The following is a 56262-nucleotide window of genomic DNA, read 5'->3' as shown; positions in this document are numbered from 1 at the left end:
TAACCGCGGTGCACGCCTGACAGAACTTCTCAAGCAGCCACAGTTCTCCCCGCTCAAGACGGAAGAACAGGTTGCCGTGATTTACGCTGGTGTGAATGGCTATCTCGATAAGATTGCCGTTGACCAGGTTGGCAAGTTTGAAGCAGGTCTTCTTTCTTCGCTGCGCACCGAGCACAAAGATGTTCTCGATGCGATCCGCGACGAAAAGGCACTCACCGACAACATCAAAGCAAATCTCAAGGCAGCGGTTGACGCGTTCGCCAAGTCTTTTGCTTGAATTTTGTGACGGGATGAACGGATGCCTTCACTAAAGGATCTGAGAAACCGTATCGCCTCGGTCAAGGCGACGCAGAAAATCACCAAGGCGATGCAGATGGTCGCCGCGGCGAAGCTGCGCCGTGCCCAGGAAGCTGCGGAGGCCGCACGGCCTTACTCGCAGCGCATGGGTGCCGTCCTCGCTAATATCGCGCAGAACGTGAGCGGCGAAGACGCACCGGCACTGATGGCGGGTACGGGTAAGGACGACGTGCATCTGCTCGTCGTCGCGACTGCAGAACGCGGCCTTTGCGGCGGTTTCAACTCGCAGATCGCACGTCTGGCGCGCGATCATGCTCGTAAGCTCCTCGCTGAAGGCAAGACGGTTAAGATCATCACTGTTGGTAAAAAGGGCGCAGATATTCTGCGTCGTGAATTCGCCTCGCTGATCATCGACCATGTCAATTTGCGCGAAGTCAAGCAACTCGCTTTCGTTCACGCCGATCAGATCGGCCAGAAAGTGATCGAGCTGTTTGAAAAGGGCGAGTTTGACGTCTGCACGCTGTTCTATTCCGAGTTCAAGTCGGTGATCGCACAGATTCCGACCGCGCAGCAGATTATTCCGGCTTCGGCTGGAAGTGCTGAGCAGGCGGATACGGCTGGCGGTGCGGTTTATGAGTACGAACCTGATCCTGCGGCGATCCTGAGCACGCTGATCCCACGCAATATTTCGGTCCAGATTTTCCGCGCTCTGCTGGAAAATGTGGCGGGCGAAATGGGCGCGAAGATGAGCGCAATGGATAATGCGACGCGCAATGCCGGTGACATGATCAACAAGTTGTCGATCACGTATAACCGTCAGCGTCAGGCTCAGATCACCAAGGAACTGATCGAAATCATTTCGGGCGCGGAAGCGCTTTAGAGTTAAGGTTCATCGCATGATATTCCCCGAAAAGTCTGCAACTTTTCGGGATCATGCTAACGGAAGGTAAAGGATCGATGGCAAAAGCAGCGACCCCGAAAACTACCGCCGCGGCCGAAGCGAAGCCAGCAGCGGCAAAAGCTCCAGCCAAGAAGGCTCCGGCAAAGACAGCCGCTGCCAAGTCTGAAGCAGCTCCAAAGGCTGCAAAGGCCGGCGCAGTAGGCAAGATCACTCAGGTTATCGGCGCTGTTGTCGACGTACAGTTCGAAGACGGTCAGCTCCCGCTGATTCTTAACGCTCTGGAAACCGACAACCTCGGCAGCCGTCTGGTTCTTGAAGTTGCACAGCATCTGGGCGAAAACACTGTTCGCACCATCGCTATGGACTCGACCGAAGGTCTGGTTCGCGGTCATGAAGTGCGCGACACGGGCAACCCGATCATGGTTCCGGTTGGCGAAGAAACGCTCGGCCGCATCATGAACGTTATCGGTGAGCCAGTTGACGAAGCCGGTCCGATCAAGACCACTGCGCGTCGTGCGATCCACCAGGAAGCGCCAGCATATATCGAACAGTCGACCGAAGCTGAAATCCTCGTAACGGGCATCAAGGTTGTTGACCTTCTCGCACCTTACGCAAAGGGTGGTAAGATTGGTCTGTTCGGCGGTGCGGGCGTTGGCAAGACCGTTCTCATCATGGAACTGATCAACAACGTTGCTAAGGCGCACGGCGGTTACTCGGTATTCGCAGGCGTTGGTGAACGTACCCGTGAAGGTAACGACCTTTACCACGAAATGATCGAATCGGGCGTGAACAAGCTCGGTGGCGGTGAAGGCTCCAAGGCCGCACTCGTTTACGGTCAGATGAACGAGCCTCCGGGTGCGCGTGCACGTGTTGCTCTGTCGGGTCTGACGGTTGCCGAAAACTTCCGTGACAAGGGCCAGGACGTTCTGTTCTTCGTGGACAACATCTTCCGCTTCACGCAGGCTGGTTCGGAACTTTCGGCACTCCTGGGCCGTATTCCATCCGCTGTGGGTTATCAGCCAACGCTGGCAACCGACATGGGCCAGATGCAGGAACGCATCACCACGACGACCAAGGGTTCGATTACCTCGGTTCAGGCTATTTATGTTCCTGCCGACGACTTGACCGACCCTGCACCAGCAACCTCGTTCGCTCACTTGGATGCGACCACTACGCTGAACCGTTCGATCGCTGAAAAGGGTATTTACCCGGCTGTGGATCCTCTGGAATCAACGTCGCGTATGCTCGATCCAATGATCGTTGGTGAAGAGCATTATGCAGTTGCCCGTCAGGTTCAGGCAATCCTGCAGCGTTACAAGGCTCTTCAGGACATCATTGCCATCCTCGGCATGGACGAACTGTCGGAAGAAGACAAGCTGACCGTTGCGCGCGCTCGTAAGATCGAACGCTTCCTGTCGCAGCCGTTCTTCGTTGCTGAAGTGTTCACTGGTTCGCCAGGTAAGCTCGTTGCGCTCGAAGACACCATCAAGGGCTTTAAGGGTCTTTGCGCCGGTGAATACGACCATCTTCCAGAACCAGCCTTCTACATGGTTGGCTCGATTGAAGAAGCGATCGAAAAGGCAAAGAAGCTGGCTGCTGAAGCCGCTTAATGAATTGAGTTTTCGGCGGGCTTGTTGGTCCGCCGAAAATGCCTGTTCATTTGTTTGAGTGTGATCATTGACCGAAACGGATTTTTTCGGGATCAAGCTCCAGAAATTTAAGTGAGAACCATGGCTCAAGCTTTCCAATTCGAACTCGTGTCGCCAGAACGCCTCCTGCTTTCGGCTGAGGTGACGGAAGTCGTCATTCCGGGCAGCGAAGGCTACCTGACGGCTCTTGCAGGACATTCGCCGCTGATGACGACGATCATGCCGGGTGTCGTTTCGGTGAAGCAGAGCGACGGCAAATCTGATTCTTATGTGGTTTTTGGCGGCTTTGCCGACATTACGCCGCAGGGCTGCACAGTTCTGGCCGAATCGGCAATCCATGTTGATGACATCGATTCTGCTGATATTCAGAAGCGTATTGACCTTGCGCGCAAGCATATCGAAGATGCCGCGACGAACGAACATCGCACGAAGGCAGAAGTTTTTCTGCATCAGCTGATGACGCTTCAGGGGCAGGTGCTTCCGGCCTGAAAAGGTCAGGCTACGGCTTCCCATTAAGACAGAATTTGAAAGAGCGGGTTTTGGCCCGCTTTTTTTTATTTGAAACATACTTTTACCGACTCATACATGGGGCTGGCTGGACCATGTTTTATGTCCATCACGCTTGCGTGAGAATCAAAAGACCGCTTGAAAATATTGAGTTGCCAATTTATCCCATCAATAATTGTTAGCTCGCTAATATAAGGTAGTCGTTATGAACAGAGCGGATCTCAGTGCAGACATGATTGATGCGATGACCAAGGTTAATCGCAGACTTCGTACTGTGTTTGATGCTCGCGTAAAGGAACGCGGCCTTACACTGGCACGCGCACGCACGTTGTTGACGCTGATAGAACAGGAAGGTCTCTATCAGAAGGAACTGGCAGAGGTTCTTGAGATTGAAAACGCAACCATGGTTCGTCTGATTGATGGGCTGGAGCGGCAGGCCTTTGTTGAACGGCGGGCCGTCGATGGTGATCGTCGGGCGAAGCGGATTGTGATGACGGAACAAGGCAAGCGTCTTGCCGAAGAGGTGGTCAAGCTTGCTGGTGACGTGCGCGCCGATTTGCTCGAAGGCGTCAGCGATGAAGAGTTGAGCACTGCGCTCAACGTGATGCGCAAGATGTCGGATTCGATGAACAAGGCGCATTAGAGCGCGTGTCGATCTGATTGGACCAGATCAACGCTCTCATGCTTTGCTTTAACCAGCATCTTTGTCCGAAAACCGTTTTACACTTTTCGGGATGCGCGAGCACGATTGCACGACGCTCAAGGCGCAAGTGTGCGCAAATATTCCATCAGTTTGCTGGCCGTATCGCTTGCCCGTTCAGGTTCGCGGGAAATAATCGCTTCGATCAGTTCCGCATGGGCCTTGGCAGAGCCGGTTATCCCGGTTGAAGGCCGCAGTCTGAACCAGAATCTACGGCTATGGGTTTGCAGCGGCGCTGCAACACGCGCAGCATAATGATTGCCGGCGGCGCTGCCCAGCACGATATCAAATGCCTTGTCAGCATCCAGAAACAGCGACACGTCTTCTGATGGTACGGCCCGACGCATCGCATCGGCGGCAGCTTTCAGCCGCTCATAATCGCGTGCGCTGCCAAAGCGTGCAGCATCACGTGCCAGCACCCGCTCGACGCCTTCGCGCGCATCCAGAACTTTACCGAAATCTTTCGGATCAATCTGCGCAATCGCGATGCCGGAGCGTGGCCGAACTTCAACCAGTCCCTCCCATGCCAGCCGCTGGATGGCTTCACGGATCGGGGTGCGCCCCATATTCGTCATTTCAATCAGCGTGCGCTCGTTAACGATAGAGCCGGGCTCCAGTTCCAGTGTAACGATCAGGCGTTCCAGCACGCGATAAGCCTGTTCAGCAAGGCTTTCGTTACCCCAGCTGTCGATCAGAGCTGTGCTGCTTTTCATGTTTTTCTCGCTGACACTTGCATGTTCCATGCAGATCTAAGCCTTGTACCGATGGGAATTGACACAAATTAATCCTATAGATATATCTCTGATATATCAACAATTGACGCTGTGACATCGCACACTAAGCAGAACGCCACGCTTGCGCGATGATCATCGATAGCGAGCTTTTGACATGGAGTCATTCCAAAAAATGGTTAGACGATCCATGTGAGCGCTATGAAAATGCATCACAGGTGTCAGCTTAGATGAATACTGGTTGGGAGCCGTGCATTTATGAACTCTGATTCGAAGCGGCGGTATGATATTGTCATCATCGGTGGCGGCATTGTTGGCGTGGCAACGGCTGCCCTGCTGGCCGAGGCTGGTCGCGATGTTCTGGTGATTGACCGAAGCGGCATTTGCGAGGAAACGAGTTCCGGCAATGCGGCAGCGCTGGCCTTTTCTGATATTCTGCCGATGGCCTCCAAAGGCGTTATGGGCAAGGTTCCGGGTTGGTTGATGGACCCGCTTGGACCATTCACGATCCGCGCGTCTTATTTTCCAAAAATGATCCCATGGCTTTATCGCTTCTGGCGGGCGAGCAGCGCGCAGGCGCTGGAAAAAACGACCGTTGCGCAGGGCAATATGATGCAACTTGCGCAAAGCGAGATGCTGGGATTGATTGATAGGGCAGGCTTGCGGGACCGTTTGCAGGAAGCTGGCAATCTGGAGCTTTATGAAAGCGAAGGCGAGCTTGCTGCGTCCCAGGCGGGCTGGGATGCAAAGGCAAAGGCCGGGATTGCCTATGAGCATGTGCGCGGCGAGCGCTTGAAAGCGTTGCAGCCGGGGCTTGATCCGCGCTTTGTCGCAGGCACCTTTGTTCCGGGCTGGAAGAATGTCAGTGATCCCAAGCTTTTCGGTCAGGCGATCTGGGCCTATGCCGAAACAAAGGGTGCGCGTTTTCTCAAAGCTTCTGTGGCAAGCGCGCAGGCTGAAAATGGGGGCGCGGTTGTGCGCCTCGACAATGCGATGCAGATTGATGCCACGCATCTCGTTCTGATGGCCGGTGCATGGTCGAAAGACCTCGCAAAAGGTTTTGGCGATCTGGTGCCGCTCGATACGGAGCGCGGCTATAATACGACATTGCCGGTTGGCAGCTTCGATGTGAAGCGGCAACTGACCTTCCCTGGACATGGTTTTGTTATCAGCCCGATGGCAACGGGGCTACGGGTCGGTGGGGCCGTCGAGTTCGGTGGCCTTGATCTGCCGCCCAATTACGCGCGCTCTGCCGCCATGCTCAAAAAAGCTGCGATGTTTTTGCCGGGTTTGAAGACCGAAGGCGGGCGGCAATGGATGGGCTATCGTCCGTCCATGCCCGATTCCATGCCGGTTATCGGCCGCGCATCAGCAGGCGGGAATATTTACTATGGCTTTGGCCACGGACATTTGGGACTCACACAATCGGCGGCGACAGGACGTATCATATGTGATTTGATCACCGGCACTGCGCCAGCAATCGATATAGAACCTTTCAAGCCACAACGTTTTCGGAACTGACCATCATGGCAAGACATTCTTTTTTCTGCGTCGACGGACATACATGCGGCAATCCAGTGCGTCTGGTTGCGGGCGGCGGCCCCAACCTCGTTGGTGCCAACATGATGGAAAAGCGCGCACATTTCTTGCGCGAGTATGATTGGATCCGCACGGGCCTCATGTTTGAGCCGCGCGGCCACGACATGATGTCCGGCTCAATCCTTTACCCGCCAACACGCGCCGATTGCGATGTCGCGGTGCTCTTCATTGAAACATCGGGCTGCCTGCCGATGTGTGGTCATGGCACGATCGGCACCGTTACTATGGCGATTGAGCAGGGGCTGGTGACGCCAAAGACGCCGGGTAAGCTCAATCTTGAAACACCGGCAGGTCTGGTTGCAATCGAATATGAGCAAAACGGACAATATGTCGACCGTGTGCGTCTGACCAATGTTCCGGCTTTCCTTTATGCAGAAGGTCTTGAAGTGGAATGCCCGGACCTTGGGCCGATCAAGGTCGATGTTGCCTATGGTGGAAATTTCTATGCGATTGTCGAGGCGCAAGAAAATTATACCGACATGAAAGATTATTCCGCGTTGCAGCTTATTGCGTGGAGCCCGGTGCTGCGTGAACGCCTGAATGAGAAATATAAGTTCCAGCACCCTGAATTGCCCGACATCAATCGTCTGACCCATATTTTGTGGACAGGCAAGCCGACTCAGCCGGAAGCCCATGCCCGCAATGCCGTTTTCTACGGGGAGAAGGCCATTGACCGTTCCCCTTGCGGTACAGGCACTTCCGCGCGCATGGCACAGCTTGCGGCCAAGGGAAAGCTGAAGCCGGGCGACGATTTCGTGCACGAATCCATTATCGGATCGCTGTTTCATGGGCGAGTTGAGCGTGCTGTGGAGGTGGCTGGAAAGCAGGGAATCATCCCTTCAATCGCCGGTTGGGCACGCATGACAGGCTATAATACGATCTTCATTGATGATCGTGATCCCTTCGCACACGGATTCACGGTTGCGTAAAACCGGTACGGCAGGCAAAAATAGGGAGAAACTCCCTATTTTTTGTCTGAGACGTCTCGGGAAAAATGTGGAATACTGGCCTCTTAATAGGAGAAAAATATATATACAGGGTACTTCATAGGGGACATAACTAGTTTGTGGAGGAAGTAAGTCATTAGTCTTTTGTCTGAGACAAAAGGGGCTTGCAATCCTTAATACAGCCGTTAGGTGTAATTATCCGGGAATAAAACGAAGCCGCACGAAATAATGATGCGGCAATAATACCGGGTAGAGTTAAATGGGTGGCTTCTCGATGGAATATTTCTTCCAGCAAGTGATCAACGGGCTTGCGCTCGGATCGATTTATGGCCTGATCGCCATCGGTTACACGATGGTCTACGGCATTATCGGCATGATCAACTTTGCTCACGGCGATGTGTTTATGCTCGGCGCTTTCATGGCGCTGATTGTTTTTCTGATCATCACAACGTTCATAGGTGCGCTGCCAATAGCGCTCATGTTGCTTTTGATGATGGTCGTTGCAATGGTTCTGACAGGGCTCTGGAGCTGGACGATTGAGCGGGCGGCTTACCGGCCTCTGCGTGGATCGTTTCGACTGGCGCCGCTGATCACAGCGATCGGTATGTCAATTGCATTGTCCAACTTTGTTCAGGTGACACAAGGGCCGCGCAACAAGCCGGTGCCGCAGTTGCTGAACGGCTCATACAGCCTCTTTGGAACCGATGTGACGGTCTCGCTCAAGCAGATCGTGGTTATCGTGGTGACCGCGGTGTTGTTGACGATTTTCTGGTATATCGTCAATCGGACCTCTCTGGGGCGTGCGCAGCGTGCGTGTGAGCAGGACCGCAAGATGGCGGCGTTGCTTGGCATCAATGTTGACCGGGTGATCTCACTGACCTTTGTGATGGGTGCCATGCTGGCGGCTGTTGCGGGTACGCTTTATCTCTCCTTCTACGGCGTTATTTCCTTTGCTGACGGGTTTATCCCCGGCGTCAAGGCTTTCACCGCGGCGGTTCTGGGCGGGATTGGGTCGTTGCCGGGTGCGGTGGTTGGCGGTCTGCTGATCGGTCTCATTGAAGCGCTTTGGTCCGCATATTTCTCGATCGATTACAAGGATGTTGCCGCGTTTTCGATCCTTGCCATCGTGCTCATCTTCATGCCGTCCGGCATTCTTGGCCGACCTGAAGTCGAAAAGGTGTAATCATGGCCGTACAAACAGGTTCACGCCCGGATTCCCTTTTTGTCCGGGCCATTCGTGAAGGGTTCATTGCCGGTATTCTGGCGTTTGGGCTTTTCGTTCTCATTGTCGGTTTCAAAACCGACCAGAACATCAGCAATGAGCTGGTACTGACGGAGCGCTGGGGCGCACTTGCAACGCTTGTTGCAATCGCGGCTGTGGGACGTTTTGCCTTTATCGCATTCCTGCAGCCCTGGCTTCAGGCACGCAAGTTTGAAAAGGCCAGCCGCGCTTCGGTTGCAGCGGAAGCGGAAGCGCCATCTTTCTTCCGCAGGCACTTTTCGCATTTTGGTGTTGCATTCCTCTTTGCCTATCCGATCCTGATCGTTGCTCTTGTGGGCTGGCAGGGGTCGCTGAAATGGGTCGATAATTTCGGTGTGCAGATCCTCATTTATGTGATGCTTGCGTGGGGGCTTAACATCGTTGTTGGTCTCGCAGGTCTGCTTGATCTCGGCTATGTCGCTTTCTACGCAGTTGGCGCTTACTCATACGCCATTTTGTCTGCCTATTTTGGTTGGTCGTTCTGGGTTCTTCTGCCAATCGCGGGACTGTTGGCTGCGACCTGGGGTGTTATCCTGGGCTTCCCGGTTTTGCGCCTGCGCGGCGATTATCTGGCCATTGTGACGCTGGCGTTTGGTGAAATCATCCGACTTGTGCTGATAAACTGGACGGACCTTACCAAAGGGACCTTCGGTATTTCGGGCATTGCCAAGGCGACGTTCTTCGGTCTGCAGTTCAATGCGGGCAAGGACGGCTTTGCCGCCTATTATGGCCTGACCTTCTCGGCAGCTCATTACAAATTCTTCCTTTACTATATCATTCTCATTTTGGCGCTCATCACGGCACTGGTGACGATCCGTCTGCGCCGCATGCCGGTTGGTCGTGCATGGGAAGCGCTGCGTGAGGATGAAATCGCCTGCCGCTCGCTCGGCATCAACACCACCACGACCAAGCTTACCGCCTTTGCGACAGGGGCTATGTTTGGTGGTTTTGCCGGTTCGTTCTTTGCGGCGCGTCAGGGTTTTGTAAGTCCTGAATCCTTTGTGTTCCTCGAATCGGCCGTTATTCTGGCTATCGTGGTTCTGGGGGGCATGGGATCGCTCGTCGGGATTGCCATTGCGGCGATTGCGATGATTGGTGGTACAGAAATCCTGCGCGAAATGGGCTTCCTGAAAGCCATTTTCGGTCCAAACTTCACCCCTGAACTCTATCGTATGCTGATCTTCGGTCTTGCCATGGTGGTTGTCATGGTCTGGAAGCCGCGCGGATTTGTTGGAAGCCGCGAACCAAGTGCATTCCTGAACGAGAAGAAGATGGTGTCGGGTGCCTTTACCAAGGAAGGGCACGGCTGATGGCGGAGACAAAAATTATGGCTGGCAATGGTTCGAAAGATACCATTCTTACAGTTGAGCATCTGTCGATGCGCTTTGGTGGTCTCGTCGCGATCAATGATCTGAGCTTTAATGTAAAGCGCGGCGACATCACGGCGATCATCGGCCCCAATGGTGCTGGCAAGACCACGGTCTTCAACTGCATTACCGGGTTTTACAAGCCGACCGGCGGTATGCTCACAATGAACCGGAATACCGGCGAGAAATTCCTTCTGGAGCGCTTGCCTGATTTCAAGATCACGCAGGATGCGCGTGTTGCGCGTACCTTCCAGAATATTCGTCTGTTTTCGGGCTTGACGGTTCTCGAAAACCTGCTTGTTGCACAGCACAACACGCTGATGCGCTCGTCGGGCTATACGATCCTTGGTCTGCTTGGTTTTCCGACCTACAGGAAGGCTGCGAAGGAAGCGATTGAGAAAGCGCGCTACTGGCTTGAGAAGATCAGCCTCATTGATCGTGCGGATGATCCGGCTGGTGATCTGCCTTATGGCGATCAGCGCCGTCTGGAAATTGCGCGTGCCATGTGCACCGAGCCGGAAATTCTTTGCCTTGATGAGCCTGCGGCTGGTCTTAATCCGCGTGAATCGGCAGAGCTGAACAAGCTGCTGCTTGATATTCGCAAGGAAACGGGCACGTCGATCTTGCTGATTGAGCATGACATGTCGGTGGTGATGGAAATTTCCGACCATGTTATTGTGCTTGAATATGGCACCAAGATCTCTGACGGTTCGCCGGAACACGTCAAGAATGATCCGCGCGTTATTGCCGCCTATCTCGGTGTGGACGATGACGAAATTGCTGATCTGATCGAAGTGGCCGACAAGCCGGGCACTGGCGATCCGGCTGATTTCATTGCAACGCAACTTGCCGAAGAGGCAATCGAGGAAGAAAAGATCGAGGAGGCCGTGCGTTTTGCAGGCGGACTGGCTGCTGCTCGCGATGGTCGGCCCGATAATCTCACGTTCATCAAGGGTATTGGTGAAGTCAATGAGAAGAAACTGAACGAGCACGGTATCTATCATTTTGATCAGATTGCCGCGTGGACTGAAAGCCACATCGTTGAAGTTGAAACCTATCTCGAATTTGATGGGCGCATTGCGCGTGAGGACTGGGTTGGACAGGCGGCCCAGCTTGCCGCAGGCAAAGCAACCGAGTTTTCAAAGCGTGTTGAAGCTGGCGATGTTCCCACAAGTCACAAGAGCGCACCCGTAAAAGCTGCCAAAGCGCCTCAAGCTCCGGCGAAGCCTAAGAAGGGAAGCGAATAATGACGGCTGAAACCATGCAGACCAAACAACCGCTTCTCGCTGTTGAGAAGGTTGAGACCTATTACGGCAATATCTGTGCTCTCAAGGGTATTGATCTGACGGTCAATGAGGGGGAGATCGTTGCACTCATCGGTGCGAATGGTGCTGGCAAGTCCACGCTGATGATGACGATTTTCGGCTCCCCACGGGCGCGGACGGGCCGTATTCTCTTTGGAGGCAAGGACATCACGTCTTTGCCGCCGCATGAGATTGCAAAGCTGCGTATCGCGCAGTCGCCGGAAGGTCGTCGCATTTTCCCGCGTATGACGGTTCTTGAAAACCTGCAGATGGGGGCAAGTCTCGATAATCAGCAATATTTCGAAGAAGATGTTGCGCTGATGTTTGATTTGTTCCCGCGTCTCAAGGAACGCATCACGCAGCGTGGCGGCACCCTTTCAGGCGGCGAGCAGCAGATGCTGGCAATTGCGCGTGCGCTGATGGCGCGTCCGAAACTTCTGCTTCTCGATGAGCCTTCCCTTGGCCTTGCACCATTGATCGTCAAGCAGATTTTTGAAGCGATCAAGGAACTCAACCGCACGCAGGGGTTGACGGTCTTTCTCGTCGAGCAGAATGCTTTTGGTGCGCTGAAACTTGCTGATCGCGGTTATGTGATGGTCAATGGATCAATCACCATGAGCGGCGCTGGTCGCGAACTCTTGGCTGACCCGGAAGTGCGTGCAGCCTATCTTGAAGGCGGAAGGCATTAAGGAGGAAAACATGCAGGGAATTCTCTACGAAGAACCGTCGTTCTGGCTGTTTTTTCTCATCACGTGCCTTTTGGGCGGTTGGGCTGCCTGGATGACGGGACGGGCCTGTGCGCAGACGTGGCGGACTTATCCGCATCTTCTGCTCTATCTTATCCCATTGGCGGCAGCGGTTCGCTTCATTCACTATGCCTTGTTTGAGGGCACGCTGCTTTCGCTGCATTATTATCTGGTTGACCTGATCGTGCTGATTATCATTGGGACGATCGGATTCCGGTTTACCCGGACCAAGCAGATGGTGCGCCAATATAACTGGCTCTACGAAAAAGCTTCGCCTTTGAGCTGGAAGGCAAAATAATTCGAAGCTTCGCTGCAAATCTATGTCTTCCAAACGTGGGAACCGATTTTGGGAGACGTGTTTAAAACAAGGCGCTTGCAGCGGAGCTTCCCTAAAAGATCACGTTGAACGGATAGAATTCAGCGTAGATATTGCTGGGTGATCAGCAAGACAATAAGGCGATGTAAAAACATCGTTTAGGGGTAACTATAATCGGGAGTTCAAGTAATGAAGAAATCGCTTTTTTCAGGCGTTGCTCTTGCAGCGGTGATGGCTTTTAGTGGCTCGGCTTGGGCAGATGTGCTGTTGGGCATTGGCGCACCGCTGACTGGTCCGAATGCTGTTTATGGCGCGCAGATTCAAAAAGGTGCCGAGGCTGCAATCAAAGAAATCAATGATGCCGGTGGCCTCAATGGCGAAAAGATCACGATCACGCTTGGCGACGACGTGTCGGATCCCAAGCAGGGTATTTCGGTTGCCAACAAGTTTGCTGCTGACGGTGTGAAATATGTCATCGGTCACTTCAACTCGGGCGTTTCGATCCCGGCTTCTGATGTTTATGCTGAAAACGGCATTCTCGAAATTTCGCCAGCTGCAACCAACCCGGTCTATACGGAGCGCGGTCTGTGGAACACGTTCCGTACATGCGGCCGTGATGATCAGCAGGGCATTGTTGCCGGGCAGTACATCTTCGACAACTTCAAGGATGGCAAGATTGCTATCATTCACGACAAGACCCCTTATGGTCAGGGCCTTGCCGATGAAACCAAGAAGAAGCTGAACGAACTGGGCGTCAAAGAAACCGTCTATGAAGGCGTGAATGTGGGTGAGAAAGATTTCTCAGCGCTGATCGCCAAGCTTAAGCAGCAGGGTGTCACCGTTCTTTATTGGGGTGGTCTGCATGCCGAAGCCGGTCTCATCATCCGTCAGCTCGCCGATCAGGGTCTGAAGGTCCAGTTCATTTCGGGCGATGGTATCGTCTCCAACGAGCTCGCTTCGATTGCAGGCGATGCCGTTGCAGGCACGCTGAACACGTTCGGCCCAGATCCGCGCAATGCCCCGGCAAATGCTGAACTCGTTAAGAAGTTCCGCGATGCAGGCTTTGAGCCAGAAGCCTATACCCTCTACTCCTATGCGGCGGTGCAGTCGCTTGCGGGGGCAGCAAAGGCTGCCGGCAGCAATGACCCCCAGGAAGTTGCCAAGGCTCTGAAGGAAAAAGGCCCGTTCCCAACAGTGCTTGGTGATCTGTCTTATGACGAGAAGGGTGATCCGAAGCTTCCAGGTTACGTTATGTATAAGTGGGAAAAGGGTGCTGACGGGAAATATACTTACGTTCAGCAGTAAATTTTTACAGTAATATTGCGCAAAGCCAAAGAATGCCCGGCCATGTGTCGGGCATTTTTATTTTATGGAATCTGTAACTGCATTAAGTCATGCGAAAAAAACATCATATTTAGGTAATATAATGGGTAGACAAGACAGTCTTAAGTCATTTTACCTAACCTGACGATATTGTTTGGCGTAAAACACGGTGGGCAGTTCGAGCCATGGAGGAGGGGCGATGGGTGTCGCCCCGCTTGAATAATCTCTTCTGGTGGAGTTGGCGTTTCCGCAATTTTGTTCGGAGAACGTTTGAAATGGGAGTAGTTGAAATGAAGAAGTCGTTATTCTGCGGCGTATGCCTTTCTGCACTGATGGCAATGGGGGGCGCATCTTTTGCCGATGTGCTGCTGGGGGTCGGAGCACCGTTAACCGGTGGTCAGGCAGCCTATGGCGATCAGATCAAGCGCGGCGTTGAAGCCGCTGTTGCGGAAGCCAATGCCAAGGGTGGCATGAATGGCGAGCAGATCACGATTGTTTACGGCGATGATGCTGCCGATCCGCGTCAAGGGATTTCGGTCGCCAATAAATTCGTTGGTGACGGTGTGCAGTTTGTGATCGGTCATTTCAATTCTGGCGTCAGTATTCCAACGTCGGACATTTATGCTGAGAACGGCGTACTGATGATCGCGCCAGGTACGACCAACCCGACCTTCACCGAGCGTGAGCTTTGGAACACGTTCCGCACCTGCCGCCGGGATGATCAGCAGGGCATCGTTGCTGGCAAATACATTGCTGACAATTACAAAGACGGCAAAGTCGCCATTCTGCACGACAAGACGCCTTATGGTCAGGGTCTGGCTGATGAAACCAAGAAGTCGCTCAATGCCAATGGCAAGGAAGAAACGCTTTATGAAGGCGTCAATCAGGGCGACAAGGATTTCTCGGCCCTGATTTCCAAGATGAAAGCTGCTGGAATCACTGCCGTCTATTGGGGTGGTATGCACCCGGAAGCGGCACTCATCATCCGCCAGATGGCTGATCAGGACTTGAAGGCTCAGTTTATTTCAGGTGACGGCATCGTCTCCAACGAATTGGCCTCCATTGCAGGCGATGCGGTTGCGGGTGTTCTGAACACTTTTGGCCCAGATCCGCGTGATGATGCAGCCAATGCCGATCTCATCAAGGCGTTCCGTGACAAGGGCTTTGAGCCTGAGGCTTACACCTTCTACGCTTACGCAGGTGTTCAGTCGCTGGTTGATGCTGCCAATGCCGCTGGAAACAACGATCCGCAGGAAGTGGCTGCCGCATTGAAGGGTAAAGGTCCTTTCAAGACGGTGCTTGGTGATTTGTCTTATGATGACAAGGGTGATCCGAACTTGTCGCCTTATGTCATGTTCGAATGGCGCAAGGGTGATGATGGCAAGTATAATTACTTCCAGAAGTAAGTCTGCCTCATATATTAGCATAAATTGACTGAAATTTCATCACGATGCCCGGCTTTTAGTCGGGCATTTTGTTTTTGTCCAAAGGTTGCACAGTTTGTTTGCGCTTGCTTACATTGCAGGCTAATCAAAGTCATACTTATCATTGCAGTCCGGGAGTCCTGCCTTGTCCATCCGAAAAATTCTGGTCGCCAACCGTTCCGAAATCGCTATCCGCGTGTTCCGTGCAGCCAATGAACTTGGCATAAAAACGGTGGCTATATGGGCAGAGGAAGATAAACTCTCACTGCATCGCTTTAAAGCGGATGAGAGCTATCAGGTCGGTCGCGGGCCGCATCTGGCGCGTGATCTTGGACCAATTGAAAGCTATCTGTCGATTGATGAAGTCATTCGTGTGGCTAAGCTTTCGGGTGCCGATGCAATCCATCCGGGCTATGGTCTTTTGTCGGAAAGTCCTGAATTTGCTGAAGCTTGTGCGCAGAACGGTATCATCTTCATTGGTCCGAAGCCGGAAACCATGCGCCGTCTTGGCAACAAGGTTGCTGCGCGTAATCTCGCAATCGAGATTGGCGTTCCGGTTGTGCCTGCAACCGATCCGCTGCCGGATAATATTGAAGAAGTAAAGAGGCTTGCGGCTGAAATCGGTTATCCGCTGATGCTGAAGGCATCATGGGGTGGTGGTGGCCGCGGTATGCGGGCAATCCGTGCTGAGGAAGACCTTGATCGCGAAGTGACGGAAGCCAAGCGCGAAGCCAAGGCTGCGTTCGGCAAGGATGAAGTCTATCTCGAAAAACTTGTTGAGCGTGCGCGCCACGTCGAAGTGCAGATTCTGGGTGATACGCATGGCAATGCGGTCCATCTTTATGAGCGCGATTGCTCGATCCAGCGCCGCAATCAGAAAGTGGTTGAGCGGGCACCTGCACCCTACCTCAATGACGCGCAGCGTCAGGAACTGGCGGGTTATGGTCTCAAAATCGCCCATGCCACCGATTATATCGGTGCAGGCACGGTCGAATTCCTGATGGATGCCGATACCGGCGCGTTTTACTTCATCGAAGTGAACCCGCGTATTCAGGTTGAGCACACTGTCACGGAAGAAGTGACGGGCATCGATATCGTCAAAGCGCAGATTCATATTCTGGAAGGTTACGCGATCGGAACACCTCAGTCCGGCGTTCCCGAACAGAAGGATATTGGCCTCAACGGTCATGCGCTTCAGTGCCGCATTACCACCGAAGATCCCGAGCACAACTTCGTTCCCGATTATGGACGCATTCAGGCCTATCGCTCGGCATCGGGTTTCGGCATTCGATTGGATGGCGGCACGGCCTATTCGGGCGCGGTGATCACGCGTTATTATGATCCGCTACTGGTTAAGGTGACGGCATCAGGCGCAACCCCGATTGAAGCGATCCGCCGTATGGACCGTGCGCTTCGCGAATTCCGTATTCGTGGTGTTGCAACGAACCTCACTTTCGTGGAAGCGATTATCAATCATCCGAAATTCCAGTCGAATGATTATACGACGCGCTTTATTGATACGACGCCTGAGTTGTTCACGCACATGAAGCGTCAGGATCGTGCGACCAAGCTTTTGACCTATGTTGCTGACGTGACCGTTAACGGGCATCCGGAAACCAAGGGCCGCGCAGAACCTGTGCGTGATGCTGCAAAGCCTATAGTGCCATGGTTTGGTGATCGTCCGGTCGCGGATGGCACCAAGCAGTTGCTCGACAAGCTTGGGCCTCAGAAGTTTGCTGAATGGATGCGCAATGAAAAGCGCGTTCTCATGACCGACACAACGATGCGCGATGGGCATCAGTCGCTGTTGGCAACACGCGTGCGTACCTATGACATTGCGCGGGTGGCCAATGCCTATGCGCAGGCGCTGCCAAACCTGTTCTCACTGGAATGCTGGGGCGGCGCGACCTTTGACGTGTCGATGCGCTTCCTGACGGAAGAGCCATGGGAACGTCTGGCAATGGTGCGCGAAGGTGCGCCGAATATCCTGCTGCAAATGCTGCTGCGCGGTGCCAACGGCGTTGGCTACAAGTCCTATCCTGACAATGTGGTCAAATATTTCGTGCGCGAAGCAGCCCGTGGCGGCATGGACCTGTTCCGCGTGTTCGACAGTCTCAACTGGGTTGAGAACATGCGCGTATCGATGGATGCGGTGCTGGAAGAAAACAAGCTCTGCGAAGCGGCCATCTGCTATACGGGCGATATTCTCAATCCGGAACGCGCCAAATACGACCTTAAATATTATGTCGATCTCGCCAAGCAGGTTGAAAAGGCTGGCGCACATATCATTGCTCTCAAGGATATGGCGGGCCTGTTGAAGCCTGCGGCAGCACGCGTGTTGTTCAAGGCGCTGCGTGAGGAAACCGATCTGCCGATCCATTTCCACACACATGATACGTCGGGTATTTCGGCAGCAACGGTACTTGCAGCGGTCGATGCCGGTGTCGATGCGGTGGATGCGGCCATGGATGCCTTCTCCGGCAATACATCGCAGCCATGTCTTGGCTCGATTGTCGAAGCGCTGCATGGTTCGGAACGCGATCCGGGCCTTGATACGGAAACGATCCGCCGCATTTCGTTTTATTGGGAAGCCGTGCGCAATCAGTACGCGGCCTTTGAAAGCGACCTTAAGGGTCCGGCTTCGGAAGTCTATCTTCACGAAATGCCGGGCGGCCAGTTCACCAACCTCAAAGAACAGGCGCGTTCGCTGGGTTTAGAGACCCGCTGGCATGAAGTGGCACAGGCCTATGCCGATGTAAACCGGATGTTTGGTGATATTGTCAAAGTGACGCCATCCTCCAAGGTGGTGGGCGATATGGCGTTGATGATGGTCTCTCAGGACCTGACCGTTGCTGATGTTGAAAACCCGGATAAGGACATTGCCTTCCCGGACTCCGTTGTGTCGATGATGCGCGGCGATCTTGGTCAGCCGCCATCGGGTTGGCCTGAAACGCTCCAGAAGAAAGTTCTGAAAGACGAAAAGCCGTTCACGGTGCGTCCGGGTTCTCTGCTTCCAGCCGCTGACCTTGCTGCCGAACGCAAGTCGATTGAGGAAACGCTTGGTCGCGAGATCACGGATCAGGAATTTGCTTCCTACCTGATGTATCCAAAGGTCTTCACCGACTATGCGGCGGCGCAGGAAAACTATGGTCCGACAAGTGTTCTGCCAACGCCGGTTTATTTCTACGGCTTGAAGCCGGAAGAAGAAGTCTTCGTTGATCTCGAACGGGGTAAGACCCTTGTAATCGTCAATCAGGCGATGTCTGAAACTGATGAAAAAGGCATGGTCACTGTGTTCTTCGAACTCAATGGCCAACCGCGCCGCGTCAAGGTGCCAAACCGCGCCAAGGGTGCATCGGGTGGTGTGAAGCGCAAGGCGGAACTCGGCAATGACAAGCATGTTGGCGCGCCGATGCCCGGTGTAGTGTCAACGGTTGCGGTCTCTCAGGGCCAGAATGTGAAGGCAGGTGATGTGCTGCTTTCCATTGAAGCCATGAAGATGGAAACGGCTTTGCGTGCCGAGCGCGACGGTTCGATTGCCGAAGTGCTTGTGCGCCCCGGCGAGCAGATCGATGCGAAGGATTTGCTGATCGTCTTCGCAGAATAATTCTGCTTCATTTCCGTAAATGTTGAGATGCCGCGCTCTGTAAGGGGTGCGGCATTTTCTTTTGCTTGCGCGGTCATAAAAATCTGTTATGCACGTTTTTACCGATTTATGCATGTTTGTGCGCGGTGATAGGAACGAGCGATGACAGAGCTATTACTCGACGAAAGACAGGCGCAAATTCGCGCACTGCTTGATCAGTCCGGGCGCGTATTGGCGAGTGAGCTTGCGGAGTCTTTTGGGGTTTCGGAAGACACGATCCGCCGTGACCTTCGCGAAATGGCGGCAGCGGGTCTTTGCAAGCGTGTTTATGGTGGTGCGCTGAAGGCGGCGCCGTCTTATGCACCGCTTGCGGAGCGCGATACAGAAAGACCGGAAGCCAAGACGGCCCTTGCTGCCACGCTGGCCGCTCTGATCGAGCCGAACATGACGGTGTTTCTGGATTCCTCGTCAACCAATTTGGCACTTGCGCGTCTGCTCGCTGATCGGGGTGATGTGATTACGGTTGTCACCAACACGCCGTCCATTGCTGCCATCGTCCTCAAGTCAGACAAGATCGACGTGGTGATGATTGGCGGTCCGATTGATCGCCGTGTGAGTGCGGCGGTCGGTGTGCGCGCTTTGCGTGATGCGGAACTGGTGCGGCCTGATCTTTGTGTGCTTGGTGCCTGCGGTATAGCGGCAGAGATCGGTATTACAGCGCTGCATCTGGAAGATGCGGAATTCAAGCGGGTTATTGCCGGACGTAGCTGCAAGGTGGTGCTGGCAATCACCAGCGACAAGCTTGGCACTGTTGCTGCGCACGATGTCATATCCATTGAGGCGGTCAATGTTATGGCTGTCGAACAAGATGCAAATGAAGACGTGCTTGCGCCTTATCGGGCTGCGGGCATGACGGTTATACACGCTGTAGAAGGGCGTGACTGAGGACATCATGGAACAGGCTGCCGGACGAAACGATGCGTTGAATGAGCGTGCGTCAATCGTGACCAGAGAGCGCATCGCAGTGGCGCTGCTCTTTCTGATGAATGGGTATATGTTTGGTGGCTGGGCACCGAAAATTCCCGAATTTGCGGCTCGTCTTGGGCTTGATACCAGTGGCATGGGCCTGATGATCCTTGTCTTTGGCATTGGCTCTCTTTCGATGATGCCGGTGGCTGGCGCATTGTCGGCGCATCGCGGATCGGGCGCTGTGGTGAAGCTGTTTGCGATTGGCGTCATTCCAACACTGCTGATCATCGCGCTTGTGCCCAATGTCGTGACCGCTGTGATTGCCATGCTTTACTTTGGCGGCACAATCGGCGCGATGGATGTTGTGATGAATGCCAATGCGGTCGCGGTTGAGAAGAAAATGCGCCGCGCCATCATGTCGTCCTGCCATGCTTTCTGGAGCCTTGGCGGTTTGATCGGTGCTGCAACCGGCGGCTTTCTTATCGCCCATGTCGGTTCAACGGTCCATGCGCTGATTGCAACCCTTGTGGCGGCGGGATTGCTTGTCTTCGCATGGCCTTCGATTGTTGCGGATAAATTTCATCACCCAAGCGGCGAAAAGCAAAAGCTGGTGCTGCCACGCAATGCGCTGCCATGGCTGGTCGGCATTATCGCTCTGTTCTCGATGATCCCGGAAGGTGCAATTCTGGATTGGGGGGCATATTATCTGCGTGATGAACTGGGGGCGTCAGTCACGGTTGCCGGTTTTGGTTTTGCCGCTTTCTCCATGACCATGGCGATCATGCGTTTTGCAGGCGATATTGTCCGTGACCGTTTCGGTGCGATTAATACGCTGCGTTTCTGCACGTCGATTGCGATTGTCGGCATGGTCATTGTCGGCCTGTCGAGCCACCCTTATGCGGTGATCTTTGGTTTTGCCATTTGCGGTATCGGCATTTCCAACATGGTGCCGATTGCCTTCTCCATTGGTGGTAACATACCGGGTGTTAATCCAAGTGTGGGCCTGTCGATTGCCACGACCCTTGGCTATTCCGGTATGCTGGTTGCACCTTCGCTGATCGGCTTTGTCGCCAAGCATAGCGGTTTCAGCGTGGTGTTCCTGTCGCTGCCTGTGCTGTTGCTGGTGGTGCTCGCCTTCTCAGGGCTGGCAAAATATGCGGACAGTTCGCACTGATTTCATTCAGCGGTCCAGCCGCCTTCGACTGGCAGGGCGGCGCCGTTAATCTGTGCTGCGGCGTCCGTTGTAAGGAAGGCCGCAAGCGCGCCGATCTGAGCGGTGGTGACGAACTCCTTCGTCGGCTGTTTATCGAGCATCACTTCGCGGATGACCGTTTCCCGATCCATATTATGGGCTTTCATCTGATCGGGTATCTGCGCTTCGACAAGCGGGGTCAGCACATAGCCGGGGCAGATGGAATTGGCAGTGATCTTGGCAGTCGCAAGTTCAAGTGCCAGCGTTTTTGTGAAGCCGACAATGCCGTGTTTGGCTGCGACATAGGCTGATTTGAATGGCGATGCGACAAGTCCATGCGCCGAAGCGATATTGATGATGCGGCCCCAGCCGAACTTTTTCATATGGGGAATTGCTGCTGCTGATGTGTGGAATGCCGAGGTCAGGTTGATCGCAATGATGCGGTCCCATTGCTCTGTCGGGAACTCTTCGACGGGGGCCACATGCTGGATGCCGGCATTGTTGACGAGGATGTCGGCACTCCCGAAGGCCTCCACGCTCTTTTCAATCAGTGTGCGGCAATCACCCGCCGTTGCCATATCGGCGCTCATATAGATCACGTTTACGCCATGTTCTTTGGCGATTGTTGCAGCCAGATCGTGGTCTTCTTGGCGATCTGTGAAGGAATTGATCACAACATTGTTCCCAGCACCTGCCAATGCATAAGCGATGCCGAGTCCGATACCGGAATTGGAGCCGGTGATGATAGCGGTTTTGCGGGCATTTTTATTTGGCATGTGTCGTTTCCTCCTGACGCGCGGTGCTATAATTATAAAGGGACAAGGCGTCTGCAAGTGATTATATAACAACAAAGCAAGGTGGTCAGGCGTTGACAATTGCGCCGTGCTACGCCACCTGAAAGCAGGCCCGTACTAAAAAGCAGTCCTTGCAATGGCTGCAGGATAAAAGAACAGAGCACAATGTCTTCCGAGACCGTCAGCTATTTTTCGCATCCATTTCCCCGTCGCCAGTCCGTTGGTGTCAGCGTTGGCGGTGTTATCGTTGGCGGCAGCGAACCTGTTGTCGTGCAGTCGATGACCAATACCGATACGGCGGATATTGATGGCACTGTTGCGCAGGTTGCAGCTTTGCATCGCGCAGGGTCGGAGATTGTGCGCATAACGGTTGATCGTGACGAATCGGCTGCTGCTGTTCCAAAAATTCGCGAGCGCCTTGAACGCCTTGGCATGAATGTGCCGCTGGTCGGTGACTTCCATTATATCGGCCATAAGCTTCTTGCCGATCATCCAGCCTGCGCAGAAGCGCTCGCAAAATATCGCATCAATCCGGGCAATGTCGGTTTCAAGGACAAGAAAGATAAGCAGTTCGCCGATATCGTCGAAATGGCGATCCGTTATGACAAGCCTGTGCGTATCGGTGTGAACTGGGGTTCGCTCGATCAGGAATTGCTGACCACGCTGATGGATCGCAATCAGGCGGAAGGTGCACCATTGAGCGCGCAGGAAGTTATGCGCGAAGCCATTGTGCAGTCGGCGCTGATTTCGGCAAATCTTGCAGAAGAGATCGGTTTGAGCCGCGACAAGATCATTCTGTCGGCAAAGGTCAGTCAGGTGCAGGATCTGATCGCCGTTTACACGATGCTTGCGCAGCGCTCCGATCATGCACTGCATCTCGGCCTCACGGAAGCTGGCATGGGCACCAAGGGGGTTGTCGCTTCTTCGGCTGCCATGGGTATACTGCTTCAGCAGGGTATTGGTGATACGATCCGAATTTCGCTGACGCCAGAGCCGGGCGGTGACCGCACGCGTGAAGTGCAGGTGGCACAGGAACTCTTGCAGACGATGGGCTTTCGTCAGTTCATTCCGATTGTTGCGGCATGTCCAGGTTGCGGTCGCACGACCTCAACCGTGTTTCAGGAACTGGCGCAGAACATTCAGGACGATATTCGTCGTTCGATGCCTGTCTGGCGTGAGAAATATCCGGGTGTGGAAGCGCTTTCGGTCGCGGTCATGGGCTGCATCGTCAATGGCCCAGGCGAATCGAAACATGCTGATATTGGCATCTCGCTTCCCGGCACAGGCGAAACGCCGTCTGCACCGGTCTTTGTTGATGGCAAGAAAGTTACGACGCTGCGCGGACCTGAGATTGCTGCTGATTTCCAGAAGATGGTTGCCGATTATATCGAAAACCGTTTCGGGCTGGCCAATAGAAAAGCGAGCTGATCAGCTCTGCCGTTCTGCGATGAAGCGTGCGGCCTGTTTGAGAATGAGAGCATCGTCACCAAATGGTTCAAGCAGGCTTTCCGCCTGAGCGACCAGACCGGAGAGCTGCTTGCGTGTCCAGTCGATGCCATGGAGCGCAACAAGTGTGGCTTTGCCTGCCGCCGCATCTTTGCCGGTTGCCTTGCCCATGGAGGCTGCGTCTGCGGTCACGTCGAGAAGATCGTCTGCAAGCTGGAAGGCGAGGCCGATGGCTGAGCCAAATTCGGCCATGCGTTCACGGTCTTCGCGCGATGCACCTGCAATAATCGCACCGGCTTCACAGGCAAAACGAATGAGCGCGCCGGTTTTCATGGCCTGTAATGTGATAATGCCTGCCTCATCCGGCTTGTTATTTTCTGCCATCAGATCAAGCGCCTGACCACCCGCCATGCCGCCAATGCCTGACGCGCGCGCTAACGCTGCGACCAGTTCGATGCGTATCCCGGCTGGCAGGTCGGTTTCGTCGGAAGCGACGATGTCAAAAGCATAGGTCAGCAGGCTGTCGCCTGCGAGAATCGCAGCGGCCTCATCAAAAGCCTTGTGCACGGTCGGCTGGCCGCGCCGCATATCGTCATTGTCCATTGCCGGAAGATCGTCGTGGACGAGCGAATAACAATGAATGCACTCTAGCGCGGATGCCACGCGCAGAACCGCATCGCCATGCTGGCCGAACAGGGACGCACTTTCGATAACCAGGAAGGGGCGCAGGCGTTTGCCGCCATTCAGCACGCCATGGCGCATGGCGGCTAACAGTCGCTCGGGGCGCGCCACTTCGCCACTGCGCAAACGAAGATCCAGAAGCCCGACCAGCATTGTCTCGACTTCGAGCGCGCGCAGGTTCAGGGATTGAGCAAAATCGACAGACACGTTTTCCATGCCTAAAGGGGATGGACGAAAGCGCTGATTTGGTCAACTGGGCACAGTGATCAGCACAGGCTTTTTCATCAAGCGGTCATCAAAGGGAGGATTAAGAGCCACAAAACGCTTAATCCGACCTTCGAAATGCTGCGATCGATTATGGAATCAGGTTCATTATTGTTAAGGAATAGTTTATGTCGCTTAAATCGGAATGAACGGGCGGTGGAAGTGGCAAAAATCATTCTCAAGAGCAAAGATGGTCGCAATTACTTGGCTGATCCTGTTTGGGGTGGCAGAATTGCCCTTATGCTCAAGATTTTGATTGCGCTTGCGATCCTGCCGCTTTTTCTGATCCTCGTCTATTCGGTTCCTTTCGTGCGGCCTGTTTCCACCTTGATGGTGAAGGATTACATTCTGTTTGAGGACGTGGATCGGCAATGGGTCAGTATCGAAGATGTGGCACCCGTTTTGATAAATTCCGTGATGATGGCCGAAGACGGGCAATTTTGCAGTCATGGTGGCGTGGACTGGCACCAGCTCAGTCTCGTTCTGGATGACGCCACAGATGGCGGGCCAAGCCGTGGCGCATCGACCATCACCATGCAGACTGTGAAGAATTTGTTCCTGTGGAATGGTCGATCTTATATTCGCAAAGGACTAGAGTTTCCCTTGGCGCTGGTCGCAGATAGCGTGCTGTCAAAACGGCGGATTATGGAGATTTATCTCAATATTGCCGAGTGGGGTCCAGGCATCTATGGAATCGAGGCCGCCGCACAGCACTATTTCAAGCGCCCGGCATCACGTTTGACGGCGCAACAATCTGCTTTGTTGGCTGTAACGCTGCCCAATCCTGCTTTGCGCAATCCAGCGAAACCCACGCGCAACATGCAGCGTATTGCACGCATTATTGCCGGGCGCGCATCCAGAGCAGGGCCTTACGTCACTTGCGTACAATAAGTGCGCCGCTTGGAAAAAAGATAAGACTCTGGCTGGTCAAATGCCACAAGAGCGTGTATAGGCACGTGACTTTCCGGAATTTTGTCCGATGTGACAGGCTCCTCGGGGCTGTGCCGGACGTTTATTGATCGATCAGTGGAGCTGAATCCATGGCAGTACCTAAACGCAAAACGTCTCCGTCGAAGCGCGGCATGCGCCGCTCGGCAGACGCACTCAAGGCCCCGACTTACGTCGAGGACAAGAACTCGGGCGAACTTCGTCGTCCACATCATATCGATCTGAAGAGCGGTATGTATCGTGGCCGTCAGGTCCTCGAAGCTAAGGAATAGTCTTTAAGCTGCATTGCAGCTGAAGATGGATTTCAAAAACGCCGTTTCCGGTTGCCGGAAGCGGCGTTTTCTTTTGGGGATTTTCGGACAATTGAGCCGAAGATCACTTACTTTGCTTGAGAGCCGATGAAGGATGCGATCTCAAGCAAAAGAACTCAGCCTGCATCCGCCGCAAAACCTGCGCCCGTGATGCCTGCCACGGCAGCAGCTTCATCATTGTCAGATGTGTCGCCTGAAATGCCGACAGCGCCGACAATTTCATTCTGCGCATCTTTGATAAGAACGCCGCCGGGAACGGCTATGATTTTCCCGCCTGACACGCCTGACAGCCCCTCAAGGAAATGTGGGCGGTCTTTCGCCTGATTGTGGAGCCAGCGTGATCCCGCCCCCACCGACAGGGCACCAAAGGCTTTGCCCGAAGCGATTTCGAAGCGGAGAATCGAAGTGCCATCCTGACGCTGAAAGGCCTTGAGATGTCCGCCTGCATCAAGAACGGAGACGACGATGGGCTTTAAATGCAATTCTGCTGCCTTGGCAAAGGCGGCGGCAATGATTGCGTTGGCCTTATCGAGAGTCAGCTGGGACATAGATATCTCCTTTATTTTTTGTGGGTCTAATTTAACGACTGTCGAATGGCGTGTAAGAAAAACTTTCATGTGTTCTGGAGAAACTGCTGATCGTTTTGAGCAAAGATGTGAAACGAACAGAAAGGGTGGAGCTTGCAAAAGAAGCCGTTTTGGTTTTTCTCTGTGGTCAATTTTTAAAGGAGGAAAGAATGACCGCATCGCATAGCCAAAAAGTCGTTATTATTGCCAGTGCCGCCCGTACTGCGGTGGGGGCCTTCAATGGAGCCTTTGCTAACGTGGCCGCACACGAACTGGGTGCGAGCGCGATCAAGGCGGCGCTTGAGCGCGCAGGCGTGGTGGCTGCGGATGTGGATGAGGTCATTCTTGGACAGGTGTTAACGGCAGGCGAGGGGCAGAACCCCGCACGGCAGGCGGCGATGGCAGCAGGATGCCCGAAAGAAACAACTGCCTTCTCGATCAACCAGCTTTGTGGTTCGGGTCTGCGTTCGGTTGCGCTCGGTATGCAGCAAATTCTGGCGGGCGATGCGAAGATTATCGTGGCTGGCGGGCAGGAATCCATGTCCATGGCACCCCATTGCGCGCATCTGCGTTCCGGCGTGAAAATGGGCGATTTCAAAATGGTGGACACCATGATGAAAGATGGCCTGACGGATGCCTTCCATGGCTATCCCATGGGAATCACCGCTGAAAACATTGCGAAGCAGTGGCAGCTTAGCCGCGACGATCAGGACCAGTTCGCGCTTTCATCCCAGCATAAGGCCGAAGCTGCGCAGACGGCCGGCCGTTTCGATGATGAGATCGTGCCCTTTGCCGTGAAGAGCCGCAAAGGCGAGACAATTGTGTCGGCGGATGAATATATCCGTCCCGGTACAACAATCGAGGCGCTGAGCAAGCTCAAGCCTGCCTTTGACAAGGAAGGCACTGTCACGGCTGGCAATGCATCGGGCATCAATGACGGCGCGGCGGCACTTGTTCTAATGGATGCGGATGAAGCCGAAAAACGGGGTGTCGAGCCGCTTGCGCGCATCGTTTCCTGGGCAACAGCCGGGGTCGATCCGTCGATCATGGGAACCGGCCCTATACCAGCAACCCGCAAAGCGCTTGAAAAGGCAGGCTGGACGGTTGCCGATCTGGAACTGGTTGAAGCCAATGAAGCGTTTGCTGCGCAATCCTGCGCTGTGGTGCGTGATCTGGGGCTGAACCCGGAGATCGTCAACGTCAATGGCGGGGCGATTGCTATCGGTCATCCCATCGGGGCATCGGGTGCACGAGTGCTGACAACGCTGCTTTACGAGATGAAGCGCCGCGATGCGAAACGTGGTCTTGCAACGCTGTGTATTGGTGGCGGTATGGGCGTCGCCATGTGTGTTGAGCGGCCATAAAAGGCGCAAAAATTAACGTTTACACGCGCTCGGCTTAAGATAGAGCGGCAAAACGGTGCCGCTCTATGGGTATTTTTGCCCGAATCCCCCTATATGTGGTGAGAACAAATAGGGAAAGTTTGTGAATCAACGATTCGTCGCCGATTCGTTCCGGCTTTGAGCCGAAGGTTAATGAAAATGGCCTTTTGCGCGGTAAAAATTTAACCAGCTATCAGGAATAATTGATAATTCATGAATCTGCGGCTTTTCAGTCTTTCCTTATGGGACGGCTCGAAGGACAAAGGTTAATAAGATTGGCCGTTTGTTCCCACACCGGCGCAAATCTTAATGCCGGTGATTCATCATCTGGGTTCTTTCGATAGATAGTCCACTAGATGTTGTCGTGAACAAAAGGTGAATGGGCTCCTGTGATCGATTCGTCGCCGATTCGTTCCAGAGTCGTTCTATTTGTTAAAATGAGTATTTATTAACGACCACAGAGCCTAAAACACAGATTGAAACTTAACAGGAGCGCTTTCGGCTCAAGTGATATAGTGCTATCGCATGTCCAACGTATGGCCTTTGTTCCGGGAATTCTATTATTGGCATGAACCAACTCCCTGCCCATGATCTGCCGCTGAGTGTGAGTGGCCGCGATGTCACTGCAGTGCTGGGGCCGACCAATACCGGCAAGACGCATCTGGCGATCGAACGGATGTTGTCGCATGGTCGTGGTATGATTGGTCTTCCGCTGCGATTGCTGGCGCGCGAGGTTTACAATCGTGTGGCTGAGCGCGTGGGTGTTGCCAATGTCTCGCTGATCACCGGCGAGGAAAAAATCACGCCGCCCGGCTCGCGCTATTCCGTGTGCACCGTTGAAGCCATGCCGCGCCGCACGGATATGCCCTTTGTGGCGATTGATGAAGTGCAGCTTGCCGGTGATCTTGAGCGCGGACATATTTTTACGGACCGCATTCTGCATCTGCGTGGGCGACAGGAAACGCTGCTTTTGGGCGCCGGGACCATGCGCGCCATTCTGGAAAAGCTTCTGCCGGGCATCACTGTTGTGACGCGTCCGCGCTTGTCTCAGCTTTCTTATGCGGGTTCCAAGAAGATTATCCGACTGCCGAACCGCTCAGCAATTGTCGCCTTTTCGGCGGATGAGGTTTACGCCATTGCCGAGCTGATCCGTCGCCAGCGTGGTGGTGCAGCGGTTGTAATGGGCGCGCTGAGCCCTCGCACGCGCAACGCACAGGTCGAGCTTTATCAGTCAGGTGATGTGGATTTTCTGGTGGCAACGGATGCCATCGGCATGGGACTCAATCTTGATGTCGATCATGTGGCTTTCGCACAGAACCGTAAATTTGACGGTTATCAGTTTCGTGATCTGACGCCTGCGGAGGTTGGCCAGATCGCCGGTCGTGCGGGTCGCCATTTGCGCGATGGTACATTTGGCGTCACCGGGCAGGTTCAGCCCCTGGACGATGAACTGGTGGAGCGGGTTGAAGCGCATGCGTTCGATCCGGTGAAAGTGTTGCAATGGCGAACAAGTCGCTTTGATTTTTCATCGCTGAACGCTTTACGCCATTCTCTGGAAACGCCAACGCCGATTGAAGGTCTTACCAAGGCACTGCCTGCTGTTGATCAGCAGGCGCTTGAAAATTTGTCGAAAGATGAAGACATTGTGCGGCTTGCAACGATGCCTGCGCGGATCGAACTTTTGTGGGATACCTGTGCGCTTCCCGATTATCGTAAGATTGCGCCGGCACAACATGCCGATATCATAGCAACCATTTATCAGGATCTGGTCCGCCGAGGGAGCGTTGATGAAGATTATATGAGCGAACAGGTGCGCCGCGCCGACAATACAGAGGGGGAAATCGACACTCTGTCTCATCGCGTGGCGCAAATCCGTACCTGGACTTTTGTGTCGCACAGGCCGGGATGGCTTGCCGATCCGACACACTGGCAGGAAAAGACGCGCGAAATTGAGGACAGACTGTCCGATGCGCTGCATGAAAGGTTGACGAAACGCTTTGTAGACCGCAGGACAAGCGTGCTTATGAGGCGCCTGAGAGAGAATGCCATGCTAGAAGCAGAAATCAGCCCGGCCGGTGACGTAATTGTCGAGGGCCACAATGTTGGGCAACTAGAAGGATTCCGGTTCACTGCCGACGTTCAGGCCGAGGGGCCGGACGCGAAGGCTGTGAGAACGGCTGCACAAAAGGCGCTTGCCGCCGAGTTCGAACGCCGTGCCGAGCGGTTTTCCGCAGCGCCGAATGGCGACTTTGCGCTCGGTTCGGATGGCGTGTTGCGCTGGATCGGTGCACCGGTCGCAACGCTGGTTGCAGCCGATCATGTGTTGAAACCGCGCACGATCATTTTTGCCGACGAACAATTGACCGGACCGGCACGCGACAAGGTTGCGGCCCGTATTGAGCGTTTTGTTGCGCATCACATCGAAACGGTTCTCAAGCCGTTGACCGATCTTAACGCTGCCGATGCCCTGACCGGTATGACACGCGGTCTGGCTTTCCAGATCGTTGAAGGCCTTGGCAGTCTTCAGCGCCGCGATGTTGCTGAGGAAGTCCGCGGACTTGATCAGGATTCGCGTGCAGCACTGCGTCGTCTGGGTGTGCGCTTCGGTGCTTATCATGTTTTCATGCCCATGCTGTTAAAGCCTGCTCCGGCTGGCCTGATCACGCTGCTTTGGGCATTGAAGAATGATGGCCGCGAACGCGCCGGTTATGGCGATGTGGTCAATGTGCTGGCCGCAGGCCGCACATCGGTGGTTGTTGATCCGGCTTTCGATCCAATGTTCTATCGTCTGGGTGGGTATCGCGTGCTCGGTCGTCGTGCCGTGCGCATTGATATTCTGGAACGCCTTGCCGATCTCATTCGTCCGGCACTGGCCTGGCGTCCGGGTTCGGGCACACGTCCCGATGGCGCTTATGATGGCGGACGCTTCATTGTTACCCCTGCCATGATGTCTATTCTGGGCGCCACGGTTGAGGATATGGAAGAGATCCTGAAAAGCCTTGGTTATCGCCATGAGGCTGTTGATGCGGCTGATGTGAGCGCAAAGCTTGCCGAGCTTGATGCCTTTGCTGCTAAGGCACAGGCACAGGCTGAGGCGGTTGTCGAAGATACTGTCTTTAAGCCAGCGGTACCTGCTGCCACCGTAAGCGAAGCCAAGCCTGTTGTTCCGGCAGCCGAGCCGGTTCCTGCTCCAGTTGTCTCTGTTGAGGCCGCAGCGGAGGAAAAGCCCGCAACCGAAGCAACCGACGCGCCAGCAGAAGAGGCCAAGCCTGTTCTGCTCTGGCGTCAGGGGCGCTTTGAAGGACGTAATCGCACGCAGGATCAGAATCGTCAGCGCCAGAATCGCTCGCAGCAGGGTGGTGAAGCTGGTGAAGCCGCGGCTGCGCGTGAAAACCGTGGCGGTGGCAAGCGTTTTGATAAGAACCGTCGTAATAATGATGGTGAAAATCAGGATCGTGGCCAGAACAAGCGCGAAAGCTTCAAGGGCAAACCGCGTGATGGTGGCAACCGCGATCAGCGTCAGCCTAAGCGGGACCATGCTAATCATCAGGGCAACAAGCGCGTTGAGCAAGAACGTCCGGTGCGTGTTGATCCTGATTCGCCTTTTGCCAAGCTTCTTGCTCTTAAGGAGCAATTGAAGAAGTAAGATGGCGACTGAGGCGATTGCAAGACAGCGTATTGACAAGTGGCTGTTCTTTGCACGCGTGGTTAAATCAAGATCGCTGGCGGCGAAACTCGCCGTCGGCGGCAAAGTCAGGGTCAATCGTGACAAGATTGATCAGGCCGCTTATCCGGTGAAGATCGGCGATGTTCTGACCATAACCCTTGATCGGCAAATTCTCGTCTATAAGGTGCTTGCACCCGGTCACAGGCGCGGGCCAGCCCCTGAAGCACAACTTCTATATCAGGACATGACGCCCAAACCTGCCCCGCAATCTGACAGCGTTGGAGCGATGCAGCCACATCGTGAGAGCGGTGCCGGGCGTCCAACAAAGAAAGAACGGCGCGAAACGGATCGTCTGCGCGGAAATTAAACCGGACGCGATGCCGCAGGATAGCCATCGGGTGCGACAGAAATTGCGCGTTAAAGCTTTACGTTAAAAGCTCTTTTCGACTTTTGCACCATAATTGGAATGTCATTTCCGATGTTCGTGACATATTGTTATTGCGTCGTTTCGGCCCTTGTCATGGACCGATAAAATCGTTACCTCACGCTTGGCAATCGCAAGCACATGAACTGGCATGCATGCCACACGCCAAAACACCCCGTGGGATAGTCTATGGAGTGAACGGAGCGGAACCATTCAGGTGCCCGATCTGAATGTTCAAACAGCCGGTTCTGAATAGATAAGCTTACTCTTCATCAAGGGAGAGGCAACAGGAGTTGGACAATGACTTATGTCGTGACCGATAATTGCATTCGCTGCAAATATACGGACTGCGTCGAGGTTTGTCCGGTCGACTGTTTCTATGAAGGCGAGAATATGCTCGTCATCAATCCCGATGAGTGTATCGATTGCGGCGTTTGCGAGCCGGAATGTCCGGCGGAAGCCATCAGCCCGGATACCGAACCGGGCCTCGACAAATGGCTTGAGCTGAATGCCGAATATGCAGCGAAATGGCCAAACCTGACTGCGAAAAAAGATGAGCTTCCAGAAGCCAAGGAAATGGATGGCGTTTCGGGCAAGCTCGAACAGTTCTTTTCGCCTGAGCCGGGTTCCGGTGATTAGACCGGCTTTGTGTGCCCAATAGGGTGCATGGCGCTCTAAACAGGTTCGAAAGGCTTGACGCTTTTTTCGGATTGGTTGAGCGCAAGAGCAATCCGTCAGATTGGCACTTTTGCTGTCGTAGTTTCGTGTATTGCTGAGTTGTTGAAGCTGATTTTATGCATGTCGAAAATGGCCGGAATCCTCTTTTTTGGCCATTTGTTGATTCTTGCGTAAAATTGTGTTAACCTGTGCCAATAATTTCGGTGACTGGACGTCAAATCGTGGCGCAAATGCGTTAATCTCTGAAAGGGCTATATTTTTTTACTGGGCTTTATGGCACCGGGACGGATTATTGCGGTTTCAGCACACGTTCCCCACCAGAGCTTCCCGGTAAATCAATTTGTGCCTGGGAAGCGCTTTCAGTTCAAGACCGTAATGGCTTCCGCACCTCTCCCAAGGGGGTGTGGTCGAAATCATGTGTTAACCGGCGTGTAGTGCCGGGCACAACAGGGAGTATTAGAGCGTATGACATCCCAGCAGAAAAAAACTCCGGCCCGCCAGGGATTTAAGACCGGCGAGTCCATTGTTTACCCGGCTCATGGTGTTGGTCAGATCGTAGCGATCGAAGACCAGGAAGTTGCCGGCCATAAGCTTGAGCTTTTTGTTATCGACTTTGAAAAAGACAAGATGCGCCTCAAGGTGCCGGTCGCCAAGGCTGTCAGCATTGGTATGCGCAAGCTGTCCGAGACCGATTATGTCGAACGTGCCCTGAAAGTCGTGCAGGGTCGTGCACGCGTAAAGCGCACCATGTGGTCGCGCCGCGCGCAGGAATATGATGCAAAGATCAATTCCGGCGATCTGATTATGATTTCTGAAGTTGTTCGTGATCTGCATCGTGCTGACAATCAGCCGGAGCAGTCCTATTCCGAGCGTCAGCTTTACGAAGCAGCGCTGGATCGCATGGCGCGCGAAATCGCTGCCGTGAACAAGCTTTCCGATACGGAAGCAGTTCGCCTTATCGAAGCAAATCTTGCCAAGAGCCCGAAACGCACCAAGGCTGATGCCGAAGGTGAAGTGGACGGTGATGAAGTCGAAGCAGCGTAATAACGCCTGCATTCTTTTCTAAAGAGCCCCGCTGATGTGGGGCTTTTTATTTTTCTGCATAGAGCACCGTGCGCCTCGCGTCTTCCAAAAATAATTCTTATTTTCGGACTGATGAGAGGGGGGTGGATACTTGCCCAAGCGGCTTGTCTCTCTATTTTCATAGAATGTCAGATATTTATAGCACTTCGGATGGAACCGGAGGGTTCTTCTTGCGTTATTATCAAACCAGCTCTGAGCGGGTTTGTTTTGTGGCGTAGCAATCTGGCCTCAGAGCAGGTCTGTAAAAGACGTTTTGAACGAACGAAAAATGTTTGCTTAATCCCTTTTTAGGGCTGGTATCGTTTCCGTTTCGGGTTTCAGACTTCTCTGGAACATCGCAGCCAGAACAGGAGAGCCAGATGAAGCAGTCATCCATGAGCAGTTCCTCCATCGTTCCGCCAACTCGTTTGCCGATTCCGGCGTGCGGTCTTCAAGCGCCTGCTGCGTCCTCGCAGTCGATGATCCGCAATGCGATGTCAGCGCCTTATCTTGAACGAGAAGAAGAACGCGACCTCGCCATCCGCTGGAAAGATAACAAGGATCAGGAAGCACTTCATCGCATCACGGCCTCGCATATGCGACTGGTGATTTCGATGGCCGGACGGTTTCGTAAGTTCAAGCTTCCGATGAGCGATCTGATTCAGGAGGGCTATGTTGGATTGCTTGAAGCGGCTGCGCGCTTTGATCCTGAGCGCGAAGTTCGTTTTTCCACCTATGCATCATGGTGGATAAGGGCGTCCATGCAGGATTATATCCTGCGCAACTGGTCTATCGTGCGCGGTGGGACGAGTTCGGCTCAGAAGTCGCTGTTCTTCAATCTGCGTCGCCTGCGTTCGAAGCTTGCGCAGGAAGATGAGACCATGAGCAAGGCAGAAATTTACCGCCAGATCTCGACGCAGCTTGGCGTATCAGCGAGTGATGTCGAAGTCATGGACAGCAGACTTTCAGGGTCTGATAGTTCGCTTTCGGCGTCAATCGGTAATGATGAATCGGGCACCTCCACCCGTATGGATTTTCTTGTCGATGACCATCCCTTGCAGGATGAGGTCGTTGAAAGCACGATTGATATGGAACGCCGTGTGGGTTGGTTGCGCACCGCGCTTCATGCGCTTAACGAGCGTGAATTGCACATCATCCGACAACGGCGTCTGGGCGATGATGGCGTGACACTTGAAGCACTCGGCGAAAAATTGGGAATCTCAAAAGAGCGTGTTCGGCAGATTGAAAGCCGCGCCATGGAAAAGCTTAAGCTGGCGCTGCTTGATCAGCATGAAATGGCAGCCTATCAGGCATAGACTTTTTACGGATGTCTTTATCCCAAAACCGGGTCCCACTTTGGGGAGACATACGCTAATCGCGGCTGCCTTCAAGGCGCGATGACCAGTCTTCGACCTTGCGGTTTTCCAGACGGCGGATGGCATAGCGCTTCCAGCCGTCGGCAAGGTGCGCAAGGTTGGCCATCCGTGCAAGTTCGTCATAATTAAGCATATCGACGTAGAGAAGATGCCAAACCCGGTGCAACGTCCATTCTGGGGAAAGGCGTTCGACACGCGTTATCGTGTCGTCAGCGCTGACCACACCTTCTTCCAAAACCCGATAATACCAGCCGGTGCGTCCGGTTTTTTGCACGCGGGTTGCCATGTCCGGTACATCGAAGCGCGCATTGAGTTTCCAGCAGGGCTGCCTGCCCTGTGACACCTCAACCAAAGCTGTTCCCAAGCGAAAACGGTCGCCGATAGCAACATTATGTTCGGTCAGTCCGGTGGTTGAGATGTTCTCTCCAAAAGCGCCGGGCGCATCAAAACAGGGATGGTCGCCAATATCCTCGCGCCAGAGGGCATAATGATCGTGCGGATAATGGTGAATGGCCTTTTCGGGACCGCCGTGGACTTTTCTGTCGCCTTGCTCGTCGCATTCGAGGCCTTCGCGCAGCAAGCGAACAGGCCCCGATATAGGCTTCTTATCGATCCCGCTCGGTGCGGCACGCGGTCCTAGTGGGGCGATCTGGCCTGCCAGCAATGATTCAAGCATGACTTCCATTGACTTACTCGCTTATGATTTTGACGCGATCGCCCACAGATACAGTTGCGCCCGCAGGCATGGCGTTGAGCAGGCGGAACAGTTCAAGCTTGCGGGTTGTTCCCTGCATGCGTGCTGAAAGGCTGGCCATTGTATCCCCCGGCTTCACAGTCACCACGCGAATGCGCAAAGGTTTGATGGCTTGTTGCTCGGCTGCCGAAAGCAGGCGGAAGGATTGTGTTACGCTTTGCGATGCAGGCATGAGTGCATTGCTGCCCTTTGGCGCTGCTGTCAGAAAGCGATAGACCTTGTTGTTGGCACCGATCACCACAATGTCGAATTGCCAGCGATCGGCACTCGCGCGCGCGGTTGCCGCAGGCAGGCCGTTGATCGTGATGGCGCGGATTGAGCTTTCATCTAGGCCCGTCACCCAGCCCGATTTGATATAATCGGTAAGGCTGGAGCCTGCAGGCAGCGATGCGCCGTCAAAGCGGATTGCCACTTCGCCCGGTCCACTGGCCATGACGGCATTGGCCGAATTGTCAATGGTGAAGCCGGCCGGCGCGGTAAAGGTTACGCCGAGCTTTGGATGGATGAAGGTCTGTTCGCGCACATAGCCTTCATTGGGCGAATCGCCATAGAGCAGGCCATCAATGCCGTTGAGGAAGGAATCGCGATCCGTTGTGCCAACGCCCGGCGCGCCAATGCGGCGCGCGTGTCCGAGCGCCAGCTGAATGCGTTGTGGCGTTGCAGGGTGGCTTGCGAGAAAGTCGAGGCTCGCATCGGTGGCACCAGAGACAGACCGGAAATCTGTGTAAGCTTCCATCGATTGCAGGAAGCGTGCGGAAGCGAACGGGTCATACCCCGCTTCACCGATCATTTTGATGCCGATGGCGTCGGCTTGCAGTTCCTGATTGCGCGAGAACTGCGCAAGGCGGAGTTTGCCGCGAATGGTTGCTTCACGACTTGCATTTTCATTGTGCAGAACTTCTGTGGCGACCCGCCCGGCAATTGCTGTTTCTGCCTCTTTCTCCTGACGAAGAATACCGTGATTGGCGACCACGTGGCCCATTTCATGGGCGATAACGGCTGCGACTTCGGATGAGTCGTTGGCAAGCGCCAGCAAACCGCGTGTTACATAAAGAAACCCGCCCGGCAAAGCGAAGGCATTGATGTTGGGGCTGTCGAGGATTGTGATGCGATAGGTCTGATCCGGCTTGTCGGAAACCGTTGTGAGATTGCCGACGATCTTGGCGACCATGCGCTCCAGCTTCGGGTCTTTATACTCGCCGCCATAAGTGGCGAGGATGCGCGGATGCTGCTGCGCGCCGATTTGCGCCAGCCGGTCGTTGCGCGTGACGTTTTCAACGGTGACCGGATTGGACGATGGCTGAAGGCCGAGATCCTTGCTCGAATTGAACGACTGGCAGCCCGAAATCAAGGCAATCGCCAGCAAGCCAAGACCAATGGCTGGTTTCCGCCAATTGCGCTGTGTCCGTTCTGGCAGGGGGACTGGAAGGCACAGGGAGGCCCGGGCACGGGTCTGTTGACGGATCAGTATTTTATCCTCGCAATGAATGGGCGTCGATGTCGTGGCATAAATTTAGCCGCTCACTGAATTGCCTACAAGAAGCTGATCAGTGTTCAAAGCGTTCTTTAAGCCGATTGCGAACAAAATATGTCCACTGCCGTAACTCTATTTGAGCTTTGGCGTCTGTGCACCGATATAGTGCTTCAAAGCTTCGGGTCCAGATGGCGAGAGTAATTCATGGGCAGGCCCTTGTGCGGAAATCCGGCCATTGTCGAGAAACAGCAACAAAGCATTGAGATAGAGTGCGTCTTCTGGCGTATGTGTAACCATCAGCACCGTCATTTTGTTTTCTTCATGCAATGCACGCACAAGATCAAGCATCTGATGGCGTAGTGCGGGTCCAAGGGAAGCAAAGGCTTCGTCCAGCAACAATACCGGTCTTGCGCGCACCAGAGCGCGTGCGATAGCCACCCGCTGACGTTCGCCACCCGAAAGCGCTTCGGGTTTGCGGGTCTCTTTGCCTTTAAGTCCCACGCGTTCCAATGCAGTTGCGATTGCGTCCCGATCCTGTTGGTTCAGCTTCAGATTGGGAGAACGGCCAAGCCCGACATTCTGCTCGACGCTTAGATGTGCGAAAAGATTATTCTCCTGAAAGACCATTGAAACGGGCCGGGATGCAGGCGGCAGATCGGTAACATCAAGATCGCCGATCAAAATCTGCCCGATTTCAGGTTTTTCAAATCCTGCAATCAGATTGAGCAGTGTGGACTTTCCCGAGCCGCTGGGGCCGACAATGGCCGCAATTACGCCGCCCGGTATGGTCGCGTCGAAATGCATTTTGGTTTCGCCATAGCTGAAATATAGATCGCGAAGCCTGATGTCGGCTTTGACATTCATAGAAGCGGCGTTTCCTTTCGCGAGGCAGCACGATCTGCAATCATCATCAGGCCAAGACATAAGATTCCGAGGATCAATGCAAGGCCTGCTGCGTCGAATGTGCGGTAGCTGCCCATACGCTGGAACAGAAGATAAGGCAGCGTTAACAATGCATCGCTGCCGAAAAGTGCGATGGTGCCGAGATCGCCCAGCGAAAGCGCCATGGCAAAGGCAAAGGCCATTCCGAAGGGTTTTTGAATGGATGGCCAGTCGATCAGTTTCAGCCGGTTGAAGCCTGTGATGCCAAGCTGTGCACAGAGCCTGTTGTGGCGCGCAGCCGCTGTGTCCCATGAAGGTCGCAGCAGGCGCACGGCAAACGGCATGGCCATCGCGGCATTGACTGTTATCACCATCAACGGAGCCATCAGGAAGGGATCTGTGAAATGGCGCAGCAAAATGAACCAGCCCGCACCCAGAACGATGGGCGGCATGACCAGAATGAGGCTTGCGCCTGTGTCAAAAAGCCCGGCAAGGCGCACGCTCTTTGTGGCCTCGCGTGCGATGACCAGGGAGAGGGAGAGGATGACAGAGAGGAGGGCTGCTGAAAATCCAAGTGCCAGACTGGTGCTGATTGCTCGCCAGACGGTCTTCTCCCTCAAAAGCCCGACCAGATCGGCGGCAAGACCTGAAATGACGATGCCGATGACGGGAAGCGCGACATAGAGGAAGCCAATCGCAATGGCTGTGATATTGAAAAAGCGTTCTGGCACGGAGGGCTTCGCATAGCGTCTCGCGTTACGTGTAAGCGTAAAGCCTTCTTCCGATGGGCGTCCGGTCATGCGCAGGGCCAGCAAAATGAGAAGTGTCAGTGCAAGCTGTGCGAAGGTGAGAGCAACCGCGCGCGCCGGATCGAAATCGAAATGCAGGCTTTGGTAAATTGCAACTTCCAGCGTTGTGGCGCGTGGGCCGCCGCCAAGGGTGAGAACCGTTGTGAAGCTTGTGACGCAGAGCATGAAGATCAGACCGAACATGCCGGGCAGATTGCGCCGAATGACGGGCCATTCAATCAGGCGAAAGCGCGACGGGCTTCCCATGCCAAGTTGTGCTGAAAGCTTCCAGTAATCGGCGGGTATTGAGTCATAAGTCGCGAGAATGAGTCTGACAGCCAGCGGCATATTGAAAAACACATGCGCGATCAAAATGCCGGTGATGCCGTAAATATCGGGTGAGAGCGGATAGCTGCTTGCTTGCGAAAGCTGCGCAATAAAGCCGTTGCGCCCGTAAATGCTGGTGATGCCCAGCACCGTCACAAGGGCAGGCAAGGCGAGTGGCAGCGCGAAAAGGCGCAGGATCAGGCTTCGACCCGGAAAGTTTGATTCTGCATAAAGCGCCCGCGCTACCGGAATGGCAAACAGCACTGACAGCAGAGCCGATGCCGCAGCTTGCGTGAGTGTGAAACGGGCGACGCGCAGCAGATAACTGTCGAAATAGACATCCGTATCAAAGCCGCTGGCTTCTAATGCCAGCGCAAGAAGCGAACCACCGACCAGCACTGCAAGAAAGCCAAGCGCCAGCATGCCAGCGAGTTGTTTTATCGCAGGCATGGTGTGAGCAGCGCTGGTTCTGGTCGGTGCTTTGATCATTTGCTTGAAGCGTCAAGCCATTCATCGACCCATGCCTTGCGGTTCTTTGCAACCGCGTCGGCTGGGATCAGAAGGGTCTTTTCAGGCTTCGGCAATGTGTCGAAAGCCGGTGCAAGCGGCTGCGAAGTCTTGCCTGCCGGATACATCCAGTTGGTTTCGGGAATCACATCCTGAAAGCCGGGGCCGGTCATGAACGCGAGAAATTTTTGTGCAAGCGGGTTTTTGGCGCCTGTTGTTGTCTGGGCAGCAAGTTCGATCTGAAGGTAATTGCCTTCAGGATATGCCAGTGCCTTATAGCGCTCGGTTTTCTCGGCAATCATGTGATAGGCAGGGGAGGTGGTGTAAGAGAGCACCATTGGTGCTTCACCTTTGGTGAACAGGCCATAGGCTTCCGACCAGCCCGGCGTCACTGTGAGAATGCGCTTCTGCAGCTTTTCCCATGCTTCGGCTGCCTGATCGCCATAGACCGATTTGATCCAGAGCAGAATGCCAAGGCCCGGTGTCGATGTGCGCGGGTCCTGAATGACGATTTTTTGCGACGGATCGCCTTCGACCAGCTCTTTGAGGCTTTTCGGCGGATTGGGCAGCTTCTCGGAATCATAGACAACGGCGAAATAGCCATAGTCATAAGGCACGAAAACATCGTCTTTGAAGTCGCCCGGCACTTTGACATTGGAAAGATCAATGCCGCTCGGCGCGAAATAGCCGGTGGCGCGCGCTTCGGTCGTCAGGTTCGTGTCGAGGCCAAGGACGATGTCTGCTTTGGTATTGCCGCCCTCAAGCTTGAGGCGATTGAGCAGGGCGACGCCATCAGCCGATGCAACCCATTCGAGCGTGCAATCGCATTCTTTCTCGAAGTTTTCCTTGACCTTTGGGCCGGGACCCCACTCGGAAACAAAGCTGTCATAGGTGTAGATGGTCAGCTTGTCTTTGGCGTGGGCAACATGCGCAAAGGCAAAAGCTGCGCTCAGCGACAGGGTAAGCAGAGATAAAAGCCGCATAACGGCATTCCTTTCTTTTATTCGAAAAGATTGAGCGCCGCTTGGGAAATCGGTCAGCATCTAATCCCTCCGCCGGTACAAACCGGATCAGGTTCAGCGGGTTAGCCGGTGTGCGGCTTCTCAGCCATTCTAAGAACGAATGGCACCCCGTTAGAGCACGGCAACAATAGATGTTTGCTTCAGGAAGGGCAAGGGTTCGCAATGCGGGCTTTCAGCTAGAATTTCCGCATGTTATGAGCGGTTTATGAGCACATTTGTCATTTTACTTGGCGGCGATCTCGTTGTCACGGATCGTCTGAAAAATCAGATTGCGGGAGCGCGCGTTCTTGCCGCCGACAGTGGCATACGCCATGCAGCGGAGCTGGGTGTTGAACCTGAGCTGTGGCTGGGGGACTTTGATTCCGCTTCTGAGGCGTTGAAAGAGCAGTATGCGCATATTCCGCAGAAGAGTTTTCCACGTGCCAAAGATATGACTGATGGCGAGCTTGCACTTTCGGAAGCTTTTGCGCGCGGCGCTGAGAAGGTCATTTTATGTGGGGCATTTGGTGGCCCGCGCACGGATCACACCTTGCTGCATCTTACGATGGCAACGGCGCAGGCCGCAGAGGGGCGGGATATTCTGCTTTCAAGCGGGGTCGAGGAAGCCTGGCCGGTTGTTAGGGGAGACTATGTTTATGATTTTCCCGATGGCACGTCTTTCAGCGTCGTGAATTTCTGCAAAGTCGAAGGACTTTCAATCACAAATGCAGAGTGGCCGTTAGACAACGTGACCCTTCCTTTTGGTTCTTCATGGACGGTTTCCAATATTGTGCGTGGAACTCTTTGCGTTTCCGTGCGTTCAGGACTTGCGATACTTGTAGCCAACTTGAATGAGGGGGCTGATCTTTACTATGGCTGCTAACCTTACCAATTGAAACCGCTTGACGCTGACGAGCGAAACGTATTGTAAATAGCCTCAGCGGGAATTGTCCGCCTTGCGCCGAAATTGGGGACGCAAAGTCGGTGTTGGTGTAACTCTATTAGGAGATTGTTTCATGAAGTCACGTCTTACCATGATTGCAATCGTCGGTGCGCTTGCGTTCTCAACGGCAGCATGCACGACGAATGAACAGCGTACTGCCGGCTATGGTGTTGGTGGTGCAGCTCTTGGTGCACTTGCTGGCGGTGCTATCGGCGGCAATGGCCGTGGTGCTCTGGCTGGCGCTGCGATCGGTGGCGTTGCCGGTACGCTTCTTGGTGCAGCACAGACCCGTAATGGTGTTCAGTACTGCCGTTACCGCGACAATTACGGTCGCGTTTACGAAGCACCTTGTAACTAAGCTGACCGTTTAGCGGTTTCGAATTCAAAAGCAGGCCGGGTTAACCCGGCCTGTTTGCTTTTTTGGCCTTATCATTTGACAGAATGCGTTTTGTCCCCGACAAGCAGGGCAGAAATTTCAACGGCATTTTTCAAAGAGAACCATGGCACCTCCGCTTCTTCGCCTCGATCAGATCAAGCTTACCTTTGGCGGCACGCCGCTTTTGGAAGATGCAGCCCTTTCGGTGAGTGACGGTGACCGCATCGCGCTGGTCGGACGCAATGGTTCCGGCAAATCCACCCTGCTTAAAATTGCCGCTTCTATGGTCGAAGCAACCTCCGGCGAAATTTACAAGCATCCGGGTGCCACCATCCGCTATCTGCCGCAGGTGCCCGATCTTGAAGGCTTTGCCAATGTCCGCGCTTATGTGGAAGCAGGTCTTGGACCAACAGACGATCCGCACCGCGTGACCTATCTGCTGGAACATCTGGGCTTGACTGGCGAGGAAAAGCCCGATCATCTTTCTGGCGGGGAAGCGCGTCGCGCAGCCCTTGCCCGCGTGATTGCTCCGCAGCCGGATGTGCTGCTGCTTGACGAGCCGACCAACCATCTCGACCTGACGACCATTGAATGGCTCGAAGATGAGCTGCGCCAGATTCGCTCAGCCATTGTTCTGATTTCGCACGACCGCCGCTTTCTGGAAAATGTCAGCCGCTCGACAGTCTGGCTTGATCGCGGCATCACCCGCCGTATCGATCAGGGCTTTGGGCATTTTGAGGAATGGCGGGACAAGGTTCTTGAAGAAGAAGAGCGTGACCATCACAAGCTTGGGCGTCAGATTGCGCGCGAGGAACATTGGCTGCGCTATGGCGTGACCGCACGCCGCAAGCGCAATATGCGCCGCCTCGGTGAGCTGCATTCCATGCGCGCCGATTTCCGCGATCATCGCAAGGCGCAGGGTACAGCTGTTCTGACGGCCAGTGATTCCAAGGAATCGGGCAAGCTGGTGATTGAAGCGAAGAAGCTTAACAAGGCGTATGGCGAGCGTGTTCTCGTTCATGATTTCTCGATCCGTGTGCAGCGCGGTGATCGTATTGGTCTTGTCGGACCCAATGGGGCTGGCAAGACGACGCTTTTGTCGATGCTGACCGGCAAACTCGCACCCGATTCAGGCACGTTGCGTCTTGGCGTTAATCTGGAAATGGCTGAGCTTGATCAGAAGCGCGAAAGTCTGAACCTTGATGATACGCTCGCGCATTATCTCACTGATGGGCGCGGTGAAAACCTCGTGGTCAACGGCGAACAGCGTCATGTCGTTTCTTATATGAAAGACTTCCTGTTCCAGCCCGAACAGGCGCGGACGCCAATCCGCGAACTGTCCGGCGGTGAGCGGGCACGCCTGATGCTGGCGCGCGTTCTGGCGCGGCCTGCCAATCTTTTGATCCTCGACGAGCCGACCAACGATCTCGACATGGAAACGCTTGATCTGTTGCAGGAGCTGGTTTCCGGTTTTCCGGGGACCGTCATTCTTGTCAGCCACGACCGCGATTTCCTTGATCGCACTGTGACGTCTGTGATCGCGCCGGAAGGTGATGGCAACTGGCTCGAATATGCCGGTGGCTATGCCGATATGATGGCGCAGCGTAAGGAACAAGCGCTGGCACGACGCAACGTCAAAACGGCGACCGCTGGCACTGATAACAAGGGTAGTGAAGCGCCGCAGGCCAAGCGTGATGAAAAGCGTAAGCTTTCCTATAAGCAGAAATTCGCGCTCGAAACCTTACCCGGCAAAATGGATGCGCTTGCGAAGGAAATCAGCGTGCTGGAAGGCAAGCTTGCCGATCCGCAGCTTTATGCCAAAGACCCGACACTGTTTGCGAAAACGGCCGATCTTCTTGAAAAGAAGCGCAACGAAAACGCAGCCATGGAAGAAGAATGGCTGGAGCTGGAGATGTTGCGCGAGGAAATCGAGGGATAATTATTATCCCTCGAAAACTCTCTAAGCGCTCGCTTTGTCGAGCAGGGCAATCGCATCAGCATCCAGCTTGATCTGTGCGGCATCGAGCAGCTCATTAAGCTGGGTGAGGCGCGTGGCGCTGGCAATCGGGGCTGTGACGGAGGGGCGTGCAATCAGCCAGGCAATGGCGATTTGTGCTGGTGTGGCGTCATTGGCACAGGCTACCTGATCAAGTGCTGCAATAATCCGCGACCCGCGATCTGTCAGGTATTTTTCAACCGTTTGACCGCGCGCACTTTGACCAAGATCATCTTTTGAGCGGTATTTGCCCGTCAGAAAGCCGGAAGCCAGCGAATAATAATTGATCACGCCCAGATCATTGTCGCGGCAGATCGCTTCAAGACCATCTTCAAAAACGGCTCGGTCATAGAGATTGTAAAGCGGCTGCAGGGTTTCATAACGCGGCAGGCCATGCTGCTTTGCAACATCAAGCGATTCTGTCAGGCGTTCCGATGTCAGGTTGGATGCGCCGATTGCGCGCACTTTACCTGCCTTGATCAGCTCCTGATAGGTGCCAAGAACATCTGCAAACGGTGTCTCCGGATCATCCCAGTGTGACTGGTAGAGATCGATATAATCGGTCTGCAGCCGCTTGAGGGAGGCATCGACGGCTTTGCGAATATAGTTTGGTGAAAGGCCTTTTTCATTCGGCCCCATTTCGGAGCCAACTTTGGTGGCGATCACAACCTTGTGGCGCAGGCCGCGGGATTTCAGCCAGTTGCCGATAATGGTTTCGGATTCACCACCGGCATTGCCCGGCGCCCATGCGGAATAGACATCCGCAGTGTCGATAAAACTAAATCCTGCATCGACAAAACGGTCGAGAAGCGAAAAGGATGTTCCTTCATCGACCGTCCAGCCAAATACATTGCCGCCAAAACAAAGCGGCGAAACCTCGAGTTCAGTACGTCCGAGTTTTCTAAACTCCATGGACCCTATCCCCTTCCTGTATGTACGAATTCCGAAGAATTCGCAGGGCTTCGATTTCAGGAAGAAGAGCGGGTCAGGCGCATTGCGCCCTCAGTGTCAGCCCATGCCAAGTGCATCCATATAAAGCTGGAGCATGGCTTCTTCTTCCTGACGTTCATGGTCTTCTTTTTTACGCAGACGAATAATGGTCCTTACGACCTTGCTGTCAAACCCCGAACCCTTCAATTCCGCGTAAACTTCCTTGATATCGTCGGCGATGGTCTTTTTTTCTTCTTCAAGGCGCTCAATGCGCTCGATGAAGGCACGCAACTGGCCAACGGCAATCGTCTGGGCTTCGCTGGTAATATCGTCGCTCACGGGGGTCTCCAATTCAGCTCGATGATCAATGAGGGGCAACAGTGTTTCGTTACAGCAACAAAACACATGCCGAAAGTCGGACATGGTTTTCCTGCGAGTCGCAGGCGAAATTAAGGGGCTGTGGGGTCATAAAACCCTGTTTTATTGCCTTCCGGCTGTGGATAACGGGCAAAGCCTCAATCAATCGGTCCAGATCGGGAGCCGAAATGCCGGATTTCATGGATTTCCGGCATTGTGTTGATTTTCGCCAGCATTGGCGAAAGCCGATCCGCCCATTCAATGGCTCCAGCTTTATCAGCGATCAAATCCTGCCGCACCTCAATGAGCACATGCGCATAGCCACGCGCCGTCGCATGGCGATACATGGCATCGTTCTTGAGTGCGCCGTCATAGGGTTCGTTGTCGCCGACGATGAGGCCCGGCTCATCACGCAGCATGGAAAGAAGCGGTATCACTGCCCGCGGGTCAGAATCCCATAAAAGTCCTATATGCCATGGGCGATCCTTTCCACGCCAGTTGGGCGTAAAAGAATGGATCGAAACGATGAAGGGCGCTTTGCTGCTCTCAGTCGCGACACGCGCACTCATGGATGCAACGGCATCGTGATAGGGACGATAGAAACGGTCAAGGCGGATTTCGCGTTCTTCGGGCGACATTGGGTAATTGCCGGAAATCACCGCGCCATCCGACAATTGCATGATGAGTGTGGGATCGTCTTCGCCGCGATTGGGATCGATCAGCAGACGCGAAAAGCCTCCCATGACCGCTGGTGCATCAAGCTTTGCAGCCAATTGATGTGTCAGCTCCTCAACGCCGATATCATAGGCAATGTGGCGTTCGAACTCGTTTTTTGCGAGGCCGAGACTACCATATTCAACAGGCAAGTCGCGGCGGGCGTGGTCGGCTGTCAGAAGAAGACCGAGGCTGAGATTGCCGTCAACTTGATGGAAGGGTGAGAAGGACGGATCACATGACATGGGAGAGGCTTCTTGAATGGGATTTCTGTCATACATCGCAAGTCGTTTCAGCTCTGTCATGAGAAAGTCGCGATTGCAACGATCATTCTTAATTGAAAAGCGAAGCAGTTTTCAGAATGCGGCAAAGCTACGAATCTAATCGTTTAAATCGTGCTGAAATCGCATGCAGTTTGATTGGAAATGCTGTAACTGGTTGGTTCTCTCCGGGATTGCGTTGACATCAAAGGCGAAACTGCCGAAAAGAGAGCGACCGAAAGAGGATATCCTTGCGTGAGACAAAAGCGATTGCGGGCTGAAGGAGTTCGGCGAATGCGACTTCCATTGTTTTTGGGTTTATTTTCCAGTGTGCTTGTTGGTGCTCTGGGTATGACTTCTCTGGAAGCGCGGGCCGATTTTCGAGTGTGTAACTCAACTCAAAACCTTGTTGGTGTTGCGATTGGCTATCGGGCCAAATCCGGCTGGGTGACTGAGGGCTGGTGGCATATTGACGGCTCAACCTGCAAGACGTTGCTCGAAGGGCCTTTGTCTTCACGCTATTATTATCTTTACGCTGAGGACTCTCAAAGCGGCGGTCGCTGGGAAGGCAAAGTGAATATGTGCGTTGCGGAAAAGGAATTCCGCATTACGGGCGTTCAGGATTGTTTTGCTCGCGGTTTTCAGCGCAACGGCTTCCAGGAATACGATACCGGGGAACAGTCGAGCTGGATGGTACAGCTCACGGATGAAACACCGTTAGAAAACTCTACAGTTACAGGAACGAATAACCCATGAAGCGCAACCGCAAGGTCAAGATTCTCGCCACACTCGGCCCGGCGTCTGGCGAAGAAGCCGTTATCCGTCAGCTTTTTGAAGCTGGTGCAGACGTCTTTCGTATCAATATGAGTCATGCCGATCATGACACGATGCGCACACTCGTAAAGCGTATTCGAAATGTCGAAAAAGAACTTGGCCGTCCTATCGGAATTCTGGCGGATCTGCAGGGGCCAAAGCTGCGCGTTGGCAAGTTCAAGAACACAAAGGTCACGCTTGTCGCAGGTCAGACCTTCACGCTCGATGACAATCAAGAGCCGGGTGATGAAACCCGTGTGTATCTCCCGCATCCGGAAATTCTGGAAGCGGTGGAGCCGGGCCATCGTCTTCTCATCGATGACGGCAAGCTGGAACTGATTGCCGAAGCCTGTGATGGCAAGTCTATTCGCTGTAAAGTGGTTGCCGGAACTAGCATTTCCGACCGTAAGGGCGTCAGCCTTCCAGACACCACGCTGGGTGTCGGCGCGCTGACCGAGAAGGATTACAAGGATTTTGAGGCCGTTCTCAAGGAAGAAATCGACTGGGTTGCCCTGTCGTTTATTCAGCGCCCTGAAGATTTGATCGAAGCCCGCAAATTCTCTGGCGGCAAAGTCAGTCTCATGTCGAAGATCGAAAAGCCGCAGGCTGTGACCCGTCTTGATGAGATTATTGAGCTTTCTGACGCGATCATGGTTGCCCGTGGCGATCTGGGCGTTGAAATGCCGCTGGAAAGTGTGCCGGGCATTCAGAAGCAGATGATCCGCAAAGCCCGCCGCGCCGGTAAGCCGGTTGTGGTTGCAACGCAGATGCTTGAATCGATGATCACCGCACCGGTGCCAACCCGTGCCGAAGTGTCAGACGTTGCAACGGCTGTGTTTGAAGGTGCGGATGCCGTCATGCTTTCGGCAGAATCAGCTTCCGGTCAGTATCCGGTTGAAGCTGTGGCGACGATGAACCGTATCGCGGAAAAAGTTGAGCGTGAGCCGACTTATCCGGGTATTCTGGACGCACAGCGTGCAATTCCAGAGCCAACGGGTGCAGATGCGATTTCGCTTGCTGCACGCCAGATTGCTGAAACGCTGAATCTGTCGGCAATCGTCACCTATACGGCTTCCGGCACCACTGGTCTTCGTGCCGCGCGTGAGCGCCCACGTACCCCGATTATCGCGCTTTCGCCGGTGGTTGATACTGCGCGTCGTCTTTCGGTCGTCTGGGGTCTGCATTGCGTTGTGACCGAAGATGCGCATGATTTGGAAGATATGGTTGATCACGCGTGTCAGGTCGCTTTCAAGGAAGAGTTCGGCAAGGCTGGTGATCGTTTGATCATCACCGCAGGCGTGCCATTTGGAACGCCAGGCGCAACCAATCTCCTGCGCATTGCCTATATTGGCGCTGACGGTCAATCGACAGATTAAACCGGCGGCCTTCGGTTTCCGGTGGCCTGCAAATGGCGTGGTTTTTCGTTTCCGGTGCTCACGTACTTTAAGTACGCTGCGCGCCGGGTCTCAAACCTCACCATTTTCGCCGCACCATAATCCCGAATCCCACCCAGTTTTGGGTGAGCCTTATAGATACGAAAAAACGCGCTTCTTTCGGAGCGCGTTTTTGTTTGGTCGATTGTCAGAGAATCAGGTGCGGGTGTCGCTAAGTTCTTCTGTCAGATCGAGGAAATTCTTCTGCGCATCACGCATCATCGGATTAACCTCAAGCGCCTTCTCATAGGCCTTTAGAGCCTGCTCCTTGAGGCCGCGAGCGCGCAGAATATCGGCCATGCCGGTCAAGGCGCCATAATGGCGTGGCTCAAGCTCCAGTGTGCGATTGATGTCATACATCGCATGCGCATAGTCATTGCGCAGATAATAGACCGTCGCACGACGGTTCCATGCTTCTGCATAGTCCGGGTTGATCGCGATGGCTTCATTCAGGAAATCAAGCGCTGATGTATAGCGCTTTTCGAGCATGGCGTTGCTCGCCCACTGCAGCAAAAGATCGACCGTTGCGCTGCCGGATTGCTGCCAGATCTGATTGATTTGAATAGTGAGGCGACGGGCTTTGGTCTCATCGGATGTGCGCTTGAGTTCGGCAAACAGCTTGTTGAGGCGCTCTTCCGGCGTTTGGTCGGCTTGATTTTGTTCTTTGGGAGCGGGCTTCTGGTCGCCGTCTGTGCCGATTTGCACCGGCGTTATCGGTGCTGTCGGTGAGGGATTTGTTTCGGCATAAGCCAAAGACGCACTTAACATTGCGGTAAGTGCGATTGCTATCGAGAGCGAAGATGTGTTCAGATATGCAAAAACGTTCCGCATGCGTATAACTTTCATTATACGCGGCGGAACGTCAAATGCAAAATCAGAAATAAGATTAGCCCTGACGTGCCTTAAAGCGCGGAGCAGTCTTATTGATGATGTAAACGCGGCCCTTGCGGCGAACGAGCTGGCAGTCACGATGACGAGCCTTGAGCGCCTTGAGCGAATTCTTGATCTTCATGTCAATCACCGGTCTTGGTTGGCCCATCGACAGGACATGCCGCCGGGCTGCATAAAAACAGGCGCCCAAGGCGCCAATTGGTTACAGGCAGTATTCCTGCCCGAAGGGTTGGCCGAAATACACAATATTTCAGCCAAATGTCAACTGCTGCGCCGCAGATTCACGAAGCTGGACTCGGAAAATCTTGCCGCAGGGGCTGTTCATAGAGGAATCTGCCCGATTCCTCTGTGAAGTTTAGTTTACACGGGGCTTTATGCGGGTGACATGACCCATCTTGCGGCCCGGACGGGCTTCTTTTTTGCCGTAGAGGTGCAGCACGGCATTCGATTCTGTCAGAATCGCCGGAAGGTTCTCTATATCATCGCCAATCAGATTCTCCATGACGCAATCCGAATGGCGCACCGTATCGCCAAGCGGCAGGCTTGCCACCGCACGAATGTGCTGCTCGAACTGCGAGATGGCACAAGCGGCTTCCGTCCAGTGGCCTGAATTGTGCACGCGTGGCGCAAATTCATTGGCAAGCAGCGTGCCGTCCGCGAGCACGAAGAATTCGAGACCAAGCACGCCGACATAATCAAGTGCATGCAGAAGCTTTGAAGCCGCCTGGCTTGCAGCATCGGCTGTCTCAGCTGAGATTGAAGCTGGAACGGTCGAGGTTGCGAGAATGCCGTCCTTATGAACGTTCTCGGCGATGTCAAAGATTGAAACATTGCCGGCGCGATCACGAGCTGCGATCACAGAAACCTCACGTTCAAAAGCGATGAAGCCTTCAAGAATTGCCGGCGCGTGTTTGATTGCCTCAAGGGCTGCACGCACTTCATTCTCATCAAGTGAAGTCAGACGAACCTGACCTTTGCCATCATAGCCAAGGCGGCGGGTTTTCAGAATACCGCGCTCACCCAGTGCACCAAGTGCGGCAATGAGTGATTCTTCATCGTCAACCAGACGCCAAGGCGCTGTCTGGATGCCGCTTTCATTGAGGAACTGCTTTTCGGTGAAGCGATCCTGTGAAATCTCAAGCGCTGCCGGAGGCGGGAAAACAAGCGCCGATTCTGCGAGCTTGTCGGCTGCGGATACAGGCACGTTTTCGAATTCATAGGTGATAACGTCAGAGGTTGCTGCAAGCTCAGCAAGAGCTGCCGGATCGTCATAGGCTGCAATGATCTGGCGGTTTGCCACCTGTGCCGCCGGGCAATCTGCCTGTGGCTCCAAAATGATTGTTTCATAGCCAAGGCGGGCTGCTGCCATGGCGAGCATACGGCCCAACTGGCCACCGCCGATAATGCCGATTGTTGATCCGGCTTTTAATGCGGAATGTGCCATATCAAACCTCGTTGGATGGGCGTTCAGCAACGCTTTCGGTTTGCGCTGCACGCCACTCATCAAGACGGGCCGCAAGTGCGTTGTTGTAAAGAGCCAGCACGGCTGCTGCGAGGAGCGCTGCATTGACGGCACCGGCGCGACCAATCGCCAAGGTGCCGACCGGAATACCGGCTGGCATCTGCACAATGGACAGGAGCGAATCCTGGCCGGAAAGCGCTTTTGATTGTACTGGAACGCCAAAAACCGGGAGAGGGGTCATGGCTGCGGCCATGCCAGGAAGGTGCGCCGCACCGCCTGCACCAGCGATCACGACCTTGAAGCCTTCAGCCTTTGCACCTTTGGCGAAAGCGACAAGGCGGTCCGGCGTGCGGTGTGCGGAAACGATGCGTGCGTCAAAAGAAATGCCCAGCGCCTCCAATGTGTCTGCTGCATGACGCATGGTTTCCCAATCGGATTGGCTGCCCATGATGATGGCGACGTCTGCATTCACACTCATTGATCTTTCCTGCTTCTATTGAAAAACAAAGCCGGGCAAATCCCGGCTATAAACTTTTTGTGATCAAAGGATCAGGCGATGATGTCAGGAATGACCTGATCTTCCATTTCCTGCAGCTTATCCTTGATGGCGAGTTTTTTCTTTTTCATGCGCTGAATGCGCAGCTGATCGCAACCCACCTGCATCATGGCATTTATGGCTGCATCGAAATCCGCGTGTTCCTGTTTCAGACGTGCGACGGCCAATCTGATTTCGGCCTGTTCCTGATCGGACATGCGGTTTGCCCCATATTGTTCCAGAATGATATTACGGGCCGCACCAGATTGGGGCAGACCCGTTTCAAGCAAAGCCTTTATCACATTTTTTGTGATTGGAAAATGCTACCAAAACAAATTCGACTTTAGACCAAACTCATGCCACAGTGTCACTGTTCTGTCATGAATAACGGTTGCTGTATGAACTGTTGAATGGCAGCCGGGACTGCGTAACTGGCCCGGATAGCAGGAGGTGTGCCGGGCGTTTGCGCAGGTGAGAGCGGATAGAGCCATTTGTTGGCAAAACGCGACATGGCTCTGTCCTTTGAGTAACCAATCAAAGGAGAAATGATGATGGCTATCGAGTCCCATCTTGCCACGCTCGAACAGAAGCACGGCGCTTTGGAAGAGGAAATCTCCGAGGCTTTAGCGTCACCGGCAACTGATGATCTGCATGTTACTTCTCTTAAGCGCAAAAAGCTGGCTCTCAAGGAGCAGATTGAAAAACTAAAAACGCAGGTAACCCGTCATTAATTTGGGTTTGTTTGAACGGCAGTAGGGACCGCAATTGGTGAGGATCAAAAGGGTTTATACTGCCAGACTTCTGGTCTAACGATGTTGGCGGCTGCGTGTCAGCCGCCGCGCATCGCCATTTAAGAAGATCTTTTTGACAAGGCAATCCTGTTCAAAAGCATCGTAAAAAGCAGCGAATATTCGCTGCTTTTTTATTGTCAGCCTTCCACTTCGGCACGCGGGTCCAAATTCATGGCTTCAGGGGTGGCGCTTTTGACCGAAGGCATGCTTTTGAACTGTTCTTTTTCGTCCTTGGGTACCGATGCCCGCTTGCGTGAGCGGAACAGCGCATAGGCCGTAATTGAAATATGCGAGAGCGCGGTGATGGCAAAAAGCCCGGACGGCCAGAAGATGTCCATCGCGGCAGCAGCCAGCAGAGGCCCGAGCATGGTGCCAAAGCCGTAAAGCAGCAACAAGCCACTCGATACTTTGACAAAGCTTTCCGAGCTCGCATGGTCATTTGCATGGGCAACCGCAACGGGATAGAGCGCGTAGGCCAGAGCGCCGTAGCAGCCGGTCATGATGATGATCACGGTGCCGTTGGATGGAGCGATGATGAATGCCAGCAGCCCGACAAGCGCAGCGAGGGATGCGACACCTGCCAGAACATAGCGTCGGTCGATGAGGTCTGAAATGCGCCCGACAGGAATTTGCATAAGCGCGCCGGCAGCAATGGTGACGCTGACCATGAGCGCGATTTCGGTTGTGGAAATGCCGGATTTTGCACCGAAAACTGCGCCAAGCGTGCCCCATGCGCCATTGGCAATGCCGATCAGGATACAGCCAACGAAAGCCGCGGGGGAGTTTCGGTAGAGCGCTTTGAGATCAAGCTGAACTTCCGTAAGCGGCTTTGGACTGACCGCCGTTGACATGGCGGTCGGGATCAGCGCGAGACAGAAGAGAATGCCGGTCACCATGAACAGATGATCGGAACGAATGTCGCCATTTGCCACCATCATCTGGCCACTCATCGTGGCACCATAGTTGACCATCATATAGAGGCCGAAAATCTTGCCGCGCGATTCATTGGTGGCACGCTCATTGAGCCAGCTTTCGATGACCATGAATGCGCCTGCCATCGAGAAACCGGTGAAGGTGCGCAGAATGATCCACGAAATTGCATCAATATAGATGCCGGATAAAAGTGCGATAATGGCCGCGGAGGCTGCAAAACATCCGAATGCACGAACATGGCCGACACGGCGCACGAGGCGCGGGGCGAAAAGGCAGCCTGCAACAAAGCCACCCGCCCATGTGGTGCCGAGCATACCAAGAGATGCAACGGAGAAGCCTTCAAGTCCGCCGCGCAGTGGCAGAAGCAGGCCATGCAGGCCCGAGGCCATTAAAAGAAAGGCTGTGCCGCAGAGCAGCGCCAGAACCTGAATGTAAATACGCAAGATCACGTTCCCGGGATTTTATGAAGCCGCATGAAAGCGGCCTCGTTTGATCGTTATGAGACGACATATCAGCGAAAAAGCGCCTCGGCGGCAGCCCGGCTGTCGCCCTTTTTCAGCCTTTCGACTTTCAGACGCTCAATTTCGGATTGCAGCAAAGCGATGTGCTGATCAATCTCTCTCAGAGATAACACAGACAGTTCCTCATCGCTCAGAACCACACTCTTGCGCGGTTGTCCTGCATCTTCATCGATACCGCTCATGGCCTTCCTCCGGAGTCTATGGCGTGTCTATAAAGACAAAAAAGATTTAACACCTTGAATCTTCGCATATATATTTTCAAAAATCGATGATGAATTATTCTCAAATGCGAAGCGTACTCTATGTGGAGTGCTCTTTGATGAGAAATTCGAACAGGGGTCAGACCATGACAACACAATTGCCTTCCCAGATGACTGCAATCGAAATTGCGCAACCGGGTGGAGCGCATGTGTTGCGCCCTACCGAACGGGCTGTGCCAAAGCCACAAGCGGGGGAAATTCTGGTTCGAATTCGTGCGGCTGGTGTCAACCGGCCCGATGTTTTGCAGCGCCAGGGCAGCTACGCTCCGCCACCCGGCGCATCGGATATACCGGGGCTTGAGATCGCCGGTGATGTCGTGGCTCTGGGTGAAGGCGTTGAGCGCTATCGCATTGGTGATCAGGTTGTCGCGCTGCTTGCCGGTGGCGGTTATGCAGAATATGCAACGGTGCATGAAACCAACGCCCTAACGCTGCCTTCCGGCTATGGTTATCGCGAAGCTGCGGCAATTCCAGAAACCTTTTTCACAGTCTGGCATAATGTGTTTGAGCGCGGTGGATTGAAGAAAGGCGAGACCTTGCTCATCCATGGTGGATCATCAGGCATTGGAACGACGGCCATCCAGCTTGCAAAGGCCTTTGGTGCGCAGGTGATCGTTACGGCAGGCTCAAAAGATAAATGTGAAGCCTGCACAAAATTGGGTGCGGACCGGGCCATCAATTATCGTGAAGAGGATTTTGTGACGGTGGTTAAAGAGATAACGGGCGGCAAAGGTGCCGATGTTATTCTCGATATGGTGGGTGGCGATTATGTTGATCGCAACTATAAGGCTGCCGCCGAAGACGGGCGCATTGTTCAAATCGCATTTTTGAATGGTGCCAAGGCGACTGCCAATTTCGCGATTCTGATGACCAAGCGTCTGACCCATACCGGTTCGACATTGCGCTCGCGTTCTGTCGCGTTCAAAGCAGGTATTGCGCGTGAACTGGAAGCGAAAGTCTGGCCGCTGCTGGAAGATCGACGCGTTGTGCCTGTCATGGATATGGTTTTTCCGCTTAAAGAAGCGTGGCGGGCACATGAGCGTATGGAAGGCAGTCAGCATGTTGGTAAAATTGTGCTGGATGTCGCCTGATTTCTTTTCACAAGAAGAGAACATGGGATGGCTTAACAGCAGTTTCTTGCTCTATGACCAAAAAAAATATATATAGGCCATGATTTCCCGGAATTTGTGGTTTTTCCCACGTCCCGCGCCACCGGAGCGGACGAACAGAAGGATTATATCTAATGGCCACCCAGCTTCTTATGCCGAAGGCAACGGCCGTCTGGCTCGTCGATAATACGGCTTTGTCTTTTGACCAGATTGCTGCTTTCTGCAAGCTGCATCCGCTTGAGGTGAAGGCAATTGCGGACGGTGAAGCTTCGCAGGGCATCAAGGGGCTTGATCCCGTTATCACCGGCCAGATTTCTCGCGAAGAAATTGCCAAGGGTGAGAAGGACCCATACCATCGTCTGAAGCTTTCCGACCCTAAGGTGCGTGTGCCGGAAGCCAAGCGCAAGGGACCACGCTATACGCCGCTTTCAAAGCGTCAGGATCGTCCCAATGCGATTCTCTGGCTGGTGCGTAACCACCCGGAATTGAAAGATGCGCAGATTTCCCGCCTGATCGGCACAACCAAGTCGACCATCGAACAGATTCGCAACCGCAGTCACTGGAATTCTGCCAATCTGACGGCCATGGACCCTGTGACGCTCGGCCTTTGCTCGCAGATCGATCTCGACCTTGAAGTTGATCGCGCAGCGCGCAACCGTCCGGCTGCTGAAACTGACAGCACATTGCTGCCGGCATCGGCCACGGAAAACTTCGATTACCGTGATGAAGCGCCTGAAGAAGAGGAGCTGGATGCGGACAAGGTTTTCGCAAAGCTGTCTTCGCTGAAGGGCTCGAACACCGACGAAGACGAAGAATAAGATTTCTTCGATTGAACAAAAAACCCGCCTGTCCGGCGGGTTTTTTTAATCCTTAAACGCGTTGTATTCACTCATTTCCATCAGTCGGTAAAAGTCAGCCAGTGTTTTTCCGCGTTCAGAGCGGAATGTGCGCCCGGCATTGCCCGCTGCAATGATGCGGTCTGTTCGAAATGTGCGGAAAGCATTGCGCAATTCGCACCAGCCAATCACCGTCCAGACCTTGCCCCAGAACCAAAGGCCAAGCGGACGAATGTCGCGCTCGCTTTCGCGCGCTTCAAGGTCGCGATAGCGGATATTGAGAACCTTCCCTTCATCGACAGCCCGTTCTACGGCATCAATGATGCGCCGTTCATCCACACTGATCGATGCAGACGGTGCATGGATTTGTGTGCTGGTAATGCGGGCGCGTTCTTCCTTGGGCAGCACGGCTTCAATCTTTACCAGCGCCTCCTCTGCGCCACGTGCCATCGAAACGCCGCCCCATGCACGGATCAGGCGTGCGCCTGCAACCAATGCCACGATTTCGTCGCGCGTAAACATCAGCGGCGGCAGTTCAAAGCCCTGCCTGAGAATATAGCCGACACCGGCCTCACCATCGATGGGAACGCCTGTTGATTGCAGGTCGGCAATGTCGCGATAGATGGTGCGTTCGGAAACTTCCAGCCGTTCGGCAAGCTGGCGTGCGGTGACAAGTCTGCCACCACGCAAGTGCTGAACAATCTGGAAAAGGCGGTCTGCGCGGCGCATTCCTGGCTTATTCTCCGTTACATTGTTTTGCTTTGCGCTGTTCCAGATAACGGTCTGGCCAACCCATATCCTTGCGCAGGTCGCTTGGGAGATTGTCGAGCGCGCGCTGTGTTCGTATGAAGCGTCGACGTTCGTCCTGCTTGCGCCTGTATTCCTTGAGAATTGCGAGCAGTGGTGCGATTGCGAATGCCATGGTGATCCCTCATCTTTGAGAATGCATTA

55 protein-coding genes and 1 riboswitch (1 of these 56 running past the window's edge) are annotated in these 56262 nt (G+C 54.1%); of the genes, 34 read left to right on the top strand and 21 right to left on the bottom strand.

What is annotated here, in order from left to right; all coding sequences use genetic code 11:
- From atpA to ABE530_RS11250, 5 genes are all read left to right on the top strand, one after another.
- Positions 1 to 277, top strand: partial view of a F0F1 ATP synthase subunit alpha gene (gene atpA / locus ABE530_RS11270; protein WP_265984875.1) — the end only. 1253 nt of this gene lie to the left of the window's left edge; only the last 277 of its 1530 coding nucleotides appear in the window; its start codon lies beyond the left edge, outside the window; the stop codon is at positions 275 to 277.
- A gap of 21 nt (positions 278 to 298) precedes the next feature.
- The gene (locus ABE530_RS11265) at positions 299 to 1177 is read left to right on the top strand and encodes a F0F1 ATP synthase subunit gamma (protein WP_265984874.1); all 879 of its coding nucleotides are present in this window, start codon (positions 299 to 301) and stop codon (positions 1175 to 1177) included.
- 77 nt (positions 1178 to 1254) lie between these two features.
- Complete coding sequence (gene atpD, locus ABE530_RS11260) at positions 1255 to 2808, top strand: F0F1 ATP synthase subunit beta (RefSeq protein ID WP_265984873.1); 1554 nt, start codon at positions 1255 to 1257, stop codon at positions 2806 to 2808.
- A 120-nt stretch (positions 2809 to 2928) separates the two neighbouring features.
- Positions 2929 to 3336, top strand: coding sequence for a F0F1 ATP synthase subunit epsilon (locus ABE530_RS11255; RefSeq protein ID WP_265984872.1), 408 nt, complete (start codon positions 2929 to 2931; stop codon positions 3334 to 3336).
- 223 nt (positions 3337 to 3559) lie between these two features.
- The gene (locus tag ABE530_RS11250; protein ID WP_499694559.1) at positions 3560 to 3997 is read left to right on the top strand and encodes a MarR family winged helix-turn-helix transcriptional regulator; all 438 of its coding nucleotides are present in this window, start codon (positions 3560 to 3562) and stop codon (positions 3995 to 3997) included.
- Between the two features lie 116 nt (positions 3998 to 4113).
- Here the strand turns inward: ABE530_RS11250 and ABE530_RS11245 are convergent, their stop codons facing one another.
- The gene (locus tag ABE530_RS11245; protein WP_499694558.1) at positions 4114 to 4797 is read right to left on the bottom strand and encodes a GntR family transcriptional regulator; all 684 of its coding nucleotides are present in this window, start codon (positions 4795 to 4797) and stop codon (positions 4114 to 4116) included.
- Positions 4798 to 5043: 246 nt separating this feature from the next.
- Here ABE530_RS11245 and ABE530_RS11240 point away from each other — a divergent pair, with 246 nt between their 5' ends.
- The 12 genes from ABE530_RS11240 to ABE530_RS11185 all read left to right on the top strand — a co-directional run bounded on the left by ABE530_RS11240 (position 5044) and on the right by ABE530_RS11185 (position 20801).
- Positions 5044 to 6306: an NAD(P)/FAD-dependent oxidoreductase gene (locus tag ABE530_RS11240; protein WP_265984869.1), complete on the top strand. Its 1263-nt coding sequence runs from the start codon at positions 5044 to 5046 to the stop codon at positions 6304 to 6306.
- Positions 6307 to 6311: 5 nt separating this feature from the next.
- Positions 6312 to 7313 carry a 4-hydroxyproline epimerase gene (locus ABE530_RS11235; protein ID WP_265984868.1) on the top strand — a complete coding sequence of 334 codons (1002 nt, stop codon included), beginning with the start codon at positions 6312 to 6314 and terminating at the stop codon, positions 7311 to 7313.
- A 292-nt stretch (positions 7314 to 7605) separates the two neighbouring features.
- The gene (locus ABE530_RS11230) at positions 7606 to 8514 is read left to right on the top strand and encodes a branched-chain amino acid ABC transporter permease (RefSeq protein ID WP_265984961.1); all 909 of its coding nucleotides are present in this window, start codon (positions 7606 to 7608) and stop codon (positions 8512 to 8514) included.
- Between the two features lie 2 nt (positions 8515 to 8516).
- The gene (gene livM, locus ABE530_RS11225; RefSeq protein WP_499694557.1) at positions 8517 to 9902 is read left to right on the top strand and encodes a high-affinity branched-chain amino acid ABC transporter permease LivM; all 1386 of its coding nucleotides are present in this window, start codon (positions 8517 to 8519) and stop codon (positions 9900 to 9902) included.
- A gap of 17 nt (positions 9903 to 9919) precedes the next feature.
- The gene (locus tag ABE530_RS11220; RefSeq protein WP_499694588.1) at positions 9920 to 11206 is read left to right on the top strand and encodes an ATP-binding cassette domain-containing protein; all 1287 of its coding nucleotides are present in this window, start codon (positions 9920 to 9922) and stop codon (positions 11204 to 11206) included.
- The gene (locus tag ABE530_RS11215) at positions 11206 to 11952 is read left to right on the top strand and encodes an ABC transporter ATP-binding protein (RefSeq protein ID WP_265984866.1); all 747 of its coding nucleotides are present in this window, start codon (positions 11206 to 11208) and stop codon (positions 11950 to 11952) included. The genes ABE530_RS11220 and ABE530_RS11215 overlap by 1 nt, the downstream gene beginning before the upstream one ends.
- Positions 11953 to 11962: 10 nt before the next feature.
- The gene (locus tag ABE530_RS11210) at positions 11963 to 12307 is read left to right on the top strand and encodes a DUF6867 family protein (protein ID WP_265984865.1); all 345 of its coding nucleotides are present in this window, start codon (positions 11963 to 11965) and stop codon (positions 12305 to 12307) included.
- Positions 12308 to 12514: 207 nt separating this feature from the next.
- Complete coding sequence (locus ABE530_RS11205) at positions 12515 to 13630, top strand: branched-chain amino acid ABC transporter substrate-binding protein (protein ID WP_265984864.1); 1116 nt, start codon at positions 12515 to 12517, stop codon at positions 13628 to 13630.
- 308 nt (positions 13631 to 13938) lie between these two features.
- Positions 13939 to 15054: a branched-chain amino acid ABC transporter substrate-binding protein gene (locus ABE530_RS11200; protein WP_499694556.1), complete on the top strand. Its 1116-nt coding sequence runs from the start codon at positions 13939 to 13941 to the stop codon at positions 15052 to 15054.
- Positions 15055 to 15217: 163 nt separating this feature from the next.
- Entirely contained in the window at positions 15218 to 18679 is a 3462-nt protein-coding gene (gene pyc, locus ABE530_RS11195; protein WP_499694555.1) for a pyruvate carboxylase, read from the top strand.
- Positions 18680 to 18820: 141 nt separating this feature from the next.
- The gene (locus tag ABE530_RS11190) at positions 18821 to 19603 is read left to right on the top strand and encodes a DeoR/GlpR family DNA-binding transcription regulator (RefSeq protein ID WP_499694554.1); all 783 of its coding nucleotides are present in this window, start codon (positions 18821 to 18823) and stop codon (positions 19601 to 19603) included.
- A gap of 7 nt (positions 19604 to 19610) precedes the next feature.
- Positions 19611 to 20801, top strand: coding sequence for an MFS transporter (locus ABE530_RS11185; protein ID WP_499694553.1), 1191 nt, complete (start codon positions 19611 to 19613; stop codon positions 20799 to 20801).
- A gap of 2 nt (positions 20802 to 20803) precedes the next feature.
- Here the strand turns inward: ABE530_RS11185 and ABE530_RS11180 are convergent, their stop codons facing one another.
- Positions 20804 to 21595, bottom strand: coding sequence for a 3-hydroxybutyrate dehydrogenase (locus tag ABE530_RS11180; RefSeq protein ID WP_499694552.1), 792 nt, complete (start codon positions 21593 to 21595; stop codon positions 20804 to 20806).
- A gap of 183 nt (positions 21596 to 21778) precedes the next feature.
- On the opposite strand from ABE530_RS11180, the gene ispG reads away from it, so the two are divergent.
- Complete coding sequence (gene ispG / locus ABE530_RS11175) at positions 21779 to 23041, top strand: flavodoxin-dependent (E)-4-hydroxy-3-methylbut-2-enyl-diphosphate synthase (RefSeq protein WP_499694551.1); 1263 nt, start codon at positions 21779 to 21781, stop codon at positions 23039 to 23041.
- Here the strand turns inward: ispG and ABE530_RS11170 are convergent, their stop codons facing one another.
- Positions 23042 to 23956 carry a polyprenyl synthetase family protein gene (locus ABE530_RS11170; RefSeq protein WP_499694550.1) on the bottom strand — a complete coding sequence of 305 codons (915 nt, stop codon included), beginning with the start codon at positions 23954 to 23956 and terminating at the stop codon, positions 23042 to 23044.
- Positions 23957 to 24166: 210 nt separating this feature from the next.
- Between ABE530_RS11170 and mtgA the strand changes: the two genes are divergently transcribed.
- Entirely contained in the window at positions 24167 to 24895 is a 729-nt protein-coding gene (mtgA, locus tag ABE530_RS11165) for a monofunctional biosynthetic peptidoglycan transglycosylase (protein WP_499694549.1), read from the top strand.
- A 149-nt stretch (positions 24896 to 25044) separates the two neighbouring features.
- Positions 25045 to 25224: a 50S ribosomal protein L32 gene (gene rpmF / locus ABE530_RS11160; protein ID WP_006467787.1), complete on the top strand. Its 180-nt coding sequence runs from the start codon at positions 25045 to 25047 to the stop codon at positions 25222 to 25224.
- A 155-nt stretch (positions 25225 to 25379) separates the two neighbouring features.
- Here the strand turns inward: rpmF and ABE530_RS11155 are convergent, their stop codons facing one another.
- Positions 25380 to 25811: a GlcG/HbpS family heme-binding protein gene (locus tag ABE530_RS11155; RefSeq protein ID WP_265984855.1), complete on the bottom strand. Its 432-nt coding sequence runs from the start codon at positions 25809 to 25811 to the stop codon at positions 25380 to 25382.
- Between the two features lie 188 nt (positions 25812 to 25999).
- Between ABE530_RS11155 and ABE530_RS11150 the strand changes: the two genes are divergently transcribed.
- From ABE530_RS11150 to ABE530_RS11125, 6 genes are all read left to right on the top strand, one after another.
- Positions 26000 to 27193, top strand: coding sequence for an acetyl-CoA C-acetyltransferase (locus ABE530_RS11150; protein ID WP_499694548.1), 1194 nt, complete (start codon positions 26000 to 26002; stop codon positions 27191 to 27193).
- Between the two features lie 586 nt (positions 27194 to 27779).
- Positions 27780 to 30857: a helicase-related protein gene (locus tag ABE530_RS11145; RefSeq protein WP_499694547.1), complete on the top strand. Its 3078-nt coding sequence runs from the start codon at positions 27780 to 27782 to the stop codon at positions 30855 to 30857.
- Position 30858: 1 nt separating this feature from the next.
- Positions 30859 to 31245 (top strand): RNA-binding S4 domain-containing protein, encoded by a 387-nt coding sequence (locus ABE530_RS11140; RefSeq protein ID WP_499694546.1) that lies wholly within the window; start codon positions 30859 to 30861, stop codon positions 31243 to 31245.
- A 357-nt stretch (positions 31246 to 31602) separates the two neighbouring features.
- Positions 31603 to 31941 carry a ferredoxin FdxA gene (fdxA, locus tag ABE530_RS11135; RefSeq protein WP_265984851.1) on the top strand — a complete coding sequence of 113 codons (339 nt, stop codon included), beginning with the start codon at positions 31603 to 31605 and terminating at the stop codon, positions 31939 to 31941.
- Between the two features lie 504 nt (positions 31942 to 32445).
- On the top strand, positions 32446 to 33024 hold the full coding sequence (locus ABE530_RS11130; RefSeq protein WP_265984850.1) for a CarD family transcriptional regulator: 579 nt from the start codon (positions 32446 to 32448) through the stop codon (positions 33022 to 33024).
- A gap of 398 nt (positions 33025 to 33422) precedes the next feature.
- Complete coding sequence (locus tag ABE530_RS11125; protein WP_265984849.1) at positions 33423 to 34358, top strand: RNA polymerase factor sigma-32; 936 nt, start codon at positions 33423 to 33425, stop codon at positions 34356 to 34358.
- Positions 34359 to 34413: 55 nt separating this feature from the next.
- Here ABE530_RS11125 and ABE530_RS11120 read toward each other — a convergent pair whose 3' ends face one another.
- The 5 genes from ABE530_RS11120 to thiB form a co-directional block, all read right to left on the bottom strand.
- Positions 34414 to 35103, bottom strand: coding sequence for an MOSC domain-containing protein (locus tag ABE530_RS11120; protein WP_265984848.1), 690 nt, complete (start codon positions 35101 to 35103; stop codon positions 34414 to 34416).
- A 4-nt stretch (positions 35104 to 35107) separates the two neighbouring features.
- The gene (gene cdlP, locus ABE530_RS11115) at positions 35108 to 36589 is read right to left on the bottom strand and encodes a cell division protease CdlP (protein ID WP_499694587.1); all 1482 of its coding nucleotides are present in this window, start codon (positions 36587 to 36589) and stop codon (positions 35108 to 35110) included.
- Between the two features lie 189 nt (positions 36590 to 36778).
- Positions 36779 to 37510, bottom strand: coding sequence for a thiamine ABC transporter ATP-binding protein (thiQ, locus tag ABE530_RS11110; RefSeq protein ID WP_499694545.1), 732 nt, complete (start codon positions 37508 to 37510; stop codon positions 36779 to 36781).
- Positions 37507 to 39132 (bottom strand): thiamine/thiamine pyrophosphate ABC transporter permease ThiP, encoded by a 1626-nt coding sequence (gene thiP / locus ABE530_RS11105; RefSeq protein ID WP_499694544.1) that lies wholly within the window; start codon positions 39130 to 39132, stop codon positions 37507 to 37509. Before thiP ends, thiQ begins: the two co-directional genes overlap by 4 nt.
- Complete coding sequence (gene thiB / locus ABE530_RS11100) at positions 39129 to 40133, bottom strand: thiamine ABC transporter substrate binding subunit (protein WP_499694543.1); 1005 nt, start codon at positions 40131 to 40133, stop codon at positions 39129 to 39131. The genes thiP and thiB overlap by 4 nt, the downstream gene beginning before the upstream one ends.
- A 47-nt stretch (positions 40134 to 40180) precedes the next feature.
- A riboswitch (TPP riboswitch) is annotated at positions 40181 to 40293 on the bottom strand.
- Positions 40294 to 40377: 84 nt separating this feature from the next.
- Between thiB and ABE530_RS11095 the strand changes: the two genes are divergently transcribed.
- The 3 genes from ABE530_RS11095 (at position 40378) to ABE530_RS11085 (ending at position 43409) form a co-directional block, all read left to right on the top strand.
- Positions 40378 to 41034 (top strand): thiamine diphosphokinase, encoded by a 657-nt coding sequence (locus ABE530_RS11095; protein ID WP_499694542.1) that lies wholly within the window; start codon positions 40378 to 40380, stop codon positions 41032 to 41034.
- Between the two features lie 133 nt (positions 41035 to 41167).
- Positions 41168 to 41452 (top strand): YMGG-like glycine zipper-containing protein, encoded by a 285-nt coding sequence (locus ABE530_RS11090; RefSeq protein WP_265984843.1) that lies wholly within the window; start codon positions 41168 to 41170, stop codon positions 41450 to 41452.
- Positions 41453 to 41594: 142 nt separating this feature from the next.
- Positions 41595 to 43409, top strand: a complete 1815-nt coding sequence (locus ABE530_RS11085) for an ABC-F family ATP-binding cassette domain-containing protein (protein WP_499694541.1) — start codon at positions 41595 to 41597, stop codon at positions 43407 to 43409.
- A gap of 21 nt (positions 43410 to 43430) precedes the next feature.
- On the opposite strand, the gene ABE530_RS11080 is transcribed toward ABE530_RS11085, so the two are convergent.
- The 3 genes from ABE530_RS11080 to ABE530_RS11070 form a co-directional block, all read right to left on the bottom strand.
- A complete protein-coding gene (locus ABE530_RS11080) occupies positions 43431 to 44378 on the bottom strand; it encodes an aldo/keto reductase (RefSeq protein ID WP_499694540.1) in 948 nt (315 codons plus the stop codon).
- Positions 44379 to 44474: 96 nt separating this feature from the next.
- Positions 44475 to 44735 (bottom strand): DUF2312 domain-containing protein, encoded by a 261-nt coding sequence (locus ABE530_RS11075; RefSeq protein ID WP_061348000.1) that lies wholly within the window; start codon positions 44733 to 44735, stop codon positions 44475 to 44477.
- 176 nt (positions 44736 to 44911) lie between these two features.
- Positions 44912 to 45712 carry an N-formylglutamate amidohydrolase gene (locus ABE530_RS11070; protein WP_499694586.1) on the bottom strand — a complete coding sequence of 267 codons (801 nt, stop codon included), beginning with the start codon at positions 45710 to 45712 and terminating at the stop codon, positions 44912 to 44914.
- 309 nt (positions 45713 to 46021) lie between these two features.
- On the opposite strand from ABE530_RS11070, the gene ABE530_RS11065 reads away from it, so the two are divergent.
- Positions 46022 to 46483 (top strand): DUF1036 domain-containing protein, encoded by a 462-nt coding sequence (locus ABE530_RS11065; RefSeq protein ID WP_265984839.1) that lies wholly within the window; start codon positions 46022 to 46024, stop codon positions 46481 to 46483.
- Positions 46480 to 47916 carry a pyruvate kinase gene (pyk, locus tag ABE530_RS11060; RefSeq protein WP_265984838.1) on the top strand — a complete coding sequence of 479 codons (1437 nt, stop codon included), beginning with the start codon at positions 46480 to 46482 and terminating at the stop codon, positions 47914 to 47916. Before ABE530_RS11065 ends, pyk begins: the two co-directional genes overlap by 4 nt.
- 213 nt (positions 47917 to 48129) lie before the next feature.
- Here the strand turns inward: pyk and ABE530_RS11055 are convergent, their stop codons facing one another.
- From ABE530_RS11055 to ABE530_RS11035, 5 genes are all read right to left on the bottom strand, one after another.
- Positions 48130 to 48822, bottom strand: coding sequence for a tetratricopeptide repeat protein (locus ABE530_RS11055; RefSeq protein WP_499694585.1), 693 nt, complete (start codon positions 48820 to 48822; stop codon positions 48130 to 48132).
- A gap of 37 nt (positions 48823 to 48859) precedes the next feature.
- Positions 48860 to 48985 carry a type B 50S ribosomal protein L36 gene (ykgO, locus tag ABE530_RS11050; RefSeq protein WP_002967908.1) on the bottom strand — a complete coding sequence of 42 codons (126 nt, stop codon included), beginning with the start codon at positions 48983 to 48985 and terminating at the stop codon, positions 48860 to 48862.
- 234 nt (positions 48986 to 49219) lie between these two features.
- Positions 49220 to 50308, bottom strand: a complete 1089-nt coding sequence (locus tag ABE530_RS11045) for a 5-(carboxyamino)imidazole ribonucleotide synthase (protein WP_499694539.1) — start codon at positions 50306 to 50308, stop codon at positions 49220 to 49222.
- A gap of 1 nt (position 50309) precedes the next feature.
- Positions 50310 to 50798: a 5-(carboxyamino)imidazole ribonucleotide mutase gene (purE, locus tag ABE530_RS11040; RefSeq protein WP_499694584.1), complete on the bottom strand. Its 489-nt coding sequence runs from the start codon at positions 50796 to 50798 to the stop codon at positions 50310 to 50312.
- A 77-nt stretch (positions 50799 to 50875) separates the two neighbouring features.
- Positions 50876 to 51079 (bottom strand): YdcH family protein, encoded by a 204-nt coding sequence (locus tag ABE530_RS11035; RefSeq protein WP_007876691.1) that lies wholly within the window; start codon positions 51077 to 51079, stop codon positions 50876 to 50878.
- Between the two features lie 330 nt (positions 51080 to 51409).
- Between ABE530_RS11035 and ABE530_RS11030 the strand changes: the two genes are divergently transcribed.
- Positions 51410 to 51592, top strand: coding sequence for a YdcH family protein (locus ABE530_RS11030; protein ID WP_265984956.1), 183 nt, complete (start codon positions 51410 to 51412; stop codon positions 51590 to 51592).
- A gap of 197 nt (positions 51593 to 51789) precedes the next feature.
- On the opposite strand, the gene ABE530_RS11025 is transcribed toward ABE530_RS11030, so the two are convergent.
- Together ABE530_RS11025 and ABE530_RS11020 are read right to left on the bottom strand one after the other, a co-directional pair.
- Positions 51790 to 53028 (bottom strand): MFS transporter, encoded by a 1239-nt coding sequence (locus tag ABE530_RS11025; protein ID WP_499694538.1) that lies wholly within the window; start codon positions 53026 to 53028, stop codon positions 51790 to 51792.
- Between the two features lie 68 nt (positions 53029 to 53096).
- Positions 53097 to 53288: a DUF1192 domain-containing protein gene (locus ABE530_RS11020; protein ID WP_265984835.1), complete on the bottom strand. Its 192-nt coding sequence runs from the start codon at positions 53286 to 53288 to the stop codon at positions 53097 to 53099.
- Positions 53289 to 53452: 164 nt separating this feature from the next.
- On the opposite strand from ABE530_RS11020, the gene ABE530_RS11015 reads away from it, so the two are divergent.
- Together ABE530_RS11015 and ABE530_RS11010 are read left to right on the top strand one after the other, a co-directional pair.
- Positions 53453 to 54457, top strand: coding sequence for an NAD(P)H-quinone oxidoreductase (locus tag ABE530_RS11015; RefSeq protein ID WP_499694537.1), 1005 nt, complete (start codon positions 53453 to 53455; stop codon positions 54455 to 54457).
- Positions 54458 to 54609: 152 nt separating this feature from the next.
- Positions 54610 to 55293 (top strand): DUF1013 domain-containing protein, encoded by a 684-nt coding sequence (locus ABE530_RS11010; protein ID WP_265984833.1) that lies wholly within the window; start codon positions 54610 to 54612, stop codon positions 55291 to 55293.
- Positions 55294 to 55338: 45 nt separating this feature from the next.
- On the opposite strand, the gene ABE530_RS11005 is transcribed toward ABE530_RS11010, so the two are convergent.
- Both ABE530_RS11005 and ABE530_RS11000 read right to left on the bottom strand, forming a co-directional pair.
- Positions 55339 to 56040: a helix-turn-helix transcriptional regulator gene (locus ABE530_RS11005; protein WP_265984832.1), complete on the bottom strand. Its 702-nt coding sequence runs from the start codon at positions 56038 to 56040 to the stop codon at positions 55339 to 55341.
- A 7-nt stretch (positions 56041 to 56047) separates the two neighbouring features.
- The gene (locus ABE530_RS11000) at positions 56048 to 56233 is read right to left on the bottom strand and encodes a hypothetical protein (protein WP_265984831.1); all 186 of its coding nucleotides are present in this window, start codon (positions 56231 to 56233) and stop codon (positions 56048 to 56050) included.
- Positions 56234 to 56262 lie beyond the last annotated feature (29 nt).

Source organism: Brucella sp. TWI559 (genome assembly GCF_039674265.1).
Lineage (GTDB): Bacteria > Pseudomonadota > Alphaproteobacteria > Rhizobiales > Rhizobiaceae > Brucella > Brucella chromiisoli.
Note: the sequence above shows the minus strand (reverse complement) of the source record. Positions and strands in the feature narration are given on the sequence as shown.

What these genes read in the sequence shown, in the direction of transcription:
- ABE530_RS11265 (WP_265984874.1), top strand. Translation starts at nt 299, where the DNA reads ATGCCTTCACTAAAGGATCTGAGAAACCGTATCGCCTCGGTCAAGGCG.
- atpD (WP_265984873.1), top strand. Translation starts at nt 1,255, where the DNA reads ATGGCAAAAGCAGCGACCCCGAAAACTACCGCCGCGGCCGAAGCGAAG.
- ABE530_RS11255 (WP_265984872.1), top strand. Translation starts at nt 2,929, where the DNA reads ATGGCTCAAGCTTTCCAATTCGAACTCGTGTCGCCAGAACGCCTCCTG.
- ABE530_RS11250 (WP_499694559.1), top strand. Translation starts at nt 3,560, where the DNA reads ATGAACAGAGCGGATCTCAGTGCAGACATGATTGATGCGATGACCAAG.
- ABE530_RS11245 (WP_499694558.1), bottom strand. Translation starts at nt 4,797, where the DNA reads ATGGAACATGCAAGTGTCAGCGAGAAAAACATGAAAAGCAGCACAGCT.
- ABE530_RS11240 (WP_265984869.1), top strand. Translation starts at nt 5,044, where the DNA reads ATGAACTCTGATTCGAAGCGGCGGTATGATATTGTCATCATCGGTGGC.
- ABE530_RS11235 (WP_265984868.1), top strand. Translation starts at nt 6,312, where the DNA reads ATGGCAAGACATTCTTTTTTCTGCGTCGACGGACATACATGCGGCAAT.
- ABE530_RS11230 (WP_265984961.1), top strand. Translation starts at nt 7,606, where the DNA reads ATGGAATATTTCTTCCAGCAAGTGATCAACGGGCTTGCGCTCGGATCG.
- livM (WP_499694557.1), top strand. Translation starts at nt 8,517, where the DNA reads ATGGCCGTACAAACAGGTTCACGCCCGGATTCCCTTTTTGTCCGGGCC.
- ABE530_RS11220 (WP_499694588.1), top strand. Translation starts at nt 9,920, where the DNA reads ATGGCTGGCAATGGTTCGAAAGATACCATTCTTACAGTTGAGCATCTG.
- ABE530_RS11215 (WP_265984866.1), top strand. Translation starts at nt 11,206, where the DNA reads ATGACGGCTGAAACCATGCAGACCAAACAACCGCTTCTCGCTGTTGAG.
- ABE530_RS11210 (WP_265984865.1), top strand. Translation starts at nt 11,963, where the DNA reads ATGCAGGGAATTCTCTACGAAGAACCGTCGTTCTGGCTGTTTTTTCTC.
- ABE530_RS11205 (WP_265984864.1), top strand. Translation starts at nt 12,515, where the DNA reads ATGAAGAAATCGCTTTTTTCAGGCGTTGCTCTTGCAGCGGTGATGGCT.
- ABE530_RS11200 (WP_499694556.1), top strand. Translation starts at nt 13,939, where the DNA reads ATGAAGAAGTCGTTATTCTGCGGCGTATGCCTTTCTGCACTGATGGCA.
- ABE530_RS11190 (WP_499694554.1), top strand. Translation starts at nt 18,821, where the DNA reads ATGACAGAGCTATTACTCGACGAAAGACAGGCGCAAATTCGCGCACTG.
- ABE530_RS11185 (WP_499694553.1), top strand. Translation starts at nt 19,611, where the DNA reads ATGGAACAGGCTGCCGGACGAAACGATGCGTTGAATGAGCGTGCGTCA.
- ABE530_RS11180 (WP_499694552.1), bottom strand. Translation starts at nt 21,595, where the DNA reads ATGCCAAATAAAAATGCCCGCAAAACCGCTATCATCACCGGCTCCAAT.
- ispG (WP_499694551.1), top strand. Translation starts at nt 21,779, where the DNA reads ATGTCTTCCGAGACCGTCAGCTATTTTTCGCATCCATTTCCCCGTCGC.
- ABE530_RS11170 (WP_499694550.1), bottom strand. Translation starts at nt 23,956, where the DNA reads ATGGAAAACGTGTCTGTCGATTTTGCTCAATCCCTGAACCTGCGCGCG.
- rpmF (WP_006467787.1), top strand. Translation starts at nt 25,045, where the DNA reads ATGGCAGTACCTAAACGCAAAACGTCTCCGTCGAAGCGCGGCATGCGC.
- ABE530_RS11155 (WP_265984855.1), bottom strand. Translation starts at nt 25,811, where the DNA reads ATGTCCCAGCTGACTCTCGATAAGGCCAACGCAATCATTGCCGCCGCC.
- ABE530_RS11150 (WP_499694548.1), top strand. Translation starts at nt 26,000, where the DNA reads ATGACCGCATCGCATAGCCAAAAAGTCGTTATTATTGCCAGTGCCGCC.
- ABE530_RS11145 (WP_499694547.1), top strand. Translation starts at nt 27,780, where the DNA reads ATGAACCAACTCCCTGCCCATGATCTGCCGCTGAGTGTGAGTGGCCGC.
- ABE530_RS11140 (WP_499694546.1), top strand. Translation starts at nt 30,859, where the DNA reads ATGGCGACTGAGGCGATTGCAAGACAGCGTATTGACAAGTGGCTGTTC.
- fdxA (WP_265984851.1), top strand. Translation starts at nt 31,603, where the DNA reads ATGACTTATGTCGTGACCGATAATTGCATTCGCTGCAAATATACGGAC.
- ABE530_RS11130 (WP_265984850.1), top strand. Translation starts at nt 32,446, where the DNA reads ATGACATCCCAGCAGAAAAAAACTCCGGCCCGCCAGGGATTTAAGACC.
- ABE530_RS11125 (WP_265984849.1), top strand. Translation starts at nt 33,423, where the DNA reads ATGAAGCAGTCATCCATGAGCAGTTCCTCCATCGTTCCGCCAACTCGT.
- ABE530_RS11120 (WP_265984848.1), bottom strand. Translation starts at nt 35,103, where the DNA reads ATGGAAGTCATGCTTGAATCATTGCTGGCAGGCCAGATCGCCCCACTA.
- thiQ (WP_499694545.1), bottom strand. Translation starts at nt 37,510, where the DNA reads ATGAATGTCAAAGCCGACATCAGGCTTCGCGATCTATATTTCAGCTAT.
- thiP (WP_499694544.1), bottom strand. Translation starts at nt 39,132, where the DNA reads ATGATCAAAGCACCGACCAGAACCAGCGCTGCTCACACCATGCCTGCG.
- thiB (WP_499694543.1), bottom strand. Translation starts at nt 40,133, where the DNA reads ATGCGGCTTTTATCTCTGCTTACCCTGTCGCTGAGCGCAGCTTTTGCC.
- ABE530_RS11095 (WP_499694542.1), top strand. Translation starts at nt 40,378, where the DNA reads ATGAGCACATTTGTCATTTTACTTGGCGGCGATCTCGTTGTCACGGAT.
- ABE530_RS11090 (WP_265984843.1), top strand. Translation starts at nt 41,168, where the DNA reads ATGAAGTCACGTCTTACCATGATTGCAATCGTCGGTGCGCTTGCGTTC.
- ABE530_RS11085 (WP_499694541.1), top strand. Translation starts at nt 41,595, where the DNA reads ATGGCACCTCCGCTTCTTCGCCTCGATCAGATCAAGCTTACCTTTGGC.
- ABE530_RS11080 (WP_499694540.1), bottom strand. Translation starts at nt 44,378, where the DNA reads ATGGAGTTTAGAAAACTCGGACGTACTGAACTCGAGGTTTCGCCGCTT.
- ABE530_RS11070 (WP_499694586.1), bottom strand. Translation starts at nt 45,712, where the DNA reads ATGTCATGTGATCCGTCCTTCTCACCCTTCCATCAAGTTGACGGCAAT.
- ABE530_RS11065 (WP_265984839.1), top strand. Translation starts at nt 46,022, where the DNA reads ATGCGACTTCCATTGTTTTTGGGTTTATTTTCCAGTGTGCTTGTTGGT.
- pyk (WP_265984838.1), top strand. Translation starts at nt 46,480, where the DNA reads ATGAAGCGCAACCGCAAGGTCAAGATTCTCGCCACACTCGGCCCGGCG.
- ykgO (WP_002967908.1), bottom strand. Translation starts at nt 48,985, where the DNA reads ATGAAGATCAAGAATTCGCTCAAGGCGCTCAAGGCTCGTCATCGTGAC.
- ABE530_RS11045 (WP_499694539.1), bottom strand. Translation starts at nt 50,308, where the DNA reads ATGGCACATTCCGCATTAAAAGCCGGATCAACAATCGGCATTATCGGC.
- ABE530_RS11035 (WP_007876691.1), bottom strand. Translation starts at nt 51,079, where the DNA reads ATGTCCGATCAGGAACAGGCCGAAATCAGATTGGCCGTCGCACGTCTG.
- ABE530_RS11030 (WP_265984956.1), top strand. Translation starts at nt 51,410, where the DNA reads ATGATGGCTATCGAGTCCCATCTTGCCACGCTCGAACAGAAGCACGGC.
- ABE530_RS11020 (WP_265984835.1), bottom strand. Translation starts at nt 53,288, where the DNA reads ATGAGCGGTATCGATGAAGATGCAGGACAACCGCGCAAGAGTGTGGTT.
- ABE530_RS11015 (WP_499694537.1), top strand. Translation starts at nt 53,453, where the DNA reads ATGACAACACAATTGCCTTCCCAGATGACTGCAATCGAAATTGCGCAA.
- ABE530_RS11010 (WP_265984833.1), top strand. Translation starts at nt 54,610, where the DNA reads ATGGCCACCCAGCTTCTTATGCCGAAGGCAACGGCCGTCTGGCTCGTC.
- ABE530_RS11005 (WP_265984832.1), bottom strand. Translation starts at nt 56,040, where the DNA reads ATGCGCCGCGCAGACCGCCTTTTCCAGATTGTTCAGCACTTGCGTGGT.
- ABE530_RS11000 (WP_265984831.1), bottom strand. Translation starts at nt 56,233, where the DNA reads ATGGCATTCGCAATCGCACCACTGCTCGCAATTCTCAAGGAATACAGG.